Genomic DNA, 56279 nt, shown 5'->3' with positions numbered 1-56279 from the left:
ATCGATTGGATCGGACATACTGAGTACAGTGAAACCAGAATAGAGCAATTAGATCACATCTTTAATCTGATTGGTATTACCTGTTCGCCAACCAGGCCTATTGCCGCTACTTCGGGCTCGATACCGAACAGATGCGGGAAATGAGCGTGCGGGACGTCATCGGCGAGGAGGCCCACGGCAGGGCCATGGCCTATGTGGCAAAGGCCCTCGCCGGTGAGCAGGTGAGTTTCGAGCACCGTTTCGATCTCCCCATAGGCCGACGCGACCTCAGGATCACCATGATCCCGAGCCGGGGCGACGAGCCCGGGGTCTACATCCTCGGCAGCGACATCACCGAGTTCAAGGCGCTGCAAAGCCAGCTGGAACACGAGGCGGCTCACGACCCCCTCACCGGCCTGCCCAACCGGCGCGCCTTCACCCTGCGCCTCTCCCGGGAGCTGGAGCGGGTGCGCCAGAATGCCGAACCCCTGGGCCTGCTGTTCCTCGATCTCGACGGCTTCAAGGGGATCAACGACAGGCTGGGACACCACGTCGGCGATGCCCTGTTGCAACGCTTCGCCCAGGTGCTGAGTGCCGAGGTGCGCCCGGGGGACATGGTGGCGCGCCTGGCCGGCGACGAGTTCACCATCATACTGCCCGCCCTGCGCCAGCCGGAACTGGAGCTGCCCGCCCTGTGCGAGCGGCTGCTGGCGGCCATGGCGGTTCCTGGGGACGTGGCCGGTCACCGGCTGCCCCTTGCCGGCAGCATAGGAGGCGCCCTCTGCCACTCGGGCCAGTATTGTCACATCGACGATCTGCTGCACCGGGCCGATGCCGCCATGTACCGGGCCAAGCAGTCGGGCAAGGGGCGCTTCGCCCTCGATCTCTGACCGTGCTTCGCAAAAATGCAAAACGGCGGCCCGAGGGCCGCCGTTTTTTTATGCGCGAGGGGGATCAGTTGTCACCCAGCAGGACGGAGTCCAGCGCGATTTCGATCATGTCGTTGAAGGTCAGCTGACGCTCTTCGGAGGTGGTCTGCTCACCAGTACGGATATGGTCGGAGACGGTGCAGATGGTCAGCGCCTTGGCACCGTACTCGGCGGCCACGCCATAGATACCGGCGGCTTCCATCTCGACACCCAGGATGCCGTATTTTTCCATGACGTCGAACATGGAGGGGTCCGGAGTGTAGAACAGATCGGCGGAGAAGATGTTGCCCACGCGCACGGCCACGCCCTTGTTCTTGGCGGCCTGAACGGCATTGGCCACCAGGTCGAAGTCGGCGATGGCGGCGAAGTCGTGGTCCTTGAAGCGCAGACGGTTCACTTTGGAGTCGGTGCAGGCACCCATGCCGATCACCACGTCACGCAGTTTCACGTCTTCACGCACGGCACCGCAGGAGCCCACGCGGATCAGGGTCTTCACGCCGTAGTCGGTGATCAGCTCTTTTGCGTAGATGGAGCAGGACGGGATGCCCATGCCGTGACCCATGACGGAGATGCGACGACCCTTGTAGGTGCCGGTGAAACCGAACATGTTGCGCACGTCGCACACCTGCTCGACGTTCTCCAGGAAGGTTTCGGCGATGTACTTGGCACGCAGGGGGTCGCCCGGCATCAGCACGGTATCAGCAAAGGCGCCATCTTTCGCATTGATATGAGGAGTTGCCATTCTCTTTATTCCTTCACACTAGGTTGAGTTTTATTGTCTTTATGGATTGTCCGCTGCCTGCGCGGCGGCGGTACATTACAGGAAACCGGGGCCCTGTGGCACCCCGGGCAGGCGAACCGGCCCGGGGTCACCATCACAGGAAGCTGGTACCGTATTGCAGCTTGGGCAGGCCGTGGTAGGCCGCGATGCTCTGGCCGATGTCGGCGAAGGTCTCGCGACGACCGACGGAGCCCGCCTTGACCGGCTTGCCGTAGAACAGTACCGGAATGTATTCGCGGGTGTGGTCGGTACCGCTCCAGGTCGGGTCACAGCCGTGGTCGGCGGTCAGCACCACCACGTCGCCATCCTGCAGCAGGTCGAACAGCTCCGGCAGGCGGGAGTCGAAGTACTCCAGCGCATCGGCGTAGCCCTTCACGTCGCGACGGTGACCGTAGGAGGAGTCGAAGTCGACGAAGTTGGTGAAGACGATGGTCTGATCACCGGCCGCTTTGACCTCTTCCAGAGTCCTGTCCCACAGCTCGGTCAGACCGGTCCCCTTCACCTGCTTGGTGATGCCCTGCTGGGCATAGATGTCGGCGATCTTGCCGATGGAGACCACCTGGCCACCCGCCTCCTTCATGTAGTCCAGCACGGTCGGCGCCGGCGGCAGCACGGAGTAGTCGTGGCGGTTGCCGGTGCGCTTGAAGTTGCCCTTGCCGCTGCCCACGAACGGACGCGCGATGACGCGGCCGATGTTGTAGGGCTCCAGCAGCTCGCGCACGATGTGGCACAGCTCATAGAGCTTCTCGAGGCCATAGGTCTCTTCGTGGCAGGCGATCTGGAACACGGAGTCGGCAGAGGTGTAGAGGATCGGCTTGCCGGTGCGCATGTGCTCTTCGCCCAGATCGTCCAGCACCTGAGTACCGGAGGCGTGGCAGTTGCCCAGATACCCGGGCAGACCGGCCTTCTCGACGATGGCATCCAGCAGCTCCTGCGGGAAGCTGTTGTGGTGGTCATGGAAGTAACCCCACTCGAACAAGACGGGCACGCCGGCAATCTCCCAGTGACCGGACGGGGTGTCCTTGCCGGAGGAGAGCTCCTGGGCAAAGCCGTAGGCGCCGACCACTTCGATGTCCTTGTTCAGTCCGGCCGGGAAGGTGCCGCTGGCGAGTTCGCCCGCGTGGCCCAGACCCAGCTTGCTGAGGTTTGGCAGGTTGAGAGCGCCACGGCCCTCGATCTCACCGGCGGCGCACGCCTTGGCGATATGGCCAAGGGTATTGGCACCCACGTCGCCGAACTTGTCGGCATCGGCGGCAGCACCAATACCGAAAGAGTCCATCATCAGAATAAAGGTACGTTTCATGGGACTTCCCCTTGTTACAAATCAGCCAGACCGATGCGACGGTAAACCTCGGGCAGCGCCTCTGGTCGGGTGTCGCCGATCTTCACGGCAGCCTGCACCATGCGGGCAGCCTCGGCAAATTGAGCTTCTGTCTGAGCGTGGATCAGGGCGAGCGGCTTGTCAGCATCGACGCTCTGACCCAGGCGGATAAAGTCGGTCAGACCGACCGCATAATCGAGTTTGTCGGCGGCGGCGCGGCGACCACCGCCCATGGCGACCACCGCCAGGCCCAGTTCACGGGTGTCCATGGCGGTGACGAATCCGCTGTGGGCCGCGTAGACGGGGCGCACGATGGCGGCTTTGGGCAGGTAGGCGTCGTAGCGCTCCATGAAGTCGGCGGGACCACCGAGGCCGGTCACCATGCGCCCGAAGATCTCGGCTGCCTTGCCATTGTCCAGCACCGCCTGCAGCTTGGTGCGGGCATCGCCGTCATCGCTGGCAAGACCGGCGGAGATCAGCATCTCGGCGCACAGGGCCATGGTCACTTCGTGGATGCGCGGGTTGCGATACTCACCGGTCAGGTAGCGCACCGCTTCGCGCACTTCCACGGCGTTGCCGGCGCTGGAGGCCAGCACCTGGTTCATGTCGGTCAGGAGTGCAGAGGTGCGGCAGCCGGCCCCGTTGGCCACGGCGACGATGCTCTTGGCCAGTTCCTCGGAGGCTTCAAAGGTCGGCATGAAGGCGCCGGAGCCCACCTTCACGTCCATCACCAGCGCTTCGAGCCCGGAGGCAAGCTTCTTGGAGAGGATGGAGCCGGTGATCATGGCAATGGACTCGACGGTGGCGGTGATATCCCGTACCGCATAGATACGCTTGTCGGCCGGGGCGAGATCGCCGGTCTGGCCGATGATGGCGACACCCGCCTCTTTCACCACTTTCAGGAAGCGGTCGTTGTCGACCGAGGTCTGGTAGCCGGGGATGGCATCCAGCTTGTCCAGGGTACCGCCGGTGTGGCCGAGACCACGGCCGGAGATCATGGGCACGAAACCGCCGCACGCAGCGACCATGGGGCCCAGCATCAGGGACACGACGTCACCCACACCGCCGGTGGAGTGCTTGTCGACGATGGGGCCGCCCAGGTTGAGGTGATCCCAGGTCAATACCATGCCGGAGTCGCGCATGGCGCAGGTCAGGGCAACCCGCTCATCCATGGTCATGTCCTTGAAGTAGACCGCCATCGCCAGGGCCGCGATCTGCCCCTCACCGATGGTGTTGTTGGTTATGCCTTGGACGAAGAATTGAATCTCTTGGGTACTGAGCGCTTCACCGTTGCGCTTCTTGCGAATAATTTCTTGAGGCAAAAACATCTTTCATTCCCTCCGTGCATCACGCACGAACACAGACCGAACCAGATCCGGAAGGGGGCGGCGCACCGCCCCCTGCCACCGCTTAGTAACCGCTGGTATTAGCAGGCTTGTCGCCATGCCCCAGGGTCGCCAGCAGGCTGGCCAGCAGGCTGGAGGCGCCGAAGCGGAAGGTGCGGGCGGATACCCAGTCCTTGCCCAGGATCTCTTCGGCCATGGCCAGGTACTGACCCGCCACGGCGGCGTCTTTCACGCCACCGGCCGGCTTGAAGCCCACTTTCGGGTTCTTGGCCTTGATCACTTCCATCATGATGCGGGCAGCTTCCGGGGTCGCATTGACCGGCACCTTGCCGGTGGAGGTCTTGATGAAATCGGCACCGGCGTCGATGGAGATCTCGGAGGCGCGACGGATCAGCGCCTCTTCCTTCAACTCGCCGGTCTCGATGATCACTTTCAGCAGTACCTTGGCGCCGCAGGCTTCCTTACATGCTTTGACCAGATCGAAGCCGACCTGTTCATTGCCGGCCATGAAGGCGCGGTACGGGAAGACCACGTCCACCTCGTCGGCACCGTAGGCCACGGCGGCGCGGGTCTCGGCCACGGCGATCTCGATGTCGTCGTTGCCGTGGGGGAAGTTGGTCACGGTCGCGATGCGCACGTCGGCGGCGCCGATGTCACGCAGGGTCTTGCGTGCGATGGGGATGAAACGGGGGTAGATGCAGACGGCGGCGGTCAGGCCGGCCGGAGACTTGGCCTTGTGGCACAGGTCGATCACCTTCTGATCGGTGTCGTCATCGTTCAGGGTGGTCAGGTCCATCAGGTTCAGGGCACGTTGGGCGGCCACTTTCAGATCAGTCATGCTATGTCTCCAAAGTCTTGTTAAGCCCCATCACCCGCGATCGGCTTCACCGAACACCAAGGGTCGGCAGAGACGTTCCCGGAGCAACGGGATATGGAATTGCAGCGCAAATGCACAGGCAATACGGCTGCAAATAAGGCAAGAGCCCTGTCACTTTCTTACAAAAGTGCGGACTTGGTTCCATGAAGACTTGAGAAAGGCCGACTACGCAGACCCGACTTCCCAATCAATTCCATTTGACCGCCAACACCCGGATTCACCGGGCATTAGTCAATGCCAGCACCCTGCTGGCATCGCCTATTTCAGCCGAGATACCCCGTGTTTGCAAGCCGGATTTGCCAATTTCAGAGGTACCTCACACCCGGCAAATCCAGCGCTGGAAGGCGCTTAAGAGAAGAAGCGGGTCAGGATCCAGGAGTAGGCAATGCCCCCCAGATAGACCCCCACGATCCCCATGACGCCGGAGAGGACGGGCGGCGCCGGTATCGGCAACTTGAGGAAAGAAAACAACACCCCAACGATAAAGCCGGCCGCCATAGCCAGTAGCACTTCATTCATAGAACCTCCGATTTGACTCACTTTATTATTAGTCTTGACAGGAAAACGGTTGTCACCACCCCAAACGAGAACGCCACAGCAAATCGCTGTGGCGTTCGTCTTTATCCTGTCAGTCAGGCGATGTTACATGCCGGACAGCGCCAGGAAGAAGCCTGCGATGGTCGCAGACATCAGGTTGGACAGGGAACCTGCCAGCACGGCCTTCAGACCGAACTTGGCGATGGTGCCGCGACGGTTCGGTGCCATGGAGCCCAGACCACCCAGCAGGATGGCGACGGAGGACAGGTTGGCGAAGCCGCACAGGGCGAAGGAGATGATCGCCTTGGTGTGCTCGGACATGGCCACACCGTTGATCAGCACTTCATCCTTCAGGTAGGGGGCAAAGTTCAGGTAAGCCACGAACTCGTTGACCACCAGCTTCTGACCGATGAAGGAACCGGCCACGACCGCTTCGCTCCAGGGCACGCCGATCAGGAAGGCCAGCGGGGAGAACAGCCAGCCCAGCAGCAGCTCCAGGGAGAGTTGCGGGTAACCGAACCAGCCGCCCACACCGGAGAAGATGCCGTTGATCATGGCGATGAGGCCGATGAAGGCCAGCAGCATGGCACCCACGTTCAGGGCCAGTTGCAGACCGGCGGAGGCACCGGCGGCGGCAGCGTCGATCACGTTGGCCGGCTTGTCGTCCAGCTCACCTTCTGCGGTGTTCTCGTCGTAGCTCGGGGTCTCGGTTTCCGGTACCAGCAGCTTGGCGAACAGCAGACCACCCGGGGCAGCCATGAAGGAGGCGGCGATCAGGTATTCCATCTTGACACCCATGGAGGCGTAACCGGCCAGCACGGAGCCGGCAACGGAAGCCAGACCACCACACATGACGGCAAACAGCTCGGAGTCGGTCATCTTGGAGATGAAGGGACGTACCACCAGTGGGGCTTCGGTCTGACCGACGAAGATGTTGGCAGTGGCGGAGAGGGATTCGGTACGAGAGGTGCCCAGCACCTTCTGCAGACCGCCGCCCAGCAGCTTGATCACCCACTGCATGATGCCGAGGTAGTAGAGTACCGCGATCAGGGAAGAGAAGAAGATGATGACGGGCAGGACGCGGAAGGCGAAGACGAAGCCACCGCCACCGAACACTTCGAACATCTTGTTGCCAACCAGACCACCGAACAGGAATTCGATGCCGTTCTGGCCATAACCGATGACGCTGGAGACGGCGTCGGACACGCCCACCAGGATGTCACGACCGACCGGCACGTAGAGCACGAAGGCCCCCAGACCGGCCTGGATGGCAAAGGCGCCACCTACGGTACGAATTTTGATTGCCTTGCGGTTGCTGGAGAACAGCACCGCAATAAGGATGAGCGTCGCCATCCCTACCAGACCCATTATCAGATTCATTATTAACACTTCCTCTTTAGTAGCACCTGCCAGCTTGTTAACGATTTGTGTATTGAAGCCGCTAATCAAGGGTGCGCATTATACTAATTACGGTGCGACAAAATAGAATACTGGTCACATTTTATAAGCCACAAACGGCCTGAACATCGTTTAATTAGACCGCAAACGATTTTTATGGGCCCTGTTTTTTATCACTCGGTCATCATTTGATAATCAAATGTTAATTTCATGATTTCCCGGGGGGAACAGCCGCCGGGTGGAGTCATGTAACACCGAAATAACATCCTCCAGCGGTTGCTGCCGCAATTGTGCCAACAAGCGGGCTATGGTCGGCAGGCTGGCCGGCGTGTTCACCTCCCCCTGCTGGCCTTGCAGCGGCATGTCGGGAGCGTCGGTTTCCAGCAGCAAGGCCTCCAGCGGCATCTGGCGTATCGCCTCCCGGGTCTTGTTGGCCCGCTCATAGCTGATGACCCCCCCGATCCCCAGCCTGAAACCCAGTTGCCAGAACACCTCCGCCTGATGCAGGGAGCCGCTGAAGGCGTGAATGACGCCCCCTTGTGGCGGAGTGAAGCGCCGCAGGATCTTGGCGACCGTGTCGTTGGCACGCACCGAGTGGACGATGAGGGGCAGCGCATGCGCCATGGCCAGCCGCACCTGCGCCTCGAACATCTCGACCTGCCCCTCCTGCGGCACATGGGAGCGCAGATCCAGCCCGCACTCCCCCACGGCCACCAGCCCACGGGGCCGACTCGCCAGCAGGGTCTCCAGCCGGGTCAGTACATCCCGGGGCTGCTTGCCCACATACCAGGGATGGATCCCCAGGCCATAACGGATGTCGTCGTGGCGCTCGGCCAGCGCCATCACCCGCCCCCAGTTTTCCTCTCCCACGGCGGGGATGATATACTCGCCCACCCCCAGCTGGCGCCACCGGGTCAGCAGCGCCTCCCGATCGGCGTCAAAGACCGGAAAATCGAGGTGGCAGTGGGTGTCTATCAATTCCATGTCGCGCTTACCTGTCTGTCGTACTCAATGGGTTCATTCCATGCCAACACACGTTTCCCGAGGCTTTACCCTGATAGAACTGGTGCTGGTCATCATCGTGCTGGGGATCCTGGCCGTGACCGCCCTGCCCCGCTTCATCAACATCCAGGACGACGGGCTCAAGAGCAGCGTCTCGGCCACGGCGGGCAGCTTTGCCAGTGCCGCCCGGCTCGCCCACGCCGGCTGGGCGGTCAAGGTTAAGGGGGAGCCCCTGGCACTCTACAACTTTAGCGGCATGGGCAGGCAGGATCTCGACATCAACAGCCATGGCTGGCCGGTGGGCACCAAGGAGGACCAGGGAGGTCAGGGGCCCGATACCGTCTTCCCCGGTGGCGACAGCGATCAGATCTCCGTCAGCAGCCGGGACGACTGCGAGAGCCTGTTTGGCGCCCTGCTCGATACCGATCTGACGGTGGCCGATGAGTTGCACCAGGATTCAGACAGTGACTACATCTCCCGGCTCATCCCGGCAGACGCTCAGGCTGACGGCGCCCTTCGTCACGACAACTGCCGCTATACCCTGCGCAGCTCCGTGGGCCGCTTCCCGGCATACCCCGACGGGCTCTCGTTCGACTACAACAGCGTCACTGGCGCCGTGACCCGCCAGTTCCAGTGAGGTCGTCGCCCTTGTCCGGGCGCTTCTCCTCTTCATCATGGCGTACCGGCGCGCAGCAGCGCCGGTTCTCCGGTGTGAGTCCCCACTCCTGGCACCAGGCATCGTAGCGAGCCAGCCAACGCAGCAATATCCCCTTCATGGGCGCCTCCTTGTCTCGATGGTTTCCCCACAAGCTTGCCCCAATCCAACTCCCCAGACCAGCATCTCGGGGCCAGCGGCGTCATGGCCTGTCCAGCGGCAGCAGCAGCCCCATGGAAATCTCGTCCACATAGCCCTCGTCCAGCCGATAGGCCTGCCGTCTCACCCCTTCCTCCACGAACCCGCACTTGCGATACAAGGCGTGGGCCACCTCGTTGTGGGCCATCACTCCCAGCTCCAGCCGGTGGATACCGAGATCCCTCGCGGTCGCGATCAGGGTACGCAGCAACCGTTCCCCCCATCCCTGCCCGCGCGCCCTCGAACACAGCCCCATCACCACCAGGGCACAGTGGCGGTTGCGTGCCAGGCCGCCACCAAGGAGCGCGGCAAACCCTTGCACCTCCCCCGCCAGCTCCAGCAGCCACATGGCCTGATTGGGGGCTGCGGCCATGGCCTCGAGCCGCCTGCGCTGCCCCTCGATGTCCGAGGGGCGCTCTCCCGCTTCATACAGCATGAAGCGGGTCTCCCTGTCCAGTTGCCCGAAGAAGTGATCCAGCACCGCCGCATCCTCCACCCCTGCCATACGAATCATCACGCCGATCTCCCTGCCTGGTGGTTCTGCCGACCACGACCATAAAAAAACGACTCCCTCAGGAGTCGTTTCTATCAGAGCCATCTGGCTAACGCCACGCCCTCGGCCCGATCAGGCTTTCGCTGACAGGCTCAGGCGAGCAACGGCTTCCACGTGCATGGAGTGCGGGAACATGTCCACCGGCTGCACCTCGTCCAGCACGAAGCCCTGCTTGACCAGCCAGGCGAGATCCCGGGCCAGGGTCTGGGGGTTGCAGGAGACATAGACCAGCCGGCGCGGCGCCATGGCCACCAGGGTCTGCAATACCGCCTTGTCACAGCCCTTGCGGGGCGGATCCATCACCACCACGTCGGCACTCACCCCGTCGGCATGCAGGGCAGGCATCAGCTGCTCCGCCTTGCCCACGTGGAACTCGGTCTGCTCGATGCCGTTGAGGGCCGCATTGCGACGGGCGTCGCTGATGGCACTCTCCACCGACTCAATCCCCACCACCTTGGCGGCCTTGCCTGCCAGGAACAGGGAGATGGTGCCGATGCCGCAATAGATGTCGAACACCGTCTCGCTGCCGGTCAGCTCGCAATACTCCAGCGCCTTGGAGTAGAGCACGTCGGTCTGGCTCGGGTTGTTCTGGAAGAAGGAGAGGGGCGAGATCTCGAATTCGAGCTCGTGGATCTTGTCGCGGATCACACCGCTGCCCAGCAGCACCCGGTTCTTGTCACCCAGGATGCGGTTGGTACGCACCTCGTTGATGTTCTGCACCAGGGTAGTGACCGGCAGATCCGCCAGGGCCGCCAGCAGCTCGGCTTCGAACGGCAGCGCTTCGCCCAGGGTCACCAGCACCACCATCAGCTCGCCGCTCTTGAAGCCCTTGCGGGTCATCAGGTTGCGCACGCAGCCGGTGTGGGCCACCTCGTCATAGGCCGCGATGTCGTGCTCGCGCATCCAGTTGCGTACCCGGGCGTTGAGCTCCACGTGCAGCGAATCCTGCACCGCGCAATCATCGGCGGTGATGAGGTCATGGGAGTGCTTGCGGTAGAAGCCGATCTCGGCGCCCGCCTCGCTGCCACGCACCGCGTACTGGGCCTTGTTGCGGTAGGCAAACGGCGTCTCCATGCCGAGGATGGGGTTGACCACGGCCTCACCCAGCCCGACCTGCTCCAGTGCGCTCTGCACCAGGCTCTGCTTGAGGGCAAGCTGGGCCGGATAGGCCAGCGGGCGCACCTGGCAGCCACCGCATTCGGTGTTGGGGCAAAAATCGGCCACCCGATCGGCAGAGGGCTGGGTCAACTCGACCAGCTTGCCGTGCAGGTAGTTCGGTTTGACCTCGGTCAACTCGACCAGCGCCTGCTCACCGGGCAGCAGACCCTCGACAAACAGGGGGCGATCGAACAGGCGACCCTTGCCATCCCCCTTGTCGGTCAGTTCCAGAATATCGATCTGATGTTGGTGTCCCACTAACGGCATGAGCGGCTCCGAAGGCATGAAAGAGAGGGTGACGACGGGGCTGACCCGGCGACCCCGAATAAAGGGTGGCAGAGTTTAGCGGAGATCCGCCCAAAATGCAGGCATAAAAGACCCTGCCAACACAAATAGCGACCCCGGCCACCAGCGGCCCGGTCCGGGCAGCCTGGCCAGTCCGCCCCAATAAAAAAACCGCCGGACGGGGCCGGCGGTATGACATTCATGGCAGCAGGATCAATGGCTGTAGGCTTTCTCGCCGTGGCTGGTCACGTCCAGCCCTTCGCGCTCGGCATCTTCCTTCACCCGCAGACCGATCAGCAGGTCCACCAGCTTGTAGGCCACGGCCGAGACCAGGGCGGTCCAGACCACGGTCACCCCCACGCCGATGACCTGTACCTTGACCTGGGCCAGGATGGAGTACCCCTCGGCCACCTGGTTGGTCACATAGTCCCACACCCCGGTGCCGCCCAGATCCGGGCTGGCGAACACCCCGGTCAGCACGGCCCCCAGGATCCCGCACACCCCGTGCAGGCCGAACACGTCCAGGCTGTCATCGGCCCCCAGCAGACGCTTGAGACCGTGCACGCCCCACAGACCGGCCACACCGCTGAGCAGGCCGATGATGAGGGCGCCCCCCACACCGACGAAACCGGCGGCAGGGGTGATGGCGACCAGACCCGCCACCGCACCGGAGACAGCGCCAAGCAGGGAGGGACGGCCCTTCATCGCCCACTCGGCGAAGGTCCAGGAGAGGGCGGCAGCGGCCGGCGCGATCCAGGTGTTGGCGAAGGCCAGGGCCGCCGTGCCGTTGGCTTCGAGGGAGGAGCCGGCGTTGAAGCCGAACCAGCCGAACCACAGCAGGGCGGCACCGATCATGGTCATGGTCAGGCTGTGGGGGGTCATGGGGTCACGGCCATAGCCAACCCGTTTGCCCACCATGAAGGCCCCAACCAGACCGGCCACCGCGGCGTTGATGTGCACCACGGTGCCGCCAGCGAAGTCCAGAGCGCCGTGCTGGAACAGATAGCCTGCGGTGGCACCGGCCGCTTCGGCGGCGGCCGCATCCGTGTAGGCATCCGGACCCGCCCAGTACCACACCATGTGCGCCATCGGGATATAGGCGAAGGTGAACCAGATCACCGCGAACAGCAGCACCGCCGAGAACTTCATCCGCTCGGCAAAGCCGCCGACGATGAGCCCGCAGGTGATGGCGGCAAAGGCGCCCTGGAACACCACGTAGATGAACTCGCTGATCCCGACCCCCTTGCTGAAGGTGGCGGCGATGGAATCCGGCGTCACCCCCATCAACAGCACCTTGTCGAAGGAGCCGTAGAAGGCGCCGCCCTCGGTGAAGGCCAGGGAGTAGCCGTAGACCACCCAGAGGACGGTGATGAGGCAGAACAGGGTGAACACCTGCATCAGCACGCTCAGCATGTTCTTGGCGCGCACCAGGCCGCCGTAGAAGAGGGCGAGGCCCGGCACGGACATCAGGATCACCAGGGCCGCCGCCACCATCAGCCAGGTATTGTCCCCCTTGTTGATGGTCACGGTCGCGGCCGCCTGTACCACATCGGCCTGCGCGGCCACCTCTTCGGCCCAGCCCGGGGCGGCCATGGTGGCGGCCAGCGCCAGCAGGCCAGTCATTACGAGTCTCTTGAACATACAGCCCTCTCCTTGTCGTCCCGGCATCCGGGTCCATTTCCTGATATGCATTTCCAACCTGGCCACCTGCCCACCGCACCTGTGTGGCTCACGGAGACATCATGGCGACATGACATGGGGAAAGCATAAAGCAGGCCAAGAAAAATAATCCTTTTATTTCATGGCGTTATGTTTTTATCACATTCAACACGCACCATCTTGGCGCACGATGCCCGGTTACAGGGGGAAAATCGCACTTTGGCTGTGCATTGCCGGGAAAATGCACCAGGATGACCCAACCACCTCACAATGACGGGGCGAACCCCTGGTGATGTCACCCTGGCAGGCTCACCTATCCCGCTAAGGTATTTATGAAATAAATGAAATGGGCCATACCATGGTGAAATCAAATGAGGCTGACGGCCAATATCCCCCCACCCGAGGGGCACAAGCACTTTAAGAGTGCAAACGCGCGCCATTCGTCTGGCCTGCCCCGAAATGCCCGGTCATACTGGCAAGCCATCTTCCCCTGTTCCCAGCGCCGCGAGGAGCCCATGCCCAATCTCAACGTGACCGAAATCAAGGCCTTCGTGCCTGCCCGGGATTTCACGCTGTCAAAGCAGTTCTATCAGGATCTCGGCTTTACCCTGGCCTCCGATGGCGACGGCGTGGCCTATTTTCATCTCGGCAACGCAAGCTTCCTGCTGCAGGATGGCAACCCCCCGGGGCTGGCCGAGCAGCTCATGATGCACCTCCTGGTAGAGGACGTGGCCGCCTGGCGGGCCCAAGTGGAGGCGAGCCAGATCGCCGCCCGCTACGGCGTCCGGGTCACGGAGCTCGTCACCCAGCCGTGGCGCATGAAGGAGTTCTGTCTGTACGACCCCTCAGGCGTGCTGTGGCGCATCGCGCAGAACATCGACTGAGGGGATGGCAGTCCGAGAGGCTGATGGCCCGAGAGCCTGTGGGTCTGAAGGTCTGAAGGTCTGAGGGTCTGAGGGTCTGAGGGTCTGAGGGTCTGAGGGTCTGAGGGTCTGAGGGTCTGAGGGTCTGAGGGTCTGAGGGTCTGAGGGTCTGAGGGTCTGAGGGTCTGAGGGTCTGAGGGTCTGAGGGTCTGAGGGTCTGAGGGTCTGAGGGTCTGAGGGTCTGAGGGTACACCTCTTCGCACCGCCCGGAAAAACAAAAGGCCATCCGCGAGGATGGCCTTTTGTCATGGAATCTGATGGTGCCCGGGGTCGGACTCGAACCGACACGTATTGCTACGGCGGATTTTGAATCCGCTGCGTCTACCGATTTCGCCACCCGGGCAGCTGCGAGGGATTATACGAATGGCGCTTGGCCATGCAAGGTGTTTTTCTTGCCCCCACCGTTGTTTGCTCATTTATTCAACGCCTTGCCGATGCCAGGCCAGTTACATAGAATGCCCGCATCATATTAATGGAATAATCATCATGGCCAAGCGCAAGACCCCCTCCCCTCTCCAGCCTGCTCCCCGGCATCCGTCCGCCGGTCTGCTGCGCCGTCTCGGCGCCCTGCTCTATGACTATCTGGTGGTGATTGCCCTGCTGATCATCGCTGGCTTCATCGGCATGGGGGTGGCCCATCTGCTGCTGGCCACCGGCATGGCGCACGTTCCCGAGGGCAAGGATGCCGCCTGGCTGCTCACCAGCCCCCTCTATAGCGCCTGGCTGGCCTTCGTCATCTGCGGTTTCTACACCTGGTTCTGGGTCCGCGCCGGCCAGACCATCGGCATGCGGGCCTGGCGCCTGCGCATCCAGAACCTGGACGGCAGCAACATTCGCGTCACCCAGGCCCTGATCCGGCTCGCCACCTCGGCCTTTGGCCTGGGCAACCTGCTGTGTGTGTTCAATCGCGCCCGCCCCCGCGCCTTCCAGGACATCTGGGCCGAGTGCGAGGTGGTGGTGCTTGGCAAGACGGAAAACCTGGAGCAGCTCAATCGCTGATCCCAAGGCGGCAACGAAAAAGGGCACCCAGAGGTGCCCTTTTTGCTGACCAGAACTGACGGCTTGCAGCCCAGAACCTTGACGGAAGCGGTGCATCGAAAGCAATGTCCGCCTTTTGTCAGCAGCCCGCCGTCCTTCAGGCCGCTACTGCTTGCGGCTCAGGATATAGAAGGAGATGCCGCCAAACAGCAGGCTGGGTGCGATAGCCGCGAGGATGGGCGGGACCGCATAGACCAGGCTGACCGGGCCGAACACCCTGTCGCTCACATAGACCGCGAAGCCGGTCATGATCCCCATCAGCATCCGCGCCCCCATGCTCACCGAGCGCAGCGGACCGAAGATGAAGGAGGAGGCGAGCAGTATCATGGCCACCACTGAGAGCGGTGAGAGCAGCTTACGCCACATCTCCAGCTTGTAGCGTCCGGCATCCTGCTTGTTAGCATCCAGATAACCGATGTAGTCCCGCAGCCCCGAGATGGGCAGGTTCTCGGGATCGATGCTGACCACCCCGAGCTGCTTGGGGGTCAGCTCGGATTGCCAGGCCATCTGGGCATGCTCTTCGTCCTGGATCCGGGTGGGATCGTCAAACCGGGTGATGTGCACCTGTTTCAGCAGCCAGTGGTGATCCTCGAACACCCCCTCCTTCGCCTGCACCACGTCGATCAGGTTGCGGGACGGAGTGAAGCGGTAGAGGGTGATGCCGGTCAGGGCGCCATCGTTGCGCACCCCGTTGATGTTGACGAAGTTGTTGCCATCCCGTGCCCAGACCCCGTAGGCCGAGACCGTGAGCCGCCCTTCCGACATGGCCCCCGCCTTGATGTCATCCGCCATCCGCTTGGCGGCCGGTGCGACGTACTCTCCCATCAGCCCCACCAGCAGCATCAGGGGAATGGCGGTCTTGAGCGCCGCCATGACGATGCTGATCTTGGAGCGTCCCGCCGCCTGCATCACCACCAGCTCGGAGCTGGTCGCGAGCTGGCCCAGACCGATGAGGCCACCGAGCAGGGCAGCCAGGGGGAAGAAGAGCACCGCCTCCTTGGGCATGGAGAGCAGCACGTAGTAGAGGGCGTTGAGCATGTCGTAGTTGCCTTCCCCGACCGCCTTCAACTGCTCCACGTACTTGATGAGCGCGGCGAGCCCGACCAGGGTCAGCTCGCACAGCAGGATCGACATGAAGATGACCCTGCCTATGTATCTATCGAGAATGCCGAACATCAGCAGAGACTCCCAGGTTGCAGCATCATGCTGACTTTCTCTTGAACAATTGCCCTTTGACCCCGTTCCACCAGCTGGTGCCCTGCAGGTTGAGAGGCAACCCTATCAGCAGCAGATAGACCAGGGGCACCAGGAACATCCCGGGCCAGTGGGGCAGACGCCCGCTGTCGATGGCCGACCGGGCGGCGCTGAGCAGCAGGAAATAGGAGAGATAGAGCAGGATGGCCGGCAGCAGCTTGGCGTAACGCCCCTGACGGGGATTGACCCGCGCCATCGGCACCACCAGGAAGGTGAGCACCAGGATGGAGAGGGGCAGCGACAGGCGCCACTGCAATTCGGCCATCAGCTGGTTGTCCTGGGTACCGAGCAATGCCAGGGTCGGCTTGGCCGCCGCCTTGCGGTTGGATCGCTCCATCTCCTGCTGGCGGATCACCAGGCTGTATTCACGAAACTCCGAGACCTGGAACTGCTTGCCGGTGAAATGCCCCTCGTAGCGCGAGCCATCCTTCAGGGTCAGCCACTGCAAGCCGTTGCTGTCGGCGGTCACCTGCCCCTCGTTGGCCACCACCACTGACGGGGGTGAGCCCCCCTCGGCCCGTTGCAGCACGAAGATTTTCTGCAACTCCGACCCCTTGTCGTTCAGATCCTGGATGTAGGCCACCAGGCGCCCCTTGTCGAGCTCCATGAAGCGGCCGGCCTGCAGGAAAGAGATACCGGGATCGGCCTTGAACTCGTCGATCACCTGGTACTCCCGCTCCTTGGCCTGGGGGGCGACCCAGCCGGTGTTGAACGCCGCGACGGCGGCGGTCAGCAAGGCCAGCACCAGGGCACTGCCCATGATGAAACGGTGACTGAAACCCACCGCGTGCATCACCGTCATCTCGCTTTCCGCGTACAAACGGCCGTGAGCAAACAGAATGGCTAAAAACAGACTGATAGGCAGCATCAACAACGCCATATTCGGCAGGTTGAGCAGCAGGAGGGTGGATACCAGGCGCGTCGGCACCTCACCATCGGCGGCATCGCCAATGATCTGGATAAATTGCTGGCTGACGAAGATAAGCAGCAGCACGAACAGCACCGCCAGCTGGGTTTTCAGGGTCTCCCTGAACAAATATCGGAAAACGATCACAGTCATTCCCAAGTAAACTTGTGTTTTTAGTCGAATGCCTGAAAAATAGGGCCCTATATTGGATTTTTACCAGTTTGAACTGCGGAGCCTGTGACTGTTCGCTCCGCCTCTGATACCCCAACAAGCACCGCATTATTCAATAAATGGTGCCTTTTGTCTTTAGGATGTAGGAGATTCCATGGAGTTCAGTGTAAAGAGTGGCAGTCCTGAGAAGCAACGCAGTGCCTGCGTCGTGGTCGGCGTTTTTGAGCCCCGCCGCCTCTCTCCGGTTGCCGAACAGCTGGACAAGATCAGCGACGGCTACCTCAGCTCGCTGCTGCGCCGTGGCGACCTGGAAGGGAAACCGGGCCAGATGCTGCTGCTGCATCAAGTACCGGGCGTGCTCAGCGAGCGCGTACTGCTGGTCGGGTGCGGCAAGGAGCGCGAACTCGACGAGCGCCAGTACAAGCAGATCATCAACAAGACCATCACCACCCTGAACGAAACCGGCTCCATGGAAGCGGTCTGCTTCCTGACCGAGCTGCACGTCAAGGGTCGGGATACCTACTGGAAGGTGCGTCAGGCGGTGGAAACCACCAAGGCGGGCCTCTACAGCTTCGATCAGTTCAAGACCAACAAGGCCGAACCGCGCCGTCCGCTGCGCAAGCTGGTCTTCAACGTGCCGACGCGTCGGGAACTGACCATAGGCGAGCGCGCCATCAATCACGGCCTGGCCGTGGCGAAAGGGGTGCGCATCTGCCGCGACGTGGCGAACATGCCGCCCAACGTCTGCAACCCCGCCTACCTCGCCTCCCAGGCCCGCCGTCTGGCGGATGCCTATGACAACATCACCACCAGGGTGGTGGGGGAGCAGGAGATGGCCGAGCTCGGCATGAACTCCTACCTGGCAGTGGCCCGCGGCTCCGAGAACGAAGCCATGATGGCCATCATCGAGTACAAGGGCAACGCCGACGCCAAGCCCATCGTGCTGGTGGGCAAGGGGCTGACCTTCGACTCCGGCGGCATCTCCATCAAGCCGGCAGACGGCATGGACGAGATGAAGTACGACATGGGTGGCGCCGCCTCCGTGCTCGGCACCATGCACGCCCTGGCCCAGTTGCAGTTGCCCATCAACGTCATCGGCGTGCTGGCGGGCTGCGAGAACATGCCGGGGGGCAACGCCTACCGCCCCGGTGACATCCTCACTACCATGTCCGGCCAGACCGTCGAGGTGCTCAACACCGACGCCGAAGGCCGCCTGGTGTTGTGCGATGCCCTGACCTATGTGGACCGCTACGATCCCGAGACCGTGATCGATGTGGCGACCCTGACCGGTGCCTGCATCATCGCCCTGGGCCACCATACCTCTGGCCTCTTGGCGAACCACAACCCCCTGGCCCACGAGTTGCTCAACGCCTCCGAACAGGCCGGCGATCGCGCTTGGCGCCTGCCCCTGTTCGACGAGTATCAGGAGCAGCTGGAAAGCCCGTTCGCCGACATGGCCAACATCGGTGGCCGTCCGGCCGGTACCATCACCGCCGCCGCCTTCCTGTCGCGCTTCACCAAGAAGTACAACTGGGCCCACCTGGATATCGCAGGGACCGCCTGGAAGAGCGGCAAGGAGAAGGGCTCCACCGGCCGTCCTGTGCCCCTGCTGACCCAGTTCCTGCTCAACCGGGCCGGCGTGGCGGACGTCGAAGACAAGGAGTGATCCCCTTCCCCATCGACTCGAAGAGCGATGCGAGAAGGCGTTACCCTGTATCACAAGGAAGAGGCCTGCCTCTTCCTTGTTTCATTGAGAGAATCCGGGAAGTCCGTGCCAGACGCGGCTCCCGAAGACGGCCAATCGCTGTCCGTCACAGCCAAACGGGACCGACCTGATGAGCCAAGTGACCTTTTACCTGATGAGCCAGCCCGATGATGCGGATGCCTCCGCCGTCGAGCGCCTCGCCTGCCAGCTTGCGGCCGATGGCTGGAGCGCAGGCCATCTCTATCTGCTGTGCGAGGACGAGGCCCAGTCCCTTCGTCTGGACGAGCTGTTGTGGCAGTTGCCGCCCGATCGCTTCGTACCGCACCAGTTGCAGGGGGAGAGCGGTCAGGCTCCGGTGGAGATAGGCCATCAGCCGCCACGGCGGCGCTATGCCTGCCTCATCAACCTGGCCCGGCAGACACCTTTGTTTGCAGGACACTTCGCTCAAGTGGTAGATTTTGTCCCCACTGACGAAACGCAAAAGCAGCAAGCCCGCGAGCGCTACAAGCACTATCGCCAGGCGGGCCATACCCTCGAGATGAGGGATCAGCCCGTCCTTGCCGCACCGGATCCGGCGCAGCCCTGACTGTGCCACCCTCGATCCACGACGAATCAACACCAGACTCCATCCATCCAGAATACGGCGAGACCATGGAAAAGACTTTTAATCACAACGCCATCGAACAGGCGCTCTATCAGCACTGGGAAGCCCAGGGTTACTTCAAGCCCCACGGCGACACCAGCAAAGACTCCTTCTGCATCATGATCCCGCCGCCGAACGTCACCGGCAGCCTGCACATGGGTCACGCCTTCCAGCAGACCCTGATGGACACCCTGATCCGCTACAACCGCATGCAGGGCAAGAACACCCTGTGGCAGGCGGGTACCGACCACGCCGGTATCGCCACCCAGATGGTGGTTGAGCGCAAGATCGCCGCCGAAGAGGGCAAGACCCGCCACGATTACGGCCGGGAAGCCTTCATCGACAAGATCTGGCAGTGGAAGGAAGAGTCCGGCGGCACCATCACCCGTCAGATGCGCCGTCTGGGTGACTCCGTGGACTGGGAGCGCGAGCGCTTCACCATGGATGAGGGCCTCTCCGCCGCCGTCCAGGAAGTGTTCGTGCGCCTGTACGAAGACGGCCTGATGTACCGCGGCAAGCGTCTGGTGAACTGGGATCCCAAGCTCAACACCGCCATCTCCGACCTGGAAGTGGAAAACCGCGAGATCAAGGGCCACATGTGGCACCTTCGCTACCCGCTGGCCAACGGCGCCAAGACCGCCGAAGGCAAGGATTATCTGATCGTCGCCACCACCCGTCCGGAAACCATGCTGGGCGATACCGCCGTGGCCGTGAACCCGGAAGACCCCCGCTACAAGGCGCTGATCGGCCAGCACATCCTGCTGCCGCTGGTGAACCGTCTCATCCCCATCGTTGCCGACGAACATGCCGACATGGAGAAGGGCACCGGCTGCGTGAAGATCACCCCGGCCCACGACTTCAACGACAACGAAGTGGGCAAGCGCCACAACCTGCCGATGATCAACATCTTCACCCTGGACGCCCACGTGCGTGCCGAGGCAGAAGTGGTCGATACCAATGGCAACCCGAGCACCGCCTATGACGCCGCCCTGCCGACCGAGTTCGCCGGGATGGAGCGCTTCGCCGCCCGCAAGGCCATCGTCGCCAAGCTGGACGAGCTGGGCCTCCTGGCCGAGATCAAGGATCATGTGCTGCAACAGCCGTACGGCGATCGCGGCGGCGTGCCCATCGAGCCGATGCTGACCGACCAGTGGTACGTGCGCGTGGCCCCCATGGCCAAGACCGCCATTGAGGCGGTGGAAGATGGCCGCATCCAGTTCGTGCCAAAGCAGTACGAAAACATGTACTTCTCCTGGATGCGCGACATTCAGGACTGGTGCGTCTCCCGTCAGCTGTGGTGGGGTCACCGCATCCCGGCCTGGTATGACGATGCCGGCAACGTCTACGTGGGCCGCAACGAAGAGGAAGTGCGCGCCAAGCACAGCATCCCGTCCGTGACCGTGCTGCGTCAGGACGAAGACGTGCTCGACACCTGGTTCAGCTCCGCCCTGTGGACCTTCTCCACTCTGGGCTGGCCGAACAACACCGAGGCACTCAAGACCTTCCACCCGACCGACGTGTTGATGAGCGGCTTCGACATCATCTTCTTCTGGATTGCCCGGATGATCATGATGACCATGCACTTCATCAAGGACGAGAACGGCCAGCCGCAAGTCCCGTTCAAGACCGTCTACATCACCGGCCTCATCCGTGACGAAGAAGGCCAGAAGATGTCCAAGTCCAAGGGCAACGTGCTGGACCCCCTCGACATGATCGACGGCATCTCCCTGGAAGACCTGCTGGAGAAGCGCACCGGCAACATGATGCAGCCGCAGATGGCCGAGAAGATCGCCAAGCGCACCGCCAAGCAGTTCCCGGAAGGGATCAATGCCCACGGCACCGACGCCCTGCGCTTCACCCTGGCGGCGCTGGCCTCCACCGGTCGTGACATCAACTGGGACATGAAGCGCCTGGATGGCTACAACAACTTCTGCAACAAGCTGTGGAACGCCTCCCGCTATGTGCTGATGAACACCGAAGATCAGGATTGTGGCTTCTCTTCGCAAGGGAATGGTGGCGAGATGCAGTTCAGCCTGGCGGATCGCTGGATCCAGTCCCAGCTGCAAGTGGCCATCCGTGACTTCCGCACCGCCCTCGATACCTATCGCTTCGATATCGCCGCGGGCGTGCTGTACGAATTTATCTGGAACCAGTTCTGTGACTGGTATCTGGAGCTGACCAAGCCGGTGCTGACCAAGGGCTCCGAGGCCGAGCAGCGCGCTGCCCGCCACACCCTCGTGACCGTGCTGGAAACCCTGCTGCGTCTGGCGCACCCGATCATCCCGTTCATCACCGAGACCATCTGGAAATCGGTGGCCCCGCTGGCTGGCATACACGCCGACACCATCATGATTCAGGCCTTCCCGGAATTCGACGCCGCCAAGGTGGACGACGCCGCGATGGCGGATCAGGAGTGGGTGAAGGAGTTCATCGTCAGCATTCGCAACATCCGCGCCGAGATGAACGTGGCACCGAGCGTGCCCCTCAACGTGCTGCTCCAGTGCGATGCCAAGGATGCCCGGCGCGCCGCTGACAACGAGGCCTTCCTCAAGTCGCTGGCCCGTCTGGAGTCCATCCGCGTGCTTGGCGAAGGTGAAACCGCCCCCCTGTCGGTGAAGAAGCTGATCGGTGCCACCGAGCTGATGATCCCGATGGCCGGTCTCATCGACAAGGAAGCCGAGCTGGCCCGTCTGGCCAAAGAGGTGGCCCGTCTGGTGGGCGAGTGCGGCCGCATCGAAGGCAAGCTCGGCAACGAAGCCTTCGTCGCCAAGGCGCCGGAAGCGGTCATCACCAAGGAGCGCGAGAAGCTGGAAGATTACCGTCTCCAGCTGACCAAGCTGGAAGCCCAACAGGCCGAGATCGCCGCGCTCTAAGCCACAGCGCAACATGACAAGCCCCCGTTTATCGGGGGCTTTTTCATGTCAGGGGTTCAGTTCTCCCTCTCCTGCCCCGCGGTTTTATCCCTCCCGCCGGGGCGATATTCAAAAATTCACGAGCCAAATCACCTCCTTTCACAAGCGCAGAGCCCGCAAATTCATTACACTGCCAGCGGTCTTTTCTATCGGGAGTGCTGCTGCAGTATGGAAATATTGATCCTGTTTGGATTGATTTTGCTCAATGGCGTCTTCGCCATGTCGGAAATCGCCATCGTGACGGCACGCAAGGCACGCCTCGCCAAAATGGCGAGCGAAGGGAGCCGCTCCGCCGCCATCGCCCTCAAGCTCGGGGAAGATCCGACCCATTTCCTCTCCGCCGTGCAGATCGGCATCACCAGCATCGGTCTGCTCAACGGTATCTATGGCGAGTCCCTGCTGGCCCAGCCCTTCGCTCTCTGGCTGCAGGAGTGGGGGCTCTCCCCCAAGAGCAGCAGCCTGCTCGCCACCGTCATCGTGGTCGTGCTGGTCACCTATCTCTCCATCGTGGTAGGGGAGCTCGTGCCCAAACGCCTCGGACAGCTCAGCGCCGAGCGCATCGCCTGTCTGGTAGCCCGCCCCATGCTCTGGCTGGCGACCCTGACCCGTCCCTTCGTCTGGTTGCTCTCCGCCTCCACCAACGCCAGCCTGCGGCTGCTGCGGGTCGATCAGCGCAGCAGCAACAACGTCACTCAGGAGGAGATCCACGCCATGCTGGTGGAGGGCTCCGAAGCGGGGGTGATCGAGGACCATGAGCACACTATGTTGCGCAACGTGTTCCGCCTCGACGAACGCAGCCTGGCCTCCCTGATGGTGCCGCGCAGCGACATCCGCTATCTGGACCTGTCACTGCCGCTGGAAGTGAACCTCCAACGTCTGGTGGAGTATCGCCACAGCTTCTTCCCTGTCTGTGACGGCAGCTTGTCGGATCTCGTCGGCATCCTCAACGTCAGCAAGGTGCTGCACGCCTACATCAAGGGAGAGCCCATCGATCTGGCGGCGCTGACCCAGGACGGCAGCCTGCTGCCGGAGACCCTCAACGGCCTGGAGCTGCTCAACCACTTCCGTACCCACTCCGAGCACATGGTGCTGGTGGTGGACGAATATGGCGAGCTGCAGGGGCTGGTCACCCAGCAGGATCTGCTGGAAACCCTGGCCGGCGACTTCCAGCAGGAAGATGGGGAGGACAACTGGGCCTTCCAGCGCGCCGACGGCAGCTGGCTGCTCGACGGCCTCATTCCGCTGCCAGAATTGAAGGACTGTCTGGAGCTGGTTCGTCTGCCGGAAGAAGAAAAACATCACTATCACACCCTTGGAGGGCTTATCATGCTGCTCCTTGGCCGCCTTCCCCAGACCGGAGACCTGGTCACCCTGGAACAGTGGCAACTGGAAATCGTGGATATGGACGGCCTGCGCATCGACAAGGTACTTGCCATGCCCTTGACCGACCAACCCAGCTAACCTGCGGAGTTTGCATGTATGGAGCAGTTTTACCACCTGGCTCACGCCTTTATGCATCAGGATCTGGCGACACTCTCTGATCCCAAGATGGTCTTCATGGTCTATGTCGTCCTGCTGACCTTCCTGGTGCTCGAGAATGGCTTTATCCCCACCGCCTTCCTGCCAGGGGATACCCTGCTGATCCTGACCGGCGTGCTGATCTATCAGGGGGTGTTGCCGATGGCGGTGGTCCCGCTGCTGATCATGGCGACCTTCGTCGGTACCTGGCTTGGCTACATGCAGGGGCGTTTCCTCGGCCACACCCGGATGTATCACAGGCTGATGTCCCATCTCGATGACAAGCACAAGGAAAAGGTGCACTACCTGCTCAACAAGTACGGCATCATCACCCTGATCACCGCCCGCTACATCGCCTTCGTGCGTACCGCCTACCCCTATATCGTCGGCGCCAACGAGATCCCCCAGGGGCGCTTCCTGGTGGTCAACCTGATCAGCTCCATCATGTGGATCTGCCCCCTGGTCGGGCTGGGTTACTACCTGAGCCACACCAAGCTGGCCGCGCAGTATGAGTCCCAGTTTCTCAGCGTCATTCTCTACCTGCCGGTCGTGCTGCTGGTGGGCGGCCTCATCGCTCTGGTCTGGCGCTGGTGGAGCAGACGCAAGCCCGGCGTCTCCAGAGAGTGAGACAAACCACAGGGTCGCCCACAGGCGGCCCTTTTTTATGGAAAATAGTGGCGAATTCCCCCAGCTCGCTCTTGTAAAGCAGGGGCAAAAATGAGTGAATCTAGCGCCTTTTTTCGCTGTGGATGGAGTTGGTTGTATGGGGTGTTGGATTCGCGCAATCGCGCTGGTAGGTGGATTGATGGGACTGCTGGGTTCGCAGACAGCCCTGGCGACCCCCAACCCGGCCAAGCTGCAGCTCAAATCGGGCAGTGCCCTGGTGATGGACGTCAACACCGGCAAGACCCTGTATCAGAAAAACCCCACCCGGGTGCGCCCCATCGCCTCCCTCACCAAGCTGATGACGGCGCTGGTGGTGCTGGATGCCCGCCAGAACCTCAATCAGACCCTGACCATCGATCAGAACGACAGGGACAACATCAAGCACACCTATTCACGGGTGCGCATGGGCACCCAGGTCAGCCGCCGCGACGCCCTGCATCTGGCGCTGATGTCCTCCGAGAACCGCATGGCCTCGGCGCTTGCCCGCCACTACCCGGGGGGTCGCCAAGCCTTCATCCGCGCCATGAACAACAAGGCCAGACAGCTCGGCATGCGCAACACCCGCTACTATGACTCCACCGGTCTCTCCACCCGCAACGTCTCCACCGCCCAGGATCTGGCCAAGCTCCTCTCTGCGGCCTATCGACAGCCGCTGATCCGTGAATTCACCCAGGACACCAGCAGGGAGATGCGTTTTCACAAGCCGGCCTACAGCCTGATGTTCAACAATACCAACCCCCTGGTGAAGAACCCGGACTGGGATGTACGCCTCTCCAAGACAGGCTATACCGACGAGGCGGGCCGCTGCCTGCTGATGCGTGCCAAACCGGATCGTCAGGAGCTCGCCATCGTACTGCTCAACTCGGTGGGCAAACGCACCCCTGTCGGGGATGCCAACCGCATCCGCAAGTGGCTGAAAAGCTGATTCTCTCCACGAAGACATGAAAGGATGCCGCGGCATCCTTTTTTATTGCCAGCCAAACGCCTCAGCAGGCCGCCAGAGGGCGCCAGCCCCGCACAGCATAGATGCGCATGGTTCGTGCCCCCAGGTAGCCACAGGCACGGCCACGGGATGCGTCAGCAGCCTGCCAGGCAAGACACGTGGAGAGTGGTGACCCGAGGGCACGTGCAGCAAGGGGGAACCGTCCCCCGTGGGAGCGTCAGGGAGAAGGACACGAGAGAGGCAACCCCATGATGGGGAGGAGGATATCACCCATAAAAAAACAGCCCCGACTGACGTCGAGGCTGTCTGTATGGTGCGCCCGAGAGGATTCGAACCTCTGACCACCTGGTTCGTAGCCAGGTACTCTATCCAGCTGAGCTACGGGCGGCTCATAAATCATTGTTATGGTGCGCCCGAGAGGATTCGAACCTCTGACCACCTGGTTCGTAGCCAGGTACTCTATCCAGCTGAGCTACGGGCGCCCTGTTTTCAAACGATAAAAAAAGCTTACTCAACAGTAAGCCTTCTTTAGTGTCGACTTTCTGATGGTCAACACATGACTTCAAGAGTCAAATATGGTGCGCCCGAGAGGATTCGAACCTCTGACCACCTGGTTCGTAGCCAGGTACTCTATCCAGCTGAGCTACGGGCGCAAAATGGCGGAGAAGGGGGGATTCGAACCCCCGATGCGGGTATAAGCCGCATACTCCCTTAGCAGGGGAGCGCCTTCAGCCTCTCGGCCACCTCTCCGTTTGCGGGGCTGATAATACTTCACAGGGATTTTTAGTCAAACACTTTTTTGGAGAAAACAGAGCGTTCGCTCAGCATTTGGCCAAAGAGTGGAATATTCAAGCAATATCGACACTTACCCAGTAGTTACGCGCTCTGCAGGCCGATTTGCAGGCCCCAAAAAAACAAAAGGCGACATCCGGGATGTCGCCTTCAGGCAGCCATGAAATGGCTTAGAAATTCGGTTGGCCCGGGACTTTCTCGGCCTGTATCCGCATGTAGATCTCTTCGCGGTGTACGGAAACCTCTTTCGGTGCATTCACACCGATACGAACCTGGTTCCCTTTTACGCCCAGTACGGTAACGGTTACTTCGTCACCAATCATCAGGGTTTCCCCTACACGACGAGTCAAAATAAGCATTCGCTTGCTCCTGTATCCTGTTTTGTATTTATATCGATATGCGCCATTATCTTACAAAGATACCGATATGGTAAATGGTTGAAACTAAATCAATCAGGGATTGTTTCCCAAGGGCTGCTCATGAGGCTCTTGATCCAACCCGAACGCCGAGTGCAACGAACGCACGGCCAGCTCCAGGTACTTCTCGTCAATCACCACGGATATCTTGATTTCAGAGGTGGAGATCAGCTGCATGTTGATCCCTTCCTCACCCAATACCTTGAACATGGTGCGCGCTACACCAGGATGATTCCACATGCCGACCCCGACGATGGAGACCTTGGCGATCTCTCCGTTGCCCTGCACGCAGGCGGCCCCCAGCTCGCTGGCGGTCTCCTCCAGCAAGGCGCGGGCCCGGCGATAATCATCGCGATTCACCGTGAAGGTGAAGTCGGCAGTACCATCCCCCATGGTGTTCTGCACTATCATGTCGACATCTATGTTGGCGTCGCTGATCGGATTCAGGATCTGCGCGGCCACGGTCGGCCTGTCCGGCACACCCAGAATGGTCAGGCTGGCCTCGTTGCGATTGAACGCAATGCCGGATACCAGGGGTGCTTCCATCCTCTCACCTCCATATGTGATTAAGGTTCCCTCTCCGTCGACGAAACTCGACAGCACCCTTAGCGGCACGCGGTACTTGCCCGCGAACTCGACCGAACGGATCTGCAACACCTTGGCACCGAGACTCGCCATCTCGAGCATCTCCTCGAAGGTGATGGTATCGAGGCGGCGCGCCTTGGGCTCGATGCGCGGATCCGTGGTATACACCCCGTCCACATCGGTAAAGATCTGGCACTCGTCGGCCTTGATGGCCGCAGCCACGGCCACCGCGGTGGTATCCGAACCCCCTCGGCCCAAGGTCGTGATGGCATTGTGCTCATCGCGCCCCTGGAAACCGGCAATCACTACCACCTTGCCGGCACCGAGTGCGGCTTCCACCTGATCGGTGTCGATACGGGTGATGCGCGCCTTGCCATAGGCGGAATCGGTGTGGATGCGGACCTGATCACCGGTCATCGAGACTGCGGGGCAACCGCGCTTGTTGAGCGCAATCGCCAGCAGTGCAATGGTGACCTGCTCACCGGTGGAGATCAGCACATCCATCTCGCGCCGGTTGGCATCCTGGTCCAGCTGCTGGGCCATGCCCAGCAACCGGTTGGTTTCGCCCGACATGGCGGAGACCACCACCACCACGTCATGTCCCTGGGCACGGGTCAGTTGAACCCGCTCAGCAACTGCCTCGATCCGCTCCAGCGTGCCGACCGAGGTGCCACCGTACTTCTGTACATAGAGTGCCACAGATCACCTCGCCCGCTTACAGGCGCTCTTCCAGCCAGGAGTGAACGGATTGCAGCGCCGCCGGCACCGCCTCAGGCTGGGTACCACCCGCCTGTGCCATGTCGGGACGACCACCGCCCTTGCCACCCACCTGCTGGGCCACCAGATTGACCAGTTCACCAGCTTTGACCTTGCCGGTCAGGTCATTGGTCACGCCCGCGATCAGGTTGACCTTGCCATCACTGCTGGTTGCCAGCAGCACGACACCGGATTTCATCTGGTTCTTCAGCTCGTCCAGCATGCCGCGCAGGGATTTGGGGTCGACCCCTTCCAGGGCGGCAACCAGCACCTTCTGGCCATTGATGTCGATGACCTGACTCAGCAGATCGTTACCCGCCTGCGCCGCCAGCTTGGCTTTGAGCTGTTCCAGCTCGCGCTCCATCATCTTGGCCTTGTCCAGTACCTGGCGCACCTTGTCGGCGATGGAAAACTGATCGCCCTTCACCAGCGCGGCGGCCTCTTCGATCTGTTCACCCAGCTGGTGCATCAGATCGATGGCGCTCTTGCCGGTGACCGCTTCGATACGACGCACGCCAGCCGCGATGCCGCTCTCGGCAATGATCTTGAAGAAGCCGATGTCACCGGTGCGCTTGGCGTGAGTACCGCCGCACAGCTCGGTGGAGTAGTCGCCCATGCGTACCACACGCACATCGTCTTCATATTTCTCGCCAAACAGCGCCATGGCACCGGCTGACTTGGCCTCTTCCAGCCCCATCAGCTGGGTGGCCACCTCGTGGTTGGCACGGATCTGGGCGTTGACGAGCTCCTCGATCCGGCGAATGGTCGCCATGGTCAGCCCTTCGAAGTGGGAGAAGTCGAAGCGCATGCGCTCGGCGCCCACCAGGGATCCTTTCTGGGTCACGTGCTCACCCAGCGCCTGGCGCAAGGCCGCGTGCAGCAGGTGAGTCACGGAGTGGTTAAGGGCGATGGCCTGACGACGGTCGCCATCGACCACGGCCTCGACCTCGGCTCCCTTCTCCAGGGTACCCAGTTCCAGATAGCCCTTGTGGATGATCGCCTTGCCCGCTTTCTGGGTGTCGGTGACGGCGAAGATGCCGTCATCCACCTTGAGGATGCCGCTGTCACCCACCTGACCGCCGGACTCCGCATAGAAGGGGGTCTCCGCCAGCACGATCACGGCCTCTTCACCGGCGATGAGGCCATTGACCTCGACACCATCCTTGTAGATACCGACCACCTGAGTGTTCTGGCTCAGCTGTTTGTAACCGGTAAAGGGGGTCTCGAAATCGAGCTTCAGCACGTCGTTGTAGTTCACGCCGAAACTGGAAGCCTCTTTCGCGCGGGCGCGCTGCTTCTCCATCTCGGCCTTGAAGCCCTCTTCGTCGATGCCGATCTCGCGCTCGCGCACCACATCGGCGGTCAGGTCGGCCGGGAAGCCGTAAGTGTCATAGAGCTTGAACACCACTTCACCCGGGATCACCTTGGCATCACCGAGGTTGGCCAGGGCGTCTTCCAGCAGCAGCAGACCTCTGTCCAGCGTGCGGACGAACTGCTCCTCCTCGATGCGCAACACTCGCTCGACCAGCGGCAGCTGGGCGATCAGTTCCGCCGCCACATCCTTCATCTGCACGGCCAGCTCGGCAGCCAGCTTGTAGAAGAAGACGTCGGTAGCACCCAGCTTGCGGCCGTGACGCACGGCGCGGCGGATGATGCGGCGCAGCACGTAGCCGCGACCTTCATTGGAGGGCATGACACCGTCAGCCACCAGGAAGGCGCAGGAACGGATGTGGTCCGCGATGACGCGCAGGGACTGGTTGCTCAGATCCGTGGTGCCGACAATCTCGGCCGCCTTCTTGATCAACGCCTGGAAGATGTCGATCTCATAGTTGGAGTGCACCCCCTGCATGATGGCGGAGATACGCTCCAGACCCATGCCGGTATCCACGGACGGACGGGGCAGCGGCTCCATGGTGCCGTCAGCCTGACGGTTGAACTGCATGAAGACCACGTTCCAGATCTCGATGAAGCGGTCGCCATCCTCTTCCGGTGAACCGGGAGGGCCACCCCAGATGTGATCGCCGTGGTCGTAGAAGATCTCGGTGCAGGGACCGCATGGGCCGGTATCGCCCATGGCCCAGAAGTTGTCGGATGCATAAGGAGCACCCTTGTTGTCACCGATGCGCACGATGCGATCGGCCGGCACGCCGACCTCTTTTTCCCAGATGTCGAAGGCTTCGTCATCAGTCGCGTAGACGGTCACCAGCAGGCGCTCTTTGGGCAGCTTGAGGGTACCGGTCAGGAATTCCCATGCAAACCGGATGGCGTCCTGTTTGAAGTAGTCACCGAAGCTGAAGTTGCCCAGCATCTCGAAGAAGGTATGGTGACGGGCGGTATAGCCGACGTTTTCCAGGTCATTGTGCTTGCCGCCAGCCCGCACGCAACGCTGGGCCGTGGTGGCACGGTGATAGGCACGCTTGTCGGCGCCAAGGAACACGTCCTTGAACTGGTTCATCCCTGCGTTGGTGAACAGCAGGGTCGGATCGTTGTGCGGTACCAGCGAGCTGGAAGAGACAACCTGGTGTCCCTGGGTGCGGAAATACTCGAGAAACGCAGCGCGAATCTCTGACGTGGACATGTACATGGAAAATCCTGCTTGATTCGAATACGGACTTTTAACCGCATTAATGTAAGTTTTCTGCAGGGTAAAGTAAAACGTGGGGACCATTGGCGGGTGAAATAGCCCCCAAGGGGCCAGCGTTTGGCAGCAGCACCCGCAAGCACGTCGCAACAGGGGGGCTTCGGGATGCCTCGCTCGACCACAGGGCCACCATCGACAGACCCGGCGAAGGGCTGATATTCCCCACCAGCCGCACCGCACACCAAGGGAAATCCTGCCCATAGGTCCAACCTCGGCGCGCCACTATTGCTCACCTTGCATGGCTGAGAGGGCGTAACGGGCTTGCTCCTGGGTAAAACCACGCCCCATCAGATATTTGAGCCACTTCAGGCGCAGTTTGAAGTCGGCAAAGTCGGTCGCCTTTGCCCGACGCGACAACAACGCAAGCGCCAGTTCGAACCAGTCGAGCTCGGGTTGATCCAGGGCCGCCTCGATCTGGGTGTCATCCAGCCCCTTGCGACGCAGGTCGAAGCGGATCCTGAGCGGACCATGGCCTTTGGCCGCACCGGCCCGCACCGCCATGGCACCGTAACGATCGTCATTGACCCAGCCATAGCCACGGCAATGGTCGAGTACAACGGCGACCACCTCCTCCTCGAATCCCTTCTGACGCAGGCGTCTGGCCAGCTCGGATTCAGCACTTTCGCGGCGGGCAAGACTGCGCATGGCAAAGGCGCGGGCGGCGGCGACCTGCTCTTCAAAGGTCAATTCGACGGGCTCGCCCGGCTCGTTCACTGATTCATCCACCATAAACAACAAGGCCGGGTATCAACCCGGCCTTTCCTCATTCCTTATTCGAACTCTTGTTCGTTTTCGGCTTCAAACTCGGCGTATTCGGCAGCCGTGGCCTTCTCCTCCACCGGCGCGGCGCCGGAGAGCAGCAGCTCGCGCAGCTTCACTTCCACCTCGGCAGCCAGTGCCTTGTTTTCGGAGAAGAGCTTCATCACGTTGGCTTTACCCTGGCCGATCTTCTCGCCGTTGTAGCTGTACCAGGCACCCGCCTTGTCGATCAGCTTGTGCTTGACGCCCAGGTCCACCAGCTCGCCCTCCTTGGAGATGCCGGCACCATAGAAGATCTGGAATTCAGCCTGCTTGAAGGGTGGCGCCACCTTGTTCTTCACTACCTTGACGCGGGTCTCGTTACCGACCACTTCGTCACCCTCCTTGATGGCGCCGGTACGACGGATGTCCAGGCGCACGGAAGCGTAGAACTTCAAAGCGTTACCACCGGTGGTGGTCTCCGGGCTGCCGAACATGACACCGATCTTCATCCGGATCTGGTTGATGAAGATGCACAGGCAGTTGGCGTTCTTGATGTTGGCGGTCAATTTACGCAGCGCCTGGGACATCAGACGAGCCTGCAGGCCGACGTGGGAGTCACCCATCTCCCCTTCGATTTCCGCTTTCGGGGTCAAGGCCGCCACGGAGTCGACGATGATGACGTCGACGGCATTGGAGCGCACCAGCATGTCGCAAATCTCCAGTGCCTGTTCACCGGTATCCGGCTGGGAGATGAGCAGGTCGTCGACGTTGACGCCCAGCTTGGCGGCATAGATAGGATCCAGTGCGTGCTCCGCATCGACGAAGGCACAGGTCTTGCCCTTCTTCTGGGCTTCGGCGATCACCTGCAGGGTCAGCGTAGTTTTACCGGACGATTCCGGACCGTAGATCTCGACGATACGACCGCACGGCAGACCACCGATCCCCAGCGCCACGTCCAGAGAGAGAGAGCCGGTGGAGATGGCTTCGATATCCATGGTCTTGCTGTCGCCCAGACGCATGATGGAGCCTTTGCCAAACTGCTTTTCGATCTGGCCCAGCGCAGCCGCCAGTGCCTTCTGTTTGTTCTGATCCATGCCAATCTCCGCTGGGAATCGTGAGTAAGAAGTGAAGTTGGGCTAAGTATACTGTTTATGCATACAGTATCAAGCCCAATTTATTTGAGCAGTGCCAGGAGTCCGGACAAGGCCTGTCTGACCGCCTGCTGGCGCACCTGATGGCGATCCCCATCGAAACGGGCGAGCAGGGAGTGGTGACGACCGGTACGATCTGCCCAGGCAAACCAGACAGTGCCGACCGGTTTCTCCTCGCTGCCACCACCAGGCCCGGCGATACCGCTGATGGCCACGCAGATACCCGCATCGGAGCGAGCCAGGCAGCCCCGGGTCATCTCCAGCACCACGGGTTCGCTGACGGCACCGTGGCGCAACAGGCTATCGATGCTGACGCCGAGCATCTGCTGTTTGGCTTCGTTGGTGTAGGTCACGAAACCGCGATCGAACCAGGCCGAGCTGCCGGCAGTATCCGTGATGGCAGTGGCAACCCCGCCGCCGGTGCAGGATTCCGCCGTGGCGGCCAGCCAGCCTCTGGCCAGCAGTGCTTCGCCCAGTTCCCGGGATAAGCGGGAGATCTCTGCTTCAAGTCCCATCATCGCGTCCTCTTCCGGCCTCTTCCAGGCGAAATATGGCGCTCATTATGCAGTTGCCCCGCTCCTCGGGCAACCGACCCCGGGGCCACTGCGTCAGCATGTTGTCATCGCTTAAGCTCCAGTACATGGCTGCTCATTATCATGTTCCAACACCGCCATGCATGCGGTTTCCATCCCATCAGACCAAGGAGAAAGCCGGATGAAGCATCCGTTCAACGTCGCCATGACAGCCCTCGCAATGTGTATCGCCACCCATGCCTTTGCCACCGAGGGCACCGCCGAGCTGCAGAGCGAGACCACCCTGGCCCAGGAGCTGAACCTCTCCAGCGCCCAGGTGGAGCAGATCAAGGGGCTGCGCGAGCAGGCCACCAGGGAGCTGAGCTCAATCAAGCTAGACGCAATCGGCCAGGACGTCATCGTCAACATGATCAAGTCCGGCAAATGGGATGAAGTGGCGGCGAGAAAGCAGTTGCAGACCATCAGCGACGTACAGGCCGAGGCCCGCTACCATCGCGCCCACTACCTCTTCGAGGTGAGCCGGGTGCTGACGCCCGAGCAGAAAGCCAAGCTGCACGAGATGCTGAGTGGCGGCGAGGCCATGTACTGAGGGCGACACTCTCCCCGTCTCTCCCATCCCCGCATCCGTGCGGGGATGCTATTTCTCCTCCCCCATGCCTCTTTTCGGCCAGGCTCCCCCCAGGCCACTCTGGTCAGCATCATCCGGATGCACAGATCCGCGACGGGATGCCGGCTTTGCCCCCAAGACGGAGATTCCTCCTCACCATCTTGCCTCGAGCATGTAGAATGGCCCCCAGATTCAGACCCATGACGGCAGACGTTTGCCCGCAAGAGCACCTTCTGGAATAGCACATGACAGCACAATACCAAGCGCCAGGCGCCAACTTGAGCGCCCACACCCCCATGATGCAGCAGTATCTGACTCTCAAGGCCGAAAACCCGGAGATCCTGCTGTTCTATCGCATGGGTGACTTCTACGAGCTCTTCTACGACGACGCCCGCAAGGCCTCCCAGCTGCTCGACATCTCCCTGACCAAGCGCGGCCAGTCGGCCGGCAGCCCCATCCCGATGGCCGGGGTGCCCTATCACGCCATCGAGGGGTATCTCGCCAAGCTGGTACAGCTCGGCGAATCGGCCGCCATCTGCGAGCAGGTGGGGGATCCCGCCACCAGCAAGGGGCCCGTGGAGCGCAAGGTCATTCGCATCATCACCCCGGGTACCGTCTCCGACGAGGCGCTGCTCAGCGAACGGCAGGACAACCTGATCGCCGCCGTCTACCACGATGGCCGCCGCTTCGGTTACGGCACCATGGACATCGGCTCCGGTCGCTTCTTCATCAACCAGTTCGAGAAAGAAGAGACCCTGCTGGCGGAGCTGCAACGCACCAATCCGGCGGAGCTGCTCTACCCCGAATCGTTCGCCTTCCTGCACCATGTCGAGGGTCGCCGCGGTCTGCGTCGCCGCCCGGAGTGGGAGTTCGAGCTCGGCACCGCCCGCAAGCTCTTGTGCCAGCAGTTCGGCACCCAGGATCTGGTGGGCTTTGGGGTCGAGCAGAGCGAGACCGCCCTGTGCGCCGCCGGCTGCCTGATGCAGTACGTGAAAGACACCCAGCGCACCGCCCTGCCCCACATTCGCAGCGTGCGCCTGGAGCAGCCCGATCATGCGGTCATCATGGATGCCGCCACCCGCCGCAATCTGGAGCTGACCCAGAATCTGGCTGGCGGCCACGACAACACCCTCTCCGCCGTGCTCGATTGCACCGCCACGCCGATGGGCAGCCGGCTGCTCAAGCGCTGGATCCACCAGCCGATCCGCGATCGGGTGATCCTCAAAGGTCGCCAGAGCACCATCAAGGAGCTCATCGAGCAGAACCTCTATGACGAGCTGGGGAGCCTGCTGCGCCAGGTCGGCGACGTGGAGCGGGTGCTGGCGCGCCTCGCCCTGCGCAGTGCCCGCCCGCGCGATCTCACCCGGCTGCGGCAGGCTTTTGCTCAGCTGCCCGAGTTGCAGCGTCTGCTGGCGGAAAGCGAGCACGAGGCGGTGCAGCAGCTGCGCGAGCGGGCAAGTACCTTCCCCGAGCTGTTCGACCTGCTGGAGCGTGCCGTGATGGAGGTGCCGCCGGTGCTCATCCGCGATGGCGGCGTCATCCGTGAAGGGTTCAATCAGGAGCTGGACGAGCTGCGGGATCTCGCCAATGGCGCCACCGCCAGCCTGGCCCGCATCGAGGAGCGGGAGAAGGCGCTCACCGGCATCAACACCCTCAAGGTGGGCTACAACAAGGTGCACGGCTTCTATATCGAGGTGAGCCGCGCCAACAGCCACCTGGTGCCGGCCCACTACATCCGCCGCCAGACGCTGAAAAACAACGAGCGCTACATCATCGATGAGCTGAAGAAGTACGAGGACAAGGTGCTCACCGCCCAGGCCCAGGCGCTGGCGCTGGAAAAACGTCTCTACGAAGAGCTGCTCGACGCCCTGCTGCCGCATCTGGGCGATCTGCAGGAGTCTGCTGCCGCACTGGCGGAGCTGGACGTGCTGGCCAACCTGGCCGAGCGGGCCGAGACCCTCGACTATCGCTGCCCCACCCTCATCGACGAGGATCAGATCCTCATCGAGGCGGGCCGCCATCCGGTGGTGGAGCAGGTGATGACCGACCCCTTTATCGCCAACCCGATACGGCTGGAGCGGGAGCGGCGGATGTTGATCATCACCGGCCCCAACATGGGCGGTAAATCCACTTACATGCGCCAGACCGCGCTCATCGTTCTGCTGGCCCATATCGGCGCATTCGTGCCCGCCGACAGCGCCCGCATCGGCCCCATCGACCGCATCTTCACCCGCATCGGGGCGTCGGATGATCTCGCCTCCGGCCGCTCCACCTTTATGGTGGAGATGACCGAAACCGCCAATATCCTCAACAACGCCACCGCCCGCAGTCTGGTGCTGATGGACGAAATTGGCCGCGGCACCAGCACCTACGACGGCCTCTCGCTGGCCTGGGCCTGCGCCGAGCAGCTGGCAAGCAAGATTGGCGCCTACACCCTGTTCGCCACTCACTACTTCGAGCTGACCCGCCTGCCCGAGCTGATGAGCGGGCTGGCCAACGTCCACCTGGATGCGGTGGAGCACGGCGACACCATCGCCTTTATGCACGCGGTGCAGGAAGGTGCGGCCAGCCGATCCTACGGCCTGCAGGTAGCGGCGCTGGCCGGGGTGCCGAAATCGGTGATCCACCAGGCCCGCCACAAACTGCACGAGCTGGAGAGTGCCACTCCGGTGGCCGCCGGCGAAAGTCGTCCGGCTCCGGTCACTCTCGCCCCGCAACCCCATCCTGTGGTGGAGGAGCTGGCAGCAGTTCGCCCGGACGAGCTGACCCCGCGACAGGCCCTTGACCTGCTCTATCGACTCAAGCAGATGCTGTAGCTACCGACCGCCGAACAGGCATGAAAAAGGGGAACCGCGAGGTTCCCCTTTCGTTTGACCGAACCTGTCATCAGCCCGGACCGATGCGATCCATCAGGCTCAGATTGACCGACCCCGGATGGCGCTTGAGCTTCTGCCTGTATTCGAACTGGTGCTGGCTCTCCTGTTTGAGCCCCTGCATCAGGGAGTAGCACATGGCCAGCATGATGACCGAGAAGGGCAGCGCGGCGATGATGCTGGCGGCCTGCAGGGCGGCAAGCCCGCCGGAGACCAGCAGAATGGCCGCGACCAGCCCCTGCCCCAGCCCCCAGATGGCGCGGTGCAGCACCGGGGGATCCTGATCGCCGATGGAGAGCAGCGTCGTAATCACGAGCGTGCCCGAATCGCTGGAGGTGATGAAGTAGGTGCAGATAAGCAGGGTCAGCACCCCCTTGGCAATCCAGCCGAAGGTATCCCAGTGCAGCAGTTCCACCGTCTTGTAGAGCGCCATGGTGACATCCTGATTGACCGCTTCCACTACGCCGCCGCCACCGAACAGCTCCAGGTTCATGGCAGTCCCGCCGAACACGGTGAGCCAGAGCATGCCGAGCAGGGAGGGCACCAGCAGGACACCGAGCACGAATTCACGAATCGTGCGGCCCTTGGAGATGCGGGCGATGAACATGCCGACAAAGGGTGCCCACGCGATCCACCAGCCCCAGTAAAATGCGGTCCAGCTGGACTGCCAGGCCGAGGTACCGTTGGCTTCGGTATTGGTCCAGAAGCTCAGCTTGACGATGTTCTGCAGGTAATCACCGATGTTCTGCACATAGGCGTTGAGGATATAGGTGGTTGGCCCCAGCACCAGGAAGAGGCCCAGCACGAACACGCTCAACCAGATATTGAGTTCGGAGAGGATCTTCACCCCGCGCCCGACGCCGGAGATGGCCGACAGGGTGGCAATCAGGCTGATGCCACCGATGAGCCAGAGCTGGTTCGCTTGTGACACGCCCATGCCGAACATCTGATTGAGGCCGGTGTTCATCTGGGAAACTCCCAGCCCAAGGGAGGTCGCCACCCCGAACACGGTACCGAACACCGCCAGCACGTCGGCGGCATGGCCCCAGAAGCCGTAGATGCGATCGCCAAGAATGGGGTAGAGCACGGAGCGGATGGCCAGCGGCAACTTGCGCCGGTAGCTGAAGAAGGCCAGCGACAGGCCGACGATCACATAGATGGCCCAGGGGTGCAGACCCCAGTGGAAGAAGGTGAGGCGCATGGCGATCTGGGCCGCTTCCGGCGTCATACCTTCGGTGATGAAGGGGTTGCCCTGCAGGTGATACATGGGCTCGGCGATACTCCAGAACACCAGGCCTATGCCCATGCCTGCGCTGAACAGCATGGAGAACCAGGCAAAGTAGCCAAACTCCGGTACCTGGTCGTCGTCGCCCAGCCGGATGCTGCCAAAGCGGCTGAACATCAGGTAGACGGCGAAGAACAGGAACAGGGCGACCACCAGGATGTAATACCACTTGAAGCCAGCAATGATGGTGTCCTTGGCCCCGGTAAACCAGGTGCCTGCGGTATCCGGATCAAAGACGCCGAACAGCAGGAAGAGGGTCACGACGGTGAGGGCCGTCATGGCCATGGTGGGATTGAGGCCTTTCAAAAGCCCTTTGGTTGCTCGCATCGGGCCTCCTTAGTCGTTGTTGAAAAAGTCTTCACCCACGTGATCGCCGGCACCGCCGATGGCGCGATAGGCCAGACGACCTGCCACCTGCTCACGGTGATCCACCAGGGTCACCGACGGCTGACCGTTCACTGCGTGGCGTTTGCCGAGGAAGATCGCCATGGGCACCCCCAGATTGGAGACACCGCTGGTGATCCAGAGGCGGTTGAAGTCATAGGAGCCACCGATGAACTCCAGCTGTGCCAGCCCATTGTCCAGACCCGCCAGATAAAAGTTCATGGCACTCTCGTCGGGGAAGAGGTGAACCAGCACATAGGCATAGCGCAGCTCATTGACCAACTCCTTTAGACTGAAAGAACCTGTGTTGCTGCAAGAGAGCGGCAGCTCGCCATCGTAGTGGTGTACCTTGAGGTTGTTGGGGTCCTCGTCATAGGCAGGTTGATAACGCACAAATGCCGCGGTATCAGGCAGTTCATAGCGAACTCTGACCACGCGCAGATCGGCAACCAGGGACTTGATATCCAGGTCGTCATGCATGATTTCACTCCTCAAATATCGGGTTGGAATGGGGCAATTGTCCGATAACCTAACACAATATTCATTAGAGCTAAAACCATTACATCAAAAACCATATTGACCTTGTTATGGATTAGGCGGAGAATTTCGCGCCTCTCCACAGCCCTGCGATGACCCAGACCCCATGGAAAAACATGATGAAGTGCTGATCGCCCTGCGCCAGATCATCCGTGCCATCGACATGCACTCCAAGCGCTTGATCAAGGAGGCCGGCCTGACCTCGCCTCAGCTCCTGCTGCTCAAGGGGATCGACGAGCTTGGCCAGATCTCCATGCGCCAGCTGGCGGATCACACCAACATGAGCCAGGCCACCGCCACCACCATCATGGACCGACTGGAGAGCCGCCAGCTGGTGCAGCGCATTCGCAGCGAAACCGACAAACGCAAGGTGCATGCGACGCTCACTGACGCGGGACGTGCCCTGCTTGCCCAGGCTCCGACCCCCTTGCAGGAGAGTTTCATTCAACGCTTTCAGGCGCTGGAGAACTGGGAGCAGGGGTTGTTGCTCTCATCCCTGCAACGCATCTCCGCCATGATGAATGCCGACGGTATCGATGCCGCCCCCGTGCTGAGTGTCAGCCCCCTGACCGAAGAGCGGGCCTGAACTGCAGTGCCTAATCCTGAAGTCCGTTTACATGTTTTCAGTTAACTTCTGGCACTCAGAACCCGATGTACCGCATCGGGGATTCTGCATTGCGAGGCCTAATGCGATCATTCTAGGTTATAACTACCCACCACCTTATGCACCATCTTCCTCGTCTACACTAGGCCCTACGGGCTTTGCTACAGCAACTCTCCTTTCAGTATCCCGTTCACCCGCTCTGCCAGCGCATTCTGATAACAGTCATACCCATCAGTCATCGAGTACTGTACTCCGTACCGTTCATACAGCGTCTGATTCAAGCCTGAGCAATACTGCACCCTGCCGTCCGAGTGATGGATAAACTCCCCGCTGCCACACCGTTGCTTCAGTGCTCTCTTGAGCGCCATCACCACCAACTCAGCATGCATCCCTTCGTGCGTGTGATGCCCCGCTATCTTACGCGAGCAGGTATCCGTCACCAGGCTCAGGTAGAGTGGCCCGCTCTTTGCTGGCAGGTAAGTGATGTCGGCAACCGAGACCTGCCCTGGCGCCACCGCAGTGATTTTCACCGGGCCGGGTTTGAGCAAGTTGGGATGGCGATAGAAACGCTGAAAACTGTGGAGCGTCTTGTGATAGGCCCGTTTGGGCTGCACCAACAGACGGTGCTCGGCCAATATCCTAAACAGTCTGTCCCACCAGACCGTCAGCCCAGCATCGTCTTGGCCCTGCAGCAGATAATGCTACTTGTGGATGCCCACCCGTAGTGAACTTTGCGCACAAAGCTCACCACCTGCTGCCCTTGTGCATGACGCAAGTCGGCGACCCGATTGCGATTGTAGTCAGCCTAACGGTTTATTCCGAGGAACCAGCAAGCACTGAAGATGGTCAGCTTTTCGACATACCGCTGCGAGAGAGCTTACCAGGTCGTTTTTTACGATTGAGGCGCTTTCAAAGAACTGAGCCTCCAGGCTCATCAGCGCCAGCTACTCGAGCTCCTTGATACGCTGTTCAGACATTTGGTTGTCGGGATCAGGCATGATGTGATCCTGCCAGCTCTAATCGATGCTCCCTGGCTCCAACCCTGCAGACCATGCTTATGCAACCATACCAGAATGGTCGAATTGCCCTGAATGCCATATTGGAATTGTGTCTACTGGTAGGTGAGTTCACCTTTTTCAATCTGCTCGACCAGGGACAATTTAAACCTCAGTGAGTAATCGCGCTGTGTGCGTTTCACACCTTGTCCCATCGAGATCTCCATCTATTCGGGGAAGAAGGTATAAGCCATATTCAGGACGGGGACAATGGGAAAAGAAAAAGCCCAGCATTGCTGCTGGGCTTTTTATTTGGCTCCTCCTGCTGGGCTCGAACCAGCGACCTGCGGATTAACAGTCCGTCGCTCTACCGACTGAGCTAAGGAGGAATTATTCGTGGTGCCCAGAGACGGAATCGAACCGCCGACACGGGGATTTTCAATCCCCTGCTCTACCGACTGAGCTATCTGGGCAAATGGTGCCGGCTACCGGAATCGAACTGGTGACCTACTGATTACAAGTCAGTTGCTCTACCTACTGAGCTAAGCCGGCACACTTCAAACCATTGTGCATGAACACGTTTTTATTTCATGGCACCAAAATATGGTGCCCAGAGACGGAATCGAACCGCCGACACGGGGATTTTCAATCCCCTGCTCTACCGACTGAGCTATCTGGGCGTGGGCGCTATTAAACGGATTTTAGGGCAGGTGGTCAACGGGAAATTTCACTTTTCGTCTCGTTCGTCTCTTTTTTGCGCAGCATCATCCATTTTCATCACTTCTGCTGGTGGGACCGCTCCCCGGCGCCCCCAGAGGCGGGACTCCTCCCCCTTGAGCAGGCGGGTAATATTCTCGTGATGACGGATCAGGATGAGACAGGAGAGCAGGGAGACCGGCAACGTGTATTCCGGTTTGAGCAGATAGGTAAAGAGCGGGGTCAGCAACACGGTCACGATGGACGCCAGTGACGAATAGCCGCTCACCAGCAGCACCAGCAGCCAGGTGGTGATGACGGCGCCCCCCATGGCAAACCCAATGGGCAACATGGTGCCGAGGGCGGTGGCGACGCCCTTGCCACCACGGAAGTGGAAGAAGAGGGGGTACATGTGGCCCAGACAGGCGGCCACCCCGATAAAGCCGAGGTAGACGGGCTTGATCTGCAGATACCAGGCGAGGTAGACGGGGGCCATCCCCTTGAGCACGTCGAGAAGCAGTACGATCAGCGCCGCCATCCGGCCGCCGAGGCGCAACACATTGGTCGCCCCCGGGTTGTGGGAACCATGGTCACGGGGATCCGGCAGACCCGTGATGCGGGAAACCAGCACGGCACTGGACAGCGAGCCGCCCAGATAGGCCAGAATAATCATCAAAATCGTCAGGGCCGTCATCTTGGTCGTTTTTACCACGATATGAATGGGGTATGATGCGGGCCACATTCCCAGGCCCGGGCTTGCCCGAAAGCGTGTCGCCCAAACCGGCCGCCAGCGGCAATCTGCTTGCCGGGCCTGCATCCCTGCGCTGTTTTCACAGCCCATCAAGAGTAAAGAAGAAGTACTGTCATGGACAAGGTGTTTATTCGCGGACTCGAGGTTTTGACCACCATAGGGGTATATGAGTGGGAGAAGGGCATTCGCCAGAAGCTCTGTTTCGACCTCGAGATGGGGTTTGACAATCGCCCAGCCGCCGCAACCGACGATATCAATCTGGCGCTGGATTACGCCACCCTCTCTCGCAAGATCTGTGATCACGCCCAAGGCAAGATAGTGGAGCTGGTCGAGACCATGGCCGAGCAGGTCGCCGCCCTGGTGCTGGAAGACGAGCGGGTACAGTGGGTCAAGGTGACCCTGACCAAACCGGGTGCCGTGCCCAATGCGGCAGGCGTCGGGGTCGAGATCCTGCGCCATCGCACGCCGGCTGCGAGCGCCAACTGATGACCCGCATCTATATCAGTCTGGGATCCAATATCGATCGGGAACGCCATATCCGCGCCGGCCTCGATGCCCTGCACGCCGAATTCGGCGAGTTGCAGGTCTCCCGGGTATTCGAGAGCGAGGCGGTGGGCTTCAACGGCCGCCCCTTCTACAACCTGGTGGTGGGTGCCGATGCCGAGCTGCCCCTGGCAACCCTGTGCCAGCGGCTACGCGCCATGGAGTTCGCTCACGGCCGCGAGCCGGATGCCAAGAAGTTCGCCCCGCGCACCCTGGATCTCGATCTGCTGCTCTACGGCGAGCTGGTCTGCGAGACACCGCTGGTGCTGCCCCGCGGCGAGATCCTCACCAACGCCTTCGTGCTCTGGCCGCTGGCGGAGCTGGCACCCACATTCCGCCACCCCATCGATGGTCGCACCATTGGTGAGCTGTGGGCAGGTTACGACAAAGCCTCCCAGCGCCTTGACCCCATTCCCTTCCACTGGAAAGCGGGCGAATTGCAGCATCACTGAACGACAAGGGCACCCTCGGGTGCCCTTGTTGATGACTCCGCTGATGACGGATAAGAAACAGTGATTGGGCCTGCGCCGGTGCAAGTGGCAGGATGACCGCCATCACAGGAGAACCCCATGCCACTCGATGCCATTCACGACTTCAACCGTCAGTTGCTCACCGACCTGCCCCACCAGCGCTTCGAGCACGAACCCATCCTCGATTACGCCACCGACGAGCGGGTCAAGGCTCGCCTCGGCTGGCAGGCCGAGTTCAGCAAGACCCTTTTCCTCAAATTCAAGGATGGTCGCTTCGCCCTGCTGCTGACCCACAGAGACGGCCGGCTCGACAGCAAGGCGGTCAAGGCGGCGCTCGGTGCCAAACCCTCCATCTGCACCGCCGACGAGATGCAGACCGAGATTGGCTGCCTGCCGGGAGCCGTCTGCCCCTTCCTGCCCCGCGCCGACATCCCCCTGCTGGTGGATCCCTTGCTCATGAATCACCACGCCTTTACCTGGACGCCGAGCCACCCCGAGCAGACTTTCCTGCTGGAGACCACCCACCTGGCCGGACTGCTGGCCCGATTGCCCTGCGACGTGAGCTACCTGCCCGCCCCCTGAGCCTGGGACTCAGCGCTTTTCCCGCGCCAGCTGGGCGAAGATCAGCGCCGCCAGCATGGACATCAGGCCGATGCACAGATAGGTGAGGTGGAACCCCTCCAGCCAGCGGCCACTCTCCTCGGGCTGGCCGATGGAGAAGAGCCCCAGCAGGCTGGCGGCGATGGCCACCCCCAGGCTCATGGAGAGCTGCATCACCACCGACAGCAGACCGTTGCCGCTGCTGGCGTGCTCGCTGCTGAGATCCTGCAGGGTCAGGGTGTTCATGGCGGAAAATTGCAGGGAGTTGATGGCGCCAAAGACCGCCAGCCACACCAGCAGTACGCCGTGGGGCACCTGGTTGTCGATGAAATAGAAGCTCGCGATCATGGCCCCGAGCGCCAGGGTGTTGCCGATCAGGATGCGGCGATAACCGATGCGCGGAATGAGCTTGTTCACCAGCGTCTTGGTCAGCATGGCGCCGATCACCGTGGGGATCATGGTCATCCCCGCCTTGCTCGGGGAGAAGCCGAGCCCCAGTTGCAGGAAGAGCGGGGTGAGAAACGGCATGGCGCCGCTGCCGAGGCGGGCAAACAGATTGCCCCAGATACCGATGGCGAAGGTGGACGTCTTGAACAGCGCCAGACTGAACAGGGGCTGCTCCGCCGTGGCGGCATAGAGCCAGTAGCTCGCCATGGCGGCCAGACCGAACAATACCGCAAACAGGGCCCAGCCGGTTGAGATGCTGTGCTCCCCCAGGCCTTGCAGACCGACGGATACCAGCACCATGCCGACACTGAACAGCACAAACCCCTGCCAGTCAAACCTGGCGGTGTGTTGGCGAAGGTCGGGCATGAAGTGCCAGCTCGCCACGAAGCCGAGCAGGCCCACCGGCAGGTTGATGAGGAAGACCCAGTGCCAGCTCGCCACCTCCACCAGCCAGCCCCCCAGGGCCGGGCCGATGAGGGGGCCGAGCAGACCGGGGATGGTGACGAACGACATCACCCTCAGCAGCTCATGCTTGCTGTAGACCCGCAGCACCGCCAGACGCCCGATGGGCATCAGCAAGGCCCCCCCGACCCCTTGCAACACCCGGGCGATCACCAGCATGGGCAGGGTGTTGGCGATGGCACAGGCCAGGGAACCCAGGGTAAACAGCAGGATGGCGACCAGATAGACCCGGCGGGTGCCGAATCTGTCCGCCAGCCAGCCGGAGGCAGGAATGAGCAGGGCCACCGTCAGCATGTAAGCGATGATGACGGACTGCATCTGCAGCGGACTCTCGCCCAGGGTCTCGGCCATGCTGGGCAGGGCGGTGTTGAGGATGGTGCCATCCAGGGTCTGCATGAAAAAACCGACCGCTGTCAGCCAGGGCAGCCATTTGCGCTGGGCGGGCGTCACCATCGGGGAGCTGTCAGGCATGGTTCTGTCTCTCCTCATCACATAAGAAAAGACCCGCACGAGCGCGGGTCATATCAGCATATCAGGCATCCGGCTGGCCGAGCATGGCCTTGAGGTGCTCTTCCAGGCTGGGTTCGGGGGCCTTGAGGGTCGAGAGGAACAACTGCTCTATGCCTACCCTGTCCTGGCTCTTCACGATGAACACCAGCCGGGACTGGGCCTTGCCTTCGGGCCACTCCCCCAGCGCCTGCAACGGATAGAGCTGGCCGTGCACGCCGTGGATCACCACTGGCTGGCTCTCCCCTTCCAGTTGCAATATCCCCTTGAGACGCAGCAGGGCATCACCGTATTGCGCCTGCACCGCATCGATGGCGGCCAGCAGGCGGGAGGGCTTGAGCGGCTCGCCGATGCGCAGGGAGAAACTTTCTATATTGCCGTGCTCGAAGCGGGTGGGCGCGGCCGTCCCCACCTTGGCGGCAAACGGCGTCATCTTCGGCTGCATGGGCGAAGCCAGCCCCTGTTTCGGGGATTCGGTACGCAGCCAGGCCAGCAACTGGCGCACGTCGCGCCCCGCCGCCTCGTTGTAGGCGCCGAGCTTCTCCAGCACCGCGGGTGAGAGCACGCCATTGCTGACCCGCTGGATGGGGGCTGCCGGATTGAGGGTCGCCAGTTGGGCTTCCACCCGAGCAAGGGTCTCTTCATCCACCAGATCGCCCTTGCTCACCACCAGCAGATCCGCCAGCGCCACCTGTTTGACCGCCTCATATTGAGCCGCAAGCTGCTGCTCGATATGGCCGGCATCCACCACGGTGACGGTGCCGTCGAAGCGGTAGCGCTGGGCGATAAAGCCCTCTTCCCTCAACGTGAACAGCACGGGGGCCGGATCGGCCAGACCCGTGGTTTCGATGATCAGCCGTTTGAAGGGTTTGATTTTGCGCTGGATGGCTTTCATGAAGAGCCCCTGCAGCGCCTCCACCAGGGAGCCCTGCACCGAGCAGCAGATGCAGCCGGAATCGAGCAGCACCACCTGCTCGTCCACCTGCTGTACCAGATGATGATCCAGCCCCACGGAGCCGAACTCGTTGATGAGCACGGCGCACTCCCCGAGCTCGGGCTGCTTGACCCAGTGGTTGAGCAAGGTGGTCTTGCCGCTGCCGAGAAAGCCGGTCAGCAGGGTCACGGGGATGCGGGTGTCTTGCATGTCTGTCATCGGGTTGCCCCCCCTCTGATCGGCAGGAGGATGGGTAAGCGAGTGTCTTGCATATCGGTCATGTCAGATCCTTACCGGTTGGCGAACAGGTCGCCGAGCCAGCGGTTTTCGAAACGGCCATGGGGGTCAAGCTCCCGCTTCAGGGCCAGGAAGTCGTGCCAGCGCGGCAACAGGGCCGGGAAGTCGTAGAGGTCCATCGCCAGGTGCTTGCCGAAATGGGGAATGCCGCCGAGGGGCACCAGCAGTTGCTGCAACTCGCGCATCTGCTCCATGGAGCCCCCGACGAAGGTCCCGTCCGCCGCCAGATAGACCAGAAAACCTATCCAGCACACCGACTTGTCATGGGCGGCACTGAGCCAGGCCACGGATGGACCGGTGCAGCGCAGGATGAAGGGGTAGTGCAGCACGCCGGGGTTCGCCTCCTGCCATGCCTGCAGGATTTCAAGGGCCTCCCCCATGCGTTCGAGGGGCACGGCCACCTCGCAGTTGATCTGGGGTGCAGGGATCCCCTTGCAGAGGATCTGGTAGACGTTGCCCACCAGATCCGAGGCGTCCTTGAAGCGGCGTACCGTCTCGAAGTGCTCGCCTGCCCTGGCCTCGTCCTTGGTGTCTCTGGCCATCTTCTGCAGGGTCGCGTCTATGGTGGCATTGAGCGCCAGGTTCATGCGCTCGTCCATGTCTCCCTCCAGCACCAGCGGCTCGCTGCCCCCGGCCCGGTAGCGGGCCACCTCGTCATCGGAGGCGGGATCCACCAGCCAGATGTGGCTCTCGCCGGTCCAGGCGAACCACCAGCTCTTCACGAAGGCGTGCTCCCGGTTGAGGCGCTCGTTGTGTTCCAGCAGGAAGGGGTAGTCGGTGGTGAACTTGGTGCAGCGCATGATGCGGTTGGGCACGGTGTTGAGGGTCACATCCAGCAGGATGCCGAGCATCCCCATGCCCATCACGAAGGCGCCGAAGCGCGGATCGGTGCGATCCACACGGATGATGTCGCCGCTCGCCAGCATCACGGTCAGGGCAGCCACCGCATCGCACAGGGCGGACTGGTGCAGTCCCTGCCCATGGGTGCCGGTGCTGAGCGCTCCACCCAGGGTCTGGATGCCGATGACGCCGGGGGACGCCGGCAGCATGCGATCCATGGCGATGAGGTCGGCATAGACGGTATCAAGCGGCGTCCCCGCCAGGTAGGTCACCGTATCGGCAGTCTTGTCCAGCTGGCCGCGCAGGTGGTGCAGGTCCACCAGCAGCGCCTGGCTGCCTTCGGCGTAGACGCTGTGGATGGGTTCGAAAGAGAGGCCGGAGCCGATGAGCCGCAGCTTGCGCTCGGGGTATTTCCGCAGCAGTTGCTGCAGCTCGTCACGGGTCGTCGGGCGCCACACCTGATCAAGGGCGCCGAGGGGGTTGGTTCTGGACCAGTTGAACAGCACCTCCCGATTGCCAATCGCCTTGATGCTGTGAAATGCCTGGAACCTGACCGTCATACCGCGCCTCATCTGACTTCAAAATGAGCGCCAATTCTACCGAAAAGTGGCTGCCAAGGCATGAAAAACAAGACCCTACAGTCGGGGGTGGATAGGGGGAGCGCCCCTCCCCGCCTCAGCGCGTTTGCTGGGTCAATGCCAGCAACATGCCGAATCCCACCAGCAGCCCCCCGAACACCCGATCGATCCAGTGGCGTACCGCCAGCAGTCGGTCCCGCACCGCAGGGGTGGAGAAGAAGAGCGCCACCGCACCAAACCAGAGGGCGTGCGCCAGCGCGATGAAGGCGCCATAGCCGATCTGGACCGCCAGCGGCGTCTGCGGCTGCACCACCTGCATGAAGAGGCTGACGATGAAGATGGTGGTCTTGGGATTGAGCACATTGGTCAGAAATCCGGTGCGCAGCGCCCCCAGGCTGGAGAGGGCAGGCTGACAGATGCTCTCTTCATCGGCAGCCGGTTTGGCCCGCAGCATCTTGATGCCGAGGAAGATGAGATAGGCGGCCCCTGCCAGCTTGATGAGGTTGAACAGCCAGAGGGATTGCTGGATCAGCAGGCCCACCCCCAGCAGGGTGTAGGCCACGTGCACGCAGACCCCGGCCGCGATGCCGATCGCCGTCAGCACGCCGGTGCGGCGCGAGAGCAGCAGGCTGTTGCGCGACACCATGGCAAAGTCGGGTCCGGGGCTGATGACGGCAAAGAGGGTAATGGCGACAACGGCTAACAGTTCGGTCATGAAAAGAGTCCTGATTAGAGGGGATATCGGCTATTTTATTTGCCAATAACACCAATAACGAACGATGATTCCTGACATGAATGGTGAAAAAAACTCACAAAAAGCCCTCTCGCTTCCTTCCCTCACCGCCCTGCGCTGTTTTGAGGTGGCGGCCCGCACCGAGCATTTCGGCCGCGCCGCCGACGAACTGCATCTCACCCATGGCGCCATCAGCCGGGCGGTACGACTGCTCGAGGAGGATCTGGGGGTCATGCTGTTCGAGCGGCGCCAGCGCCGGGTCTTTCTGACCGACGCGGGTGAACGGTTCTATCAGGCGGTCAGGGAGGGGTTGGGCAGCATCCGCCAGACGGCGCAGGCCCTGCGCCAGCAGAGCCGCCCCCAGTCGCTGGTGCTCTCCTGCGAACCCACCCTCCTGATGCGCTGGCTGATCCCGCGCTGGCCCGCCTTCCAGGCTCTGCACCCGGAGCTGGACGTACACCTGATGGCGGGCGGCGGCGCCCTCAGCTTTGGCAGCGGTATCGATCTCGCCATCCGGCGCAACGACTTTCACTGGCCTGCCGAGCTCTACAACCAGTTGCTGTTCGAAGAGCGGACCGGCGCCGGGCAAGGTGGCGCACTTTTTTGAATCCAGGGGGGATGTGCAGGCCCTCAGGCCAACGGCCCCCCGTCTGCACACCAAGACCCGTCCGGGCGCCTGGCTGGAGTGGCAGCAGCACGCAGGCATGTCCGCAGACGAGGAGGTGCCGGGTCAGACCTTCGAGCACTTCTATTTCAGCCTGCAGGCGGCAGTCGCCGGGCTGGGAGTCGCCATCGGCCCCTACCGCCAGGTGTGCGACGATATCGAGGCCGGTCTGCTGGTGGCACCGCTCGGCTTCGTCCCCGACGGCACCGGCTATCACCTGCTCGCCCCCGCCCCTCCCGAACCCGGCAGCCCCCACGACATCCTGGTGAACTGGCTGCACAGCCTGGTGGGCGCGGCCTAGCCCTGGGCGGTGCGCCCGGCAGCGACCTGTATCTCTCCCGCCGTCAGCTCCCGGCAGAACTGGCGTATCGGCATGGGGCGGGCAAACAGGTATCCCTGCAGATACTGGACCCCCTTGCCTCTCAGATAGGCGGCCTGCTGCTCCGTCTCCACCCCTTCGGCCACCAGGGACAACCCCAGCCGTCCCCCAAGGTCGATGACGTTGTCCACGATGTGCTCGGAGAGGGACTCCGTCCCGATACGGCCGATGAAGGAGCGGTCGATCTTGAGATAGTCCACGTGGAATTGCTGCAGATAGATGAGGCTGGAGTGGCCGGTGCCAAAGTCATCGATGGCGAGCTGCACCCCCATCTCGTCGAGCTGGCGAAACAGGGAGAGGGTCTGCGGGCTGGTCACCAGCAGCTCCCGCTCCGTGAGCTCCAGCACCAGCACCACCCGTCCCGGAACGAAGTGGCCGAGGAAGTCGCGGCACTCCGCCACCAGGGAGAGGTCCCGGCAGTGGATGGCACTGATGTTGAAGCTGATGTGAAATGCCTCGGACAGCTGCTCCTGCACCGGGTGGAGTGTCTTGGCCACCGTCTTCATCAGGTTGACCGTCATGGGCACGATCAGGCCAGACTCTTCCGCCTGGGGGATGAAGAGATCGGGGCGGATCAGCCCCTCGGTGGCATGTTGCCAGCGCATCAGTACCTCGGCTCCCACCATCTTGCCGCCCTTGCTGGCGATCAGCGGTTGCAGATAGGGGACAAACTCCCTGGCTCGCAGCCCGCGTCTCAGCTCGTCCGTCAGGGCCCCCGGCCGCCCAAGCAGCCACCACACCAGCAGTGAGAGCACCAGCGAACTGGCTCCCAGCCAGATCAGCTGCAGATGGCGAGCCTCCCACAGGGCACGCCAGTAGATCGGCATGGCATAACCGGCGTGGATGGTGAAGGGGTAACGCTGGGAGGCGAGTATCAGGGCAAACTTGCTGTGCAGTTTCGGCGGATCGCTTTGGAAGTGGCCGGACTCATCGAGCCAGGCGGACCCCACCTGCAAGAACAGCTCGCTGGGATCGCTGCTCAGGGTAAGCATGAAACTGAGCTGACTGCTGTCAATGGCGCTCAGTGCCGCATCACGCCCCCGCTCCTGACGCACCACCAGCAAGGGGTGATTCTTGCGCACCAGGTTGCCGCTCATCAGCAGCAACTTGCGATCCGTGTAGCGGGAGCCGTCATCCACTTCCCTGGCAGGCCCGAACAGCGAGGTGCAGTTGATGATCCCCTGTCGCACCAGATTGATGGAGCGCAGGAACGGCTCCAGCGCCACTCGCTTGCGCAGCAGCAGCAGGTTGTCGCTGCAAGGTCGACCGGCCAGCGGCAATACCTCGAGGTTGGCCCGCTCGGCCTGATCCAGCATGCGCTCCAGCAAGGTTCTGGCCTTGCTGGCTGACGCGCTGGCATCGTTCTTCAGCTCCTGCTCGTAGCTGTCGTGCACCATCCACCCTCCCACCACCAGGGGCAGGGCCAACACCAGCAGGGCACAACCAAGGCGCCACTTCATGCGGGCCAGATCAATCCGGAACAGAAACATAGCAACCACGCCGCAATGCGCGGGCCCGCTTCGCAGGTACCGCGGTATAAAAGTGCCCACCAGGAAACGGTGGGGCCATCATGGCCAGACAACGAAAGCGCAACGCGCGTACCAGGCAAATCGACGACGCCGTTGCTGGGCATGGCGGGTCATTATCGCGCAGCCCCCTGAAATGGAAAATGCCGCGTCGAGACGCGGCATTGTTATTTTCAGTGGTCAGACCGGCGAGTCTCAGACCGCTTGCTGCAGGATCACCGCATCGGCCTTCTTGGTGTAGGAGGCGATCTCGTTGAAGTTGAGGTAGCGATAGGTGTCGGCCGCAGTGGCGTCCAGCGCCTTGGCATACTGCAGATACTCTTCCACGGTCGGGATCTTGCCAATGATGGCGGCAACCGCGGCCAGCTCGGCAGAAGCCAGATAGACGTTGGCCCCCTTGCCCAGACGGTTCGGGAAGTTGCGGGTGGAGGTGGAGACCACGGAGGCCCCTTCCGCTACCCGCGCCTGGTTGCCCATGCAGAGGGAACAACCGGGTATTTCGATGCGAGCACCGACGCGACCAAAGATGCCGTAGTAGCCCTCTTCGGTCAGCTGATCCTTGTCCATCTTGGTGGGGGGGGCGATCCACATGCGGGTCGGCAGCTCGCCCTGATACTTCTCGAGCAGTTTGCCAGCGGCGCGGAAGTGGCCGATGTTGGTCATGCAGGAACCGATGAACACCTCGTCAATCTTGTCACCCGCCACGTCGCTCAGCAGACGGGCGTCGTCCGGATCGTTCGGCGCGCACAGGATCGGCTCCTTGATGGTGGCCAGATCGATCTCGATGATTTCGGCGTACTCGGCATCCTTGTCCGCTTCCATCAGTACCGGGTTGGCCAGCCACTCTTCCATCCCCTTGATGCGGCGGGTGATGGTGCGCACGTCGCCGTAGCCTTCAGAGAGCATCCACTTCAACATCACGATGTTGGACTTCAGATACTCGATGATCGGCTCTTTATCCAGCTTGATGGTGCAACCGGCGGCGGAACGCTCGGCGCTGGCGTCCGCCAGCTCGAATGCCTGCTCCACCTTCAGGGTCGGCAGACCTTCGATCTCGAGGATGCGGCCGGAGAAGATGTTCTTCTTGCCCGCTTTCTCGACGGTCAGCAGCCCTTTCTGGATGGCGGCGTAGGGGATGGCATGGACCAGATCACGCAGGGTGATGCCCGGTTGCAGCTCGCCCTTGAAGCGCACCAGCACGGATTCCGGCATGTCCAGCGGCATCACGCCGGTGGCGGCGGCGAAGGCCACCAGACCAGAGCCAGCCGGGAAGGAGATGCCGATGGGGAAACGGGTGTGGGAGTCACCACCGGTACCCACGGTATCCGGCAGCAGCATGCGGTTCAGCCAGGAGTGGATGACGCCGTCGCCCGGACGCAGAGAGACACCGCCGCGGTTCATGATGAAGTCCGGCAGGGTGTGGTGGGTCTGCACGTCGATGGGCTTGGGATAAGCGGCGGTGTGGCAGAAGGACTGCATGGTCAGATCGGCAGAGAAGCCGAGGCAGGCGAGATCTTTGAGCTCGTCGCGGGTCATCGGGCCCGTGGTGTCCTGAGAGCCGACCGTGGTCATCTTGGGTTCGCAGTAGGTGCCCGGGCGGATGCCCTCCACGCCACATGCCTTGCCCACCATCTTCTGGGCCAGGGTGAAGCCCTTGCCGGTGTCGGCAACAGGCTGCGGACGACGGAACACGGTGGAGAACGGCAGACCCAGCGCTTCGCGGGCCTTGTCGGTCAGGCCGCGGCCGATGATCAGCGGAATGCGGCCACCGGCGCGCACTTCATCGATCAGCACCTCGGTCTTCAGTTCGAACCGGGCCAGCACCTCGTCGGTGCCGTGGCGGGTGATCTTGCCCTCATAGGGGAAGATGTCGATGACATCGCCCATTTCCAGCTTGGAGACGTCCACTTCGATGGGCAGGGCGCCGGCATCTTCCATGGTGTTGAAGAAGATGGGGGCAATCTTGCCACCGAGGCAGACGCCGCCGGCACGCTTGTTCGGCACGAACGGAATGTCGTCGCCCATGAACCAGAGCACGGAGTTGGTGGCGGATTTACGGGAAGAGCCGGTACCGACCACGTCACCCACGTAAGCCAGCGGGAAGCCCTGCTCTTTCAGGGAATCAATGGTCTTGATGGGGCCGATGACGCCATCCTTGTCCGGGGTGATGCCGGGACGGGCGTTCTTCAGCATCGCCAGGGCGTGCAGCGGAATATCCGGGCGGGACCAGGCGTCCGGCGCCGGCGACAGATCGTCGGTGTTGGTTTCGCCGGTCACCTTGAACACGGTGACGGTGATCTTCTCGGCCAGGGCCGGGCGGTTCAGGAACCACTCGGCGTCAGCCCAGGATTGCAGCACCTGCTTGGCGTGGGCATTGCCCGCCTTGGCCTTCTCTTCCACGTCGTGGAAGGAGTCGAACATCAGCAGGGTGTGAGAGAGGCCCTTGGCGGCAAGAGGAGCCAGGGTCGCATCGTCCAGCAGGTCGATCAGCGGCTGAATGTTGTAACCACCCTGCATGGTACCGAACAGCTCGACGGCTTCGGCGGCAGTCAGGATGGGGGAATGGGCCTCGCCCTTGGCGACGGCGGTGAGGAAGCCGGCTTTCACATAGGCCGCTTCATCAACACCCGGGGGAATGCGGGAGGACAACAGTTCTTTCAGAAAGTCCTGTTCGCCGGCGGGCGGGTTCTTCAACAGCTCGACCAGGGCGGCGACCTGCTCTGCGTCCAGAGGTTTGGCGACCACGCCTTCGGCGGCACGTTCTGCGACGTGTTTACGGTATGTTTCAAGCACGACTAATTCCTCTTTGGTCTTTTTTTTGGGGTTCGCCCAAGCTCGCGGCGATCGTCCTTGCGGGACACCCGTAGGGTGCCCCCCACTATATAAGTTTTAACGACTAATTAAAATCCAAACCCTGTGCAGTTATTCATCAAACCAGCATAACCATATAAACCAATTAGGTTTTTTTAGAGTGACAAGCCGCCCACCCAAGGTGAGTTAACAAAAAGGCAGCATTTCGCCCTTATTGGAACGTAGTGCCCAATTGCAGATAGAACATGTCGTGTCCCCCCTCCGCCACGCCATAGCCGAGGAAGATGGGACCGAGGAAACTCTCCACCCCCATATAGAGGGAACCCGAGGTATAGGAGGATTCGATACTGATGTCCTCTCCCTTGTCCCAGACCCCCCCTTGCTCGAGGGAGCCCCCGAGGAACAGGGGCGCCTTGAAGGCACCGAAGTCGTTGTCCGCCACCCGGTAGATGTAGCGCAATCCGCCAAACAGGCTGTAGCGACCGCTCAACTGGTAATGCTGGAAGCCGGACATGCGGAACAGCCCGCCCAGATCCTGCACGAACAGCGGTACCGTCTCCTGGGAGCTTGAGCCGCCCCCTTCCAGCATCAGGTTGAGGCTGTGCCTGTCCCAGGACCAGGGCTTGATCATCACCAGCCGGTAATTCACCCCCTCGGCCTGCTCGGAGGGCGCGTCCGCGGGGTCGAGATCGACGTAGGAGTAGCCCCCCTTGATGTCCCAGTAGACCCCCTGATAGGGGAAGTAGCGGCTGTCGAGGGTGTCGTGCTCGAAGCGGATGTAGGGGCCCCAGGCGGAGGCATCGGCATCCGCGTTGGTGAGGTTCTGGATCTCCACGCTGCCGATCTTGCCCTCCAGTCCAAGGGAGAAGCGACTCCAGGGCTGGCGATTCCAGCCGACGGCAAGATCCACGCTGGTGAAGCTGTATTCGGAGTCCAGATAGCTGACCCCGGACGACGACCTGCTCTCTTCCGGGAAGAAGACCCGTCGCTGGGTCTTGTCGTAGGCCAGGCTCGTCTCGCCGAAGTAGGTCTGGGAGGGCTCCAGCGGGGTGTAGAAGTCGGTCTTGAGGTGCTTGGCGGTCCCGAGGGACGCCTCGGTCAGCCACTCGCCTCCCCAGTCGTTGACGTTGGTGAGGGTGTAGGACATGCCGACGTTGTAGTTGGAGCTGCTCTCGAAGTCATCGGAGAAGCCGAGCTGGAAGTTGAGATAACCCGGCCCCCAGTTCTTCTCGCTGGCGTCCACCACCAGCACGTTCTCCCCGTCCCGCTCCTCCACCTCGTAGGTGATGCGATCGAACGACTCCAGGGCGTAGAGGCGACGGATCCCCGCCTCCAGGCTCTCGTAGGTCTGCACCTTGTCCGGACGCACGTTCAGCATGGCCCGCACCGTGTCGTCGGAGAGGCGCGACTTGTTGATGATCTCCACCTTGTCGATGTAGTAGGCGGGCTGGCCGCTGCGCTCGGCGCGCCGGCTCAGCTTGCCGTTGCGATAGTCGGCGTAGGCGGCGGGCGAGAGAGAGAGTGCATCGAGCCGGGCCGCTGCACTGTTGGCGACCGCCTCCCCGATCTTGATCCCCTCCGGCATCAGGGCGAAGTCGGCGATCCCCATGTTGCCGAACTCGGGGGTCAGCAGGATGTCCTTGGGGCCCAGCAGCGCCTTCTGCTTTTCGGTCCCCACCTGGGTCATGTAGGTGGTGAGCTGATCGATCATGGCCAATCCCGACTTGAGGGACTCCCGGGTACGCAGCTTGGCGCTGATGTCCACCGCGATCACCACGTCGGCCCCCATGGCCTTGGCCACGTCCACCGGCATGTTGTTGACCGTGCCACCATCGGCCAGGATGCGGCCGTCCCAGTCCACCGGCTTGAGGGCACCGGGAATGGACATGGAGGCCTGCATCGCCTTGGCGAGGCTGCCGTGATCCAGCACGAAGGGGGTCACCGTCTCCATGTCGGTCGCCACCGCGCGATAGGGGATAGGCAGGTTGTCGAAGCTCTTTTGCGCCGGCAGGTTGGAGGTGGCGTGGCGCAGCAGGCTGGCCATGGACTGTCCCTGGAAGAAGCCGTGCGGCAGCTGGGTCTGGTCACCGTTGACCCCGATGTCGGTGCGCAGCTGGTACTTCTCGGTCTGCTGCTTCTTGCGCAGGGATAGCTCGTCGCGCCCCACCTTGTCCTGATAGCCCTTGTTCCAGTCGATGGCCAGCGTCGTGCGCTCCACCTCCTCGGCGCTGAGCCCCATGGCATACATGCCCGCCACATAGGAGCCCATGCTGGTCCCGACGATGATGTCCACCGGGATGTGCTTTGCCTCCAGCACCTTGAGCACCCCGATATGGGCCGACCCCTTGGCCCCGCCGCCGCTCAGTACCAGGGCGATCCTCGGACGCTCCATCTTGGTTGCCCCCGGGTTTCTGGCCGAAGGCGCGGGATCATTGGCTCCGGCCGCCGCCATGAACGGCAGGGTCGCCAGCAGGAGCACGAGCAGGTGGGTCCATCCCCGATGAAAGATGCGCATATGAGAGTCCATAAATCCGGTGCGAGTCGAGCGGGCAGGCCGCCAGTCAGGTGCAGCCTACTATAAGTGCAAGCACTTTAACCGCAAGCCGGGGTGCTGGCGAGGGGTCGCCCCGCTTGCGACGATGTCTCGGCAAAATCGGGCGCCAATCCAGCCCAATCCGGGTGTGAGCGCAAACGTTAATCGACAATAAAGGTTCATCGCGGCTTTCCGGGGAAGGCCGCCTTGATTTTCAGAAAAAAGTATTCTGAGTCCCTAAATCCATATG

The 56279-nt window shown here is 61.8% G+C and carries 44 protein-coding genes, 9 tRNA genes and 3 pseudogenes; 17 read left to right on the top strand and 39 right to left on the bottom strand.

The window, feature by feature from the left end; translation table 11 throughout:
- Positions 1 to 77: 77 nt before the first annotated feature.
- A pseudogene (locus tag PG896_RS09270) lies at positions 78 to 869 on the top strand (diguanylate cyclase domain-containing protein); the annotation flags it as partial.
- Positions 870 to 933: 64 nt separating this feature from the next.
- Here the strand turns inward: PG896_RS09270 and deoD are convergent.
- From deoD to PG896_RS09235, 7 genes are all read right to left on the bottom strand, one after another.
- Positions 934 to 1650 (bottom strand): purine-nucleoside phosphorylase, encoded by a 717-nt coding sequence (gene deoD / locus PG896_RS09265; RefSeq protein WP_005341325.1) that lies wholly within the window; start codon positions 1648 to 1650, stop codon positions 934 to 936.
- A gap of 133 nt (positions 1651 to 1783) precedes the next feature.
- Positions 1784 to 2992 (bottom strand): phosphopentomutase, encoded by a 1209-nt coding sequence (locus PG896_RS09260; protein WP_010673030.1) that lies wholly within the window; start codon positions 2990 to 2992, stop codon positions 1784 to 1786.
- A gap of 14 nt (positions 2993 to 3006) precedes the next feature.
- On the bottom strand, positions 3007 to 4338 hold the full coding sequence (gene deoA / locus PG896_RS09255; RefSeq protein ID WP_043153005.1) for a thymidine phosphorylase: 1332 nt from the start codon (positions 4336 to 4338) through the stop codon (positions 3007 to 3009).
- 82 nt (positions 4339 to 4420) lie between these two features.
- Positions 4421 to 5194 (bottom strand): deoxyribose-phosphate aldolase, encoded by a 774-nt coding sequence (gene deoC, locus PG896_RS09250; RefSeq protein WP_039039946.1) that lies wholly within the window; start codon positions 5192 to 5194, stop codon positions 4421 to 4423.
- Positions 5195 to 5581: 387 nt separating this feature from the next.
- Complete coding sequence (locus tag PG896_RS09245; RefSeq protein ID WP_010673027.1) at positions 5582 to 5752, bottom strand: XapX domain-containing protein; 171 nt, start codon at positions 5750 to 5752, stop codon at positions 5582 to 5584.
- Between the two features lie 123 nt (positions 5753 to 5875).
- A complete protein-coding gene (locus PG896_RS09240) occupies positions 5876 to 7150 on the bottom strand; it encodes a NupC/NupG family nucleoside CNT transporter (RefSeq protein ID WP_010673026.1) in 1275 nt (424 codons plus the stop codon).
- A gap of 213 nt (positions 7151 to 7363) precedes the next feature.
- Positions 7364 to 8152, bottom strand: a complete 789-nt coding sequence (locus PG896_RS09235; RefSeq protein WP_052816277.1) for a TatD family hydrolase — start codon at positions 8150 to 8152, stop codon at positions 7364 to 7366.
- A gap of 40 nt (positions 8153 to 8192) precedes the next feature.
- Between PG896_RS09235 and tppF the strand changes: the two genes are divergently transcribed.
- Positions 8193 to 8807, top strand: coding sequence for a type IVa pilus pseudopilin TppF (gene tppF / locus PG896_RS09230; RefSeq protein ID WP_029313748.1), 615 nt, complete (start codon positions 8193 to 8195; stop codon positions 8805 to 8807).
- Here tppF and PG896_RS09225 read toward each other — a convergent pair.
- From PG896_RS09225 to amt, 4 genes are all read right to left on the bottom strand, one after another.
- Positions 8776 to 8946 (bottom strand): DUF5363 family protein, encoded by a 171-nt coding sequence (locus tag PG896_RS09225; protein ID WP_171864938.1) that lies wholly within the window; start codon positions 8944 to 8946, stop codon positions 8776 to 8778. The two genes, tppF and PG896_RS09225, sit on opposite strands and share 32 nt — an antisense overlap.
- Before the next feature lie 81 nt (positions 8947 to 9027).
- The gene (locus PG896_RS09220; protein ID WP_171864946.1) at positions 9028 to 9537 is read right to left on the bottom strand and encodes a GNAT family N-acetyltransferase; all 510 of its coding nucleotides are present in this window, start codon (positions 9535 to 9537) and stop codon (positions 9028 to 9030) included.
- A gap of 111 nt (positions 9538 to 9648) precedes the next feature.
- Entirely contained in the window at positions 9649 to 11001 is a 1353-nt protein-coding gene (gene rlmD / locus PG896_RS09215) for a 23S rRNA (uracil(1939)-C(5))-methyltransferase RlmD (protein ID WP_052816281.1), read from the bottom strand.
- A 231-nt stretch (positions 11002 to 11232) separates the two neighbouring features.
- Complete coding sequence (gene amt / locus PG896_RS09210; protein ID WP_010673021.1) at positions 11233 to 12660, bottom strand: ammonium transporter; 1428 nt, start codon at positions 12658 to 12660, stop codon at positions 11233 to 11235.
- A 533-nt stretch (positions 12661 to 13193) separates the two neighbouring features.
- On the opposite strand from amt, the gene PG896_RS09205 reads away from it, so the two are divergent.
- The gene (locus PG896_RS09205; protein ID WP_043154157.1) at positions 13194 to 13562 is read left to right on the top strand and encodes a VOC family protein; all 369 of its coding nucleotides are present in this window, start codon (positions 13194 to 13196) and stop codon (positions 13560 to 13562) included.
- A 297-nt stretch (positions 13563 to 13859) separates the two neighbouring features.
- On the opposite strand, the gene PG896_RS09200 is transcribed toward PG896_RS09205, so the two are convergent.
- Positions 13860 to 13944 (bottom strand) — tRNA-Leu (locus tag PG896_RS09200).
- A 143-nt stretch (positions 13945 to 14087) separates the two neighbouring features.
- On the opposite strand from PG896_RS09200, the gene PG896_RS09195 reads away from it, so the two are divergent.
- On the top strand, positions 14088 to 14600 hold the full coding sequence (locus tag PG896_RS09195; protein ID WP_010672963.1) for an RDD family protein: 513 nt from the start codon (positions 14088 to 14090) through the stop codon (positions 14598 to 14600).
- Between the two features lie 144 nt (positions 14601 to 14744).
- Here the strand turns inward: PG896_RS09195 and lptG are convergent, their stop codons facing one another.
- Both lptG and lptF read right to left on the bottom strand, forming a co-directional pair.
- Entirely contained in the window at positions 14745 to 15815 is a 1071-nt protein-coding gene (gene lptG, locus PG896_RS09190; protein WP_010672962.1) for an LPS export ABC transporter permease LptG, read from the bottom strand.
- Between the two features lie 25 nt (positions 15816 to 15840).
- Positions 15841 to 16953: an LPS export ABC transporter permease LptF gene (gene lptF, locus PG896_RS09185; RefSeq protein WP_029313726.1), complete on the bottom strand. Its 1113-nt coding sequence runs from the start codon at positions 16951 to 16953 to the stop codon at positions 15841 to 15843.
- 172 nt (positions 16954 to 17125) lie between these two features.
- Between lptF and pepA the strand changes: the two genes are divergently transcribed.
- From pepA to pbpG, 6 genes are all read left to right on the top strand, one after another.
- The gene (pepA, locus tag PG896_RS09180) at positions 17126 to 18637 is read left to right on the top strand and encodes a leucyl aminopeptidase (protein ID WP_010672960.1); all 1512 of its coding nucleotides are present in this window, start codon (positions 17126 to 17128) and stop codon (positions 18635 to 18637) included.
- Between the two features lie 169 nt (positions 18638 to 18806).
- Positions 18807 to 19262, top strand: a complete 456-nt coding sequence (locus tag PG896_RS09175; protein WP_128296169.1) for a DNA polymerase III subunit chi — start codon at positions 18807 to 18809, stop codon at positions 19260 to 19262.
- A gap of 65 nt (positions 19263 to 19327) precedes the next feature.
- Complete coding sequence (locus PG896_RS09170) at positions 19328 to 22192, top strand: valine--tRNA ligase (RefSeq protein WP_270835627.1); 2865 nt, start codon at positions 19328 to 19330, stop codon at positions 22190 to 22192.
- Positions 22193 to 22399: 207 nt separating this feature from the next.
- The gene (locus tag PG896_RS09165; protein ID WP_029313724.1) at positions 22400 to 23692 is read left to right on the top strand and encodes a hemolysin family protein; all 1293 of its coding nucleotides are present in this window, start codon (positions 22400 to 22402) and stop codon (positions 23690 to 23692) included.
- A gap of 18 nt (positions 23693 to 23710) precedes the next feature.
- Positions 23711 to 24376, top strand: a complete 666-nt coding sequence (locus PG896_RS09160) for a DedA family protein (RefSeq protein ID WP_010672956.1) — start codon at positions 23711 to 23713, stop codon at positions 24374 to 24376.
- Between the two features lie 178 nt (positions 24377 to 24554).
- Positions 24555 to 25340, top strand: a complete 786-nt coding sequence (gene pbpG / locus PG896_RS09155; protein ID WP_370736847.1) for a D-alanyl-D-alanine endopeptidase — start codon at positions 24555 to 24557, stop codon at positions 25338 to 25340.
- A gap of 329 nt (positions 25341 to 25669) precedes the next feature.
- On the opposite strand, the gene PG896_RS09150 is transcribed toward pbpG, so the two are convergent.
- From PG896_RS09150 to pncC, 10 genes are all read right to left on the bottom strand, one after another.
- Positions 25670 to 25747 (bottom strand) — tRNA-Arg (locus PG896_RS09150).
- A gap of 16 nt (positions 25748 to 25763) precedes the next feature.
- Positions 25764 to 25840, bottom strand: a tRNA-Arg gene (locus PG896_RS09145).
- 94 nt (positions 25841 to 25934) lie between these two features.
- Positions 25935 to 26011, bottom strand: a tRNA-Arg gene (locus PG896_RS09140).
- A gap of 4 nt (positions 26012 to 26015) precedes the next feature.
- A tRNA-Ser gene (locus tag PG896_RS09135) sits at positions 26016 to 26108 on the bottom strand.
- A 212-nt stretch (positions 26109 to 26320) separates the two neighbouring features.
- Positions 26321 to 26509: a carbon storage regulator CsrA gene (csrA, locus tag PG896_RS09130; RefSeq protein WP_005315760.1), complete on the bottom strand. Its 189-nt coding sequence runs from the start codon at positions 26507 to 26509 to the stop codon at positions 26321 to 26323.
- A 93-nt stretch (positions 26510 to 26602) separates the two neighbouring features.
- The gene (locus tag PG896_RS09125; RefSeq protein ID WP_171864940.1) at positions 26603 to 27850 is read right to left on the bottom strand and encodes an aspartate kinase; all 1248 of its coding nucleotides are present in this window, start codon (positions 27848 to 27850) and stop codon (positions 26603 to 26605) included.
- A 16-nt stretch (positions 27851 to 27866) separates the two neighbouring features.
- On the bottom strand, positions 27867 to 30491 hold the full coding sequence (alaS, locus tag PG896_RS09120; protein ID WP_041212325.1) for an alanine--tRNA ligase: 2625 nt from the start codon (positions 30489 to 30491) through the stop codon (positions 27867 to 27869).
- Between the two features lie 279 nt (positions 30492 to 30770).
- Positions 30771 to 31277, bottom strand: a complete 507-nt coding sequence (locus tag PG896_RS09115; protein ID WP_052815401.1) for a regulatory protein RecX — start codon at positions 31275 to 31277, stop codon at positions 30771 to 30773.
- A gap of 41 nt (positions 31278 to 31318) precedes the next feature.
- A complete protein-coding gene (recA, locus tag PG896_RS09110) occupies positions 31319 to 32383 on the bottom strand; it encodes a recombinase RecA (protein WP_043154135.1) in 1065 nt (354 codons plus the stop codon).
- An 80-nt stretch (positions 32384 to 32463) separates the two neighbouring features.
- Positions 32464 to 32955, bottom strand: a complete 492-nt coding sequence (gene pncC / locus PG896_RS09105) for a nicotinamide-nucleotide amidase (RefSeq protein ID WP_029313644.1) — start codon at positions 32953 to 32955, stop codon at positions 32464 to 32466.
- A 199-nt stretch (positions 32956 to 33154) separates the two neighbouring features.
- On the opposite strand from pncC, the gene PG896_RS09100 reads away from it, so the two are divergent.
- Positions 33155 to 33562 carry a Spy/CpxP family protein refolding chaperone gene (locus tag PG896_RS09100; RefSeq protein ID WP_043154133.1) on the top strand — a complete coding sequence of 136 codons (408 nt, stop codon included), beginning with the start codon at positions 33155 to 33157 and terminating at the stop codon, positions 33560 to 33562.
- Positions 33563 to 33825: 263 nt separating this feature from the next.
- Positions 33826 to 36396, top strand: a complete 2571-nt coding sequence (gene mutS / locus PG896_RS09095) for a DNA mismatch repair protein MutS (RefSeq protein ID WP_039040927.1) — start codon at positions 33826 to 33828, stop codon at positions 36394 to 36396.
- Positions 36397 to 36466: 70 nt separating this feature from the next.
- On the opposite strand, the gene PG896_RS09090 is transcribed toward mutS, so the two are convergent.
- Both PG896_RS09090 and PG896_RS09085 read right to left on the bottom strand, forming a co-directional pair.
- Positions 36467 to 38065 carry a BCCT family transporter gene (locus PG896_RS09090; RefSeq protein ID WP_042879412.1) on the bottom strand — a complete coding sequence of 533 codons (1599 nt, stop codon included), beginning with the start codon at positions 38063 to 38065 and terminating at the stop codon, positions 36467 to 36469.
- 9 nt (positions 38066 to 38074) lie between these two features.
- Complete coding sequence (locus tag PG896_RS09085) at positions 38075 to 38602, bottom strand: hypothetical protein (RefSeq protein WP_010672814.1); 528 nt, start codon at positions 38600 to 38602, stop codon at positions 38075 to 38077.
- 163 nt (positions 38603 to 38765) lie between these two features.
- Here PG896_RS09085 and PG896_RS09080 point away from each other — a divergent pair, with 163 nt between their 5' ends.
- Positions 38766 to 39245 carry a MarR family winged helix-turn-helix transcriptional regulator gene (locus PG896_RS09080; RefSeq protein ID WP_010672813.1) on the top strand — a complete coding sequence of 160 codons (480 nt, stop codon included), beginning with the start codon at positions 38766 to 38768 and terminating at the stop codon, positions 39243 to 39245.
- Positions 39246 to 39427: 182 nt separating this feature from the next.
- Here the strand turns inward: PG896_RS09080 and PG896_RS09075 are convergent.
- From PG896_RS09075 to plsY, 6 genes and pseudogenes are all read right to left on the bottom strand, one after another.
- A pseudogene (locus tag PG896_RS09075) lies at positions 39428 to 40473 on the bottom strand (IS3 family transposase); the annotation flags it as partial.
- A 98-nt stretch (positions 40474 to 40571) separates the two neighbouring features.
- A tRNA-Asn gene (locus tag PG896_RS09070) sits at positions 40572 to 40647 on the bottom strand.
- A gap of 8 nt (positions 40648 to 40655) precedes the next feature.
- A tRNA-Phe gene (locus tag PG896_RS09065) sits at positions 40656 to 40731 on the bottom strand.
- A gap of 3 nt (positions 40732 to 40734) precedes the next feature.
- Positions 40735 to 40810, bottom strand: a tRNA-Thr gene (locus PG896_RS09060).
- Between the two features lie 52 nt (positions 40811 to 40862).
- A tRNA-Phe gene (locus PG896_RS09055) sits at positions 40863 to 40938 on the bottom strand.
- Positions 40939 to 40985: 47 nt separating this feature from the next.
- Entirely contained in the window at positions 40986 to 41648 is a 663-nt protein-coding gene (plsY, locus tag PG896_RS09050) for a glycerol-3-phosphate 1-O-acyltransferase PlsY (RefSeq protein ID WP_029314836.1), read from the bottom strand.
- A 171-nt stretch (positions 41649 to 41819) separates the two neighbouring features.
- Between plsY and folB the strand changes: the two genes are divergently transcribed.
- The 3 genes from folB (at position 41820) to PG896_RS09035 (ending at position 43300) form a co-directional block, all read left to right on the top strand.
- Positions 41820 to 42191 (top strand): dihydroneopterin aldolase, encoded by a 372-nt coding sequence (gene folB / locus PG896_RS09045; protein WP_010675798.1) that lies wholly within the window; start codon positions 41820 to 41822, stop codon positions 42189 to 42191.
- A complete protein-coding gene (folK, locus tag PG896_RS09040) occupies positions 42191 to 42700 on the top strand; it encodes a 2-amino-4-hydroxy-6-hydroxymethyldihydropteridine diphosphokinase (protein ID WP_270835626.1) in 510 nt (169 codons plus the stop codon). Before folB ends, folK begins: the two co-directional genes overlap by 1 nt.
- 117 nt (positions 42701 to 42817) lie before the next feature.
- Positions 42818 to 43300 carry a YbaK/EbsC family protein gene (locus PG896_RS09035; protein ID WP_270835625.1) on the top strand — a complete coding sequence of 161 codons (483 nt, stop codon included), beginning with the start codon at positions 42818 to 42820 and terminating at the stop codon, positions 43298 to 43300.
- A 9-nt stretch (positions 43301 to 43309) separates the two neighbouring features.
- Here the strand turns inward: PG896_RS09035 and mdtD are convergent, their stop codons facing one another.
- The 4 genes from mdtD to PG896_RS09015 form a co-directional block, all read right to left on the bottom strand.
- A complete protein-coding gene (gene mdtD, locus PG896_RS09030; RefSeq protein WP_239054125.1) occupies positions 43310 to 44698 on the bottom strand; it encodes a multidrug transporter subunit MdtD in 1389 nt (462 codons plus the stop codon).
- A gap of 61 nt (positions 44699 to 44759) precedes the next feature.
- The gene (locus tag PG896_RS09025; RefSeq protein WP_069785561.1) at positions 44760 to 45887 is read right to left on the bottom strand and encodes a CobW family GTP-binding protein; all 1128 of its coding nucleotides are present in this window, start codon (positions 45885 to 45887) and stop codon (positions 44760 to 44762) included.
- Between the two features lie 71 nt (positions 45888 to 45958).
- Entirely contained in the window at positions 45959 to 47365 is a 1407-nt protein-coding gene (locus tag PG896_RS09020) for a D-arabinono-1,4-lactone oxidase (protein WP_210538644.1), read from the bottom strand.
- Between the two features lie 115 nt (positions 47366 to 47480).
- A complete protein-coding gene (locus PG896_RS09015; protein WP_010675804.1) occupies positions 47481 to 48098 on the bottom strand; it encodes a LysE family transporter in 618 nt (205 codons plus the stop codon).
- Positions 48099 to 48174: 76 nt separating this feature from the next.
- Here PG896_RS09015 and PG896_RS21155 point away from each other — a divergent pair.
- Positions 48175 to 49081 (top strand): annotated as a pseudogene (locus tag PG896_RS21155) (LysR family transcriptional regulator).
- Here the strand turns inward: PG896_RS21155 and PG896_RS09000 are convergent.
- The 3 genes from PG896_RS09000 to PG896_RS08990 all read right to left on the bottom strand — a co-directional run bounded on the left by PG896_RS09000 (position 49078) and on the right by PG896_RS08990 (position 56011).
- Positions 49078 to 50649 (bottom strand): EAL domain-containing protein, encoded by a 1572-nt coding sequence (locus tag PG896_RS09000; RefSeq protein WP_102949056.1) that lies wholly within the window; start codon positions 50647 to 50649, stop codon positions 49078 to 49080. The pseudogene PG896_RS21155 and the gene PG896_RS09000 overlap by 4 nt on opposite strands.
- A 231-nt stretch (positions 50650 to 50880) precedes the next feature.
- Complete coding sequence (gene acnB / locus PG896_RS08995) at positions 50881 to 53478, bottom strand: bifunctional aconitate hydratase 2/2-methylisocitrate dehydratase (RefSeq protein ID WP_270835623.1); 2598 nt, start codon at positions 53476 to 53478, stop codon at positions 50881 to 50883.
- A gap of 229 nt (positions 53479 to 53707) precedes the next feature.
- Entirely contained in the window at positions 53708 to 56011 is a 2304-nt protein-coding gene (locus PG896_RS08990) for a patatin-like phospholipase family protein (RefSeq protein WP_270835622.1), read from the bottom strand.
- Positions 56012 to 56279 lie beyond the last annotated feature (268 nt).

Source organism: Aeromonas sp. QDB30, from assembly GCF_027707645.1.
In the GTDB taxonomy this organism is placed as follows: Bacteria; Pseudomonadota; Gammaproteobacteria; order Enterobacterales; family Aeromonadaceae; genus Aeromonas; species Aeromonas caviae.
Note: the sequence above shows the minus strand (reverse complement) of the source record. Positions and strands in the feature narration are given on the sequence as shown.

Excerpts from the sequence above, each read along its gene's own strand:
- deoD (WP_005341325.1), bottom strand. The coding sequence starts at position 1,650 with ATGGCAACTCCTCATATCAATGCGAAAGATGGCGCCTTTGCTGATACC.
- PG896_RS09260 (WP_010673030.1), bottom strand. The coding sequence starts at position 2,992 with ATGAAACGTACCTTTATTCTGATGATGGACTCTTTCGGTATTGGTGCT.
- deoA (WP_043153005.1), bottom strand. The coding sequence starts at position 4,338 with ATGTTTTTGCCTCAAGAAATTATTCGCAAGAAGCGCAACGGTGAAGCG.
- deoC (WP_039039946.1), bottom strand. The coding sequence starts at position 5,194 with ATGACTGATCTGAAAGTGGCCGCCCAACGTGCCCTGAACCTGATGGAC.
- PG896_RS09245 (WP_010673027.1), bottom strand. The coding sequence starts at position 5,752 with ATGAATGAAGTGCTACTGGCTATGGCGGCCGGCTTTATCGTTGGGGTG.
- PG896_RS09240 (WP_010673026.1), bottom strand. The coding sequence starts at position 7,150 with ATGAATCTGATAATGGGTCTGGTAGGGATGGCGACGCTCATCCTTATT.
- PG896_RS09235 (WP_052816277.1), bottom strand. The coding sequence starts at position 8,152 with ATGGAATTGATAGACACCCACTGCCACCTCGATTTTCCGGTCTTTGAC.
- tppF (WP_029313748.1), top strand. The coding sequence starts at position 8,193 with ATGCCAACACACGTTTCCCGAGGCTTTACCCTGATAGAACTGGTGCTG.
- PG896_RS09225 (WP_171864938.1), bottom strand. The coding sequence starts at position 8,946 with ATGAAGGGGATATTGCTGCGTTGGCTGGCTCGCTACGATGCCTGGTGC.
- PG896_RS09220 (WP_171864946.1), bottom strand. The coding sequence starts at position 9,537 with ATGATTCGTATGGCAGGGGTGGAGGATGCGGCGGTGCTGGATCACTTC.
- rlmD (WP_052816281.1), bottom strand. The coding sequence starts at position 11,001 with ATGCCGTTAGTGGGACACCAACATCAGATCGATATTCTGGAACTGACC.
- amt (WP_010673021.1), bottom strand. The coding sequence starts at position 12,660 with ATGTTCAAGAGACTCGTAATGACTGGCCTGCTGGCGCTGGCCGCCACC.
- PG896_RS09205 (WP_043154157.1), top strand. The coding sequence starts at position 13,194 with ATGCCCAATCTCAACGTGACCGAAATCAAGGCCTTCGTGCCTGCCCGG.
- PG896_RS09195 (WP_010672963.1), top strand. The coding sequence starts at position 14,088 with ATGGCCAAGCGCAAGACCCCCTCCCCTCTCCAGCCTGCTCCCCGGCAT.
- lptG (WP_010672962.1), bottom strand. The coding sequence starts at position 15,815 with ATGTTCGGCATTCTCGATAGATACATAGGCAGGGTCATCTTCATGTCG.
- lptF (WP_029313726.1), bottom strand. The coding sequence starts at position 16,953 with ATGACTGTGATCGTTTTCCGATATTTGTTCAGGGAGACCCTGAAAACC.
- pepA (WP_010672960.1), top strand. The coding sequence starts at position 17,126 with ATGGAGTTCAGTGTAAAGAGTGGCAGTCCTGAGAAGCAACGCAGTGCC.
- PG896_RS09175 (WP_128296169.1), top strand. The coding sequence starts at position 18,807 with ATGAGCCAAGTGACCTTTTACCTGATGAGCCAGCCCGATGATGCGGAT.
- PG896_RS09170 (WP_270835627.1), top strand. The coding sequence starts at position 19,328 with ATGGAAAAGACTTTTAATCACAACGCCATCGAACAGGCGCTCTATCAG.
- PG896_RS09165 (WP_029313724.1), top strand. The coding sequence starts at position 22,400 with ATGGAAATATTGATCCTGTTTGGATTGATTTTGCTCAATGGCGTCTTC.
- PG896_RS09160 (WP_010672956.1), top strand. The coding sequence starts at position 23,711 with ATGGAGCAGTTTTACCACCTGGCTCACGCCTTTATGCATCAGGATCTG.
- pbpG (WP_370736847.1), top strand. The coding sequence starts at position 24,555 with ATGGGACTGCTGGGTTCGCAGACAGCCCTGGCGACCCCCAACCCGGCC.
- csrA (WP_005315760.1), bottom strand. The coding sequence starts at position 26,509 with ATGCTTATTTTGACTCGTCGTGTAGGGGAAACCCTGATGATTGGTGAC.
- alaS (WP_041212325.1), bottom strand. The coding sequence starts at position 30,491 with ATGTACATGTCCACGTCAGAGATTCGCGCTGCGTTTCTCGAGTATTTC.
- PG896_RS09115 (WP_052815401.1), bottom strand. The coding sequence starts at position 31,277 with ATGGTGGATGAATCAGTGAACGAGCCGGGCGAGCCCGTCGAATTGACC.
- recA (WP_043154135.1), bottom strand. The coding sequence starts at position 32,383 with ATGGATCAGAACAAACAGAAGGCACTGGCGGCTGCGCTGGGCCAGATC.
- pncC (WP_029313644.1), bottom strand. The coding sequence starts at position 32,955 with ATGGGACTTGAAGCAGAGATCTCCCGCTTATCCCGGGAACTGGGCGAA.
- PG896_RS09100 (WP_043154133.1), top strand. The coding sequence starts at position 33,155 with ATGAAGCATCCGTTCAACGTCGCCATGACAGCCCTCGCAATGTGTATC.
- mutS (WP_039040927.1), top strand. The coding sequence starts at position 33,826 with ATGACAGCACAATACCAAGCGCCAGGCGCCAACTTGAGCGCCCACACC.
- PG896_RS09090 (WP_042879412.1), bottom strand. The coding sequence starts at position 38,065 with ATGCGAGCAACCAAAGGGCTTTTGAAAGGCCTCAATCCCACCATGGCC.
- PG896_RS09085 (WP_010672814.1), bottom strand. The coding sequence starts at position 38,602 with ATGCATGACGACCTGGATATCAAGTCCCTGGTTGCCGATCTGCGCGTG.
- PG896_RS09080 (WP_010672813.1), top strand. The coding sequence starts at position 38,766 with ATGGAAAAACATGATGAAGTGCTGATCGCCCTGCGCCAGATCATCCGT.
- plsY (WP_029314836.1), bottom strand. The coding sequence starts at position 41,648 with ATGACGGCCCTGACGATTTTGATGATTATTCTGGCCTATCTGGGCGGC.
- folB (WP_010675798.1), top strand. The coding sequence starts at position 41,820 with ATGGACAAGGTGTTTATTCGCGGACTCGAGGTTTTGACCACCATAGGG.
- folK (WP_270835626.1), top strand. The coding sequence starts at position 42,191 with ATGACCCGCATCTATATCAGTCTGGGATCCAATATCGATCGGGAACGC.
- PG896_RS09035 (WP_270835625.1), top strand. The coding sequence starts at position 42,818 with ATGCCACTCGATGCCATTCACGACTTCAACCGTCAGTTGCTCACCGAC.
- mdtD (WP_239054125.1), bottom strand. The coding sequence starts at position 44,698 with ATGCCTGACAGCTCCCCGATGGTGACGCCCGCCCAGCGCAAATGGCTG.
- PG896_RS09025 (WP_069785561.1), bottom strand. The coding sequence starts at position 45,887 with ATGACAGACATGCAAGACACCCGCATCCCCGTGACCCTGCTGACCGGC.
- PG896_RS09020 (WP_210538644.1), bottom strand. The coding sequence starts at position 47,365 with ATGACGGTCAGGTTCCAGGCATTTCACAGCATCAAGGCGATTGGCAAT.
- PG896_RS09015 (WP_010675804.1), bottom strand. The coding sequence starts at position 48,098 with ATGACCGAACTGTTAGCCGTTGTCGCCATTACCCTCTTTGCCGTCATC.
- PG896_RS09000 (WP_102949056.1), bottom strand. The coding sequence starts at position 50,649 with ATGTTTCTGTTCCGGATTGATCTGGCCCGCATGAAGTGGCGCCTTGGT.
- PG896_RS08990 (WP_270835622.1), bottom strand. The coding sequence starts at position 56,011 with ATGCGCATCTTTCATCGGGGATGGACCCACCTGCTCGTGCTCCTGCTG.